Annotated in this window: 47 protein-coding genes, 2 tRNA genes and 1 pseudogene (2 of these 50 only partly in view); 33 read left to right on the top strand and 17 right to left on the bottom strand. The window is 69.8% G+C overall.

Annotation, left to right across the window (positions count from 1 at the left end; all coding sequences use genetic code 11):
- The 4 genes in view from GTY96_RS03195 to GTY96_RS03180 are tightly spaced (at most 21 nt apart) and all read left to right on the top strand, a layout consistent with a single transcriptional unit that may run on beyond the window.
- Window positions 1–1,522, top strand: the 3' portion of a protein-coding gene (locus tag GTY96_RS03195; RefSeq protein WP_161663796.1) for a DUF1611 domain-containing protein. 1,466 nt of this gene lie to the left of the window's left edge; the window shows 1,522 of its 2,988 coding nt (coding positions 1,467–2,988); the start codon falls outside the window, past its left edge; it ends in the stop codon at window positions 1,520–1,522.
- A gap of 17 nt (window positions 1,523–1,539) precedes the next feature.
- A complete protein-coding gene (locus GTY96_RS03190) occupies window positions 1,540–3,321 on the top strand; it encodes a peptidase domain-containing ABC transporter (protein ID WP_161663795.1) in 1,782 nt (593 codons plus the stop codon).
- Window positions 3,322–3,342: 21 nt separating this feature from the next.
- On the top strand, window positions 3,343–3,606 hold the full coding sequence (locus GTY96_RS03185; protein WP_161663794.1) for a hypothetical protein: 264 nt from the start codon (window positions 3,343–3,345) through the stop codon (window positions 3,604–3,606).
- Complete coding sequence (locus GTY96_RS03180; protein ID WP_161663793.1) at window positions 3,603–4,295, top strand: S8 family serine peptidase; 693 nt, start codon at window positions 3,603–3,605, stop codon at window positions 4,293–4,295. Before GTY96_RS03185 ends, GTY96_RS03180 begins: the two co-directional genes overlap by 4 nt.
- A gap of 23 nt (window positions 4,296–4,318) precedes the next feature.
- Here GTY96_RS03180 and GTY96_RS03175 read toward each other — a convergent pair whose 3' ends face one another.
- A complete protein-coding gene (locus GTY96_RS03175) occupies window positions 4,319–6,964 on the bottom strand; it encodes a carboxypeptidase regulatory-like domain-containing protein (protein ID WP_161663792.1) in 2,646 nt (881 codons plus the stop codon).
- 151 nt (window positions 6,965–7,115) lie between these two features.
- Between GTY96_RS03175 and GTY96_RS03170 the strand changes: the two genes are divergently transcribed.
- From GTY96_RS03170 to GTY96_RS03120, 11 genes are all read left to right on the top strand, one after another.
- Window positions 7,116–7,364 (top strand): hypothetical protein, encoded by a 249-nt coding sequence (locus GTY96_RS03170; protein WP_161663791.1) that lies wholly within the window; start codon window positions 7,116–7,118, stop codon window positions 7,362–7,364.
- Between the two features lie 8 nt (window positions 7,365–7,372).
- Window positions 7,373–7,957 (top strand): HesA/MoeB/ThiF family protein, encoded by a 585-nt coding sequence (locus GTY96_RS03165; protein ID WP_143898382.1) that lies wholly within the window; start codon window positions 7,373–7,375, stop codon window positions 7,955–7,957.
- A 114-nt stretch (window positions 7,958–8,071) separates the two neighbouring features.
- Complete coding sequence (locus GTY96_RS03160; protein ID WP_161663790.1) at window positions 8,072–8,695, top strand: hypothetical protein; 624 nt, start codon at window positions 8,072–8,074, stop codon at window positions 8,693–8,695.
- A 321-nt stretch (window positions 8,696–9,016) separates the two neighbouring features.
- Window positions 9,017–9,091 (top strand) — tRNA-Pro (locus GTY96_RS03155).
- Window positions 9,092–9,118: 27 nt separating this feature from the next.
- A tRNA-Leu gene (locus GTY96_RS03150) sits at window positions 9,119–9,192 on the top strand.
- Window positions 9,193–9,218: 26 nt separating this feature from the next.
- On the top strand, window positions 9,219–9,428 hold the full coding sequence (locus GTY96_RS03145; RefSeq protein ID WP_143898379.1) for a hypothetical protein: 210 nt from the start codon (window positions 9,219–9,221) through the stop codon (window positions 9,426–9,428).
- A gap of 612 nt (window positions 9,429–10,040) precedes the next feature.
- Complete coding sequence (locus tag GTY96_RS03140; protein WP_328700756.1) at window positions 10,041–11,438, top strand: hypothetical protein; 1,398 nt, start codon at window positions 10,041–10,043, stop codon at window positions 11,436–11,438.
- A 245-nt stretch (window positions 11,439–11,683) separates the two neighbouring features.
- On the top strand, window positions 11,684–12,931 hold the full coding sequence (locus GTY96_RS03135) for a tellurite resistance TerB family protein (RefSeq protein WP_143898376.1): 1,248 nt from the start codon (window positions 11,684–11,686) through the stop codon (window positions 12,929–12,931).
- A gap of 165 nt (window positions 12,932–13,096) precedes the next feature.
- Window positions 13,097–16,069, top strand: a complete 2,973-nt coding sequence (locus tag GTY96_RS03130; protein ID WP_161663788.1) for a cation-translocating P-type ATPase — start codon at window positions 13,097–13,099, stop codon at window positions 16,067–16,069.
- Window positions 16,066–16,305, top strand: coding sequence for a hypothetical protein (locus GTY96_RS03125; RefSeq protein WP_143898372.1), 240 nt, complete (start codon window positions 16,066–16,068; stop codon window positions 16,303–16,305). Before GTY96_RS03130 ends, GTY96_RS03125 begins: the two co-directional genes overlap by 4 nt.
- 12 nt (window positions 16,306–16,317) lie before the next feature.
- Window positions 16,318–16,938, top strand: coding sequence for an HMA2 domain-containing protein (locus GTY96_RS03120; RefSeq protein ID WP_161663787.1), 621 nt, complete (start codon window positions 16,318–16,320; stop codon window positions 16,936–16,938).
- A gap of 126 nt (window positions 16,939–17,064) precedes the next feature.
- Here GTY96_RS03120 and GTY96_RS03115 read toward each other — a convergent pair whose 3' ends face one another.
- Complete coding sequence (locus GTY96_RS03115) at window positions 17,065–17,649, bottom strand: hypothetical protein (protein WP_143898368.1); 585 nt, start codon at window positions 17,647–17,649, stop codon at window positions 17,065–17,067.
- Window positions 17,650–18,172: 523 nt separating this feature from the next.
- Here GTY96_RS03115 and GTY96_RS03110 point away from each other — a divergent pair.
- The 3 genes and pseudogenes from GTY96_RS03110 to GTY96_RS03100 all read left to right on the top strand — a co-directional run.
- Window positions 18,173–18,823, top strand: a pseudogene (locus GTY96_RS03110) (hypothetical protein); the annotation flags it as partial.
- Between the two features lie 385 nt (window positions 18,824–19,208).
- Window positions 19,209–20,399: a DUF2380 domain-containing protein gene (locus GTY96_RS03105; protein ID WP_328700755.1), complete on the top strand. Its 1,191-nt coding sequence runs from the start codon at window positions 19,209–19,211 to the stop codon at window positions 20,397–20,399.
- Window positions 20,396–20,866, top strand: a complete 471-nt coding sequence (locus tag GTY96_RS03100) for an NUDIX hydrolase (protein ID WP_143898365.1) — start codon at window positions 20,396–20,398, stop codon at window positions 20,864–20,866. Before GTY96_RS03105 ends, GTY96_RS03100 begins: the two co-directional genes overlap by 4 nt.
- Before the next feature lie 256 nt (window positions 20,867–21,122).
- Here the strand turns inward: GTY96_RS03100 and GTY96_RS03095 are convergent, their stop codons facing one another.
- Window positions 21,123–21,518, bottom strand: a complete 396-nt coding sequence (locus GTY96_RS03095; protein WP_161663785.1) for a hypothetical protein — start codon at window positions 21,516–21,518, stop codon at window positions 21,123–21,125.
- 282 nt (window positions 21,519–21,800) lie between these two features.
- On the opposite strand from GTY96_RS03095, the gene GTY96_RS03090 reads away from it, so the two are divergent.
- Window positions 21,801–25,412, top strand: coding sequence for a serine/threonine-protein kinase (locus GTY96_RS03090; RefSeq protein ID WP_161663784.1), 3,612 nt, complete (start codon window positions 21,801–21,803; stop codon window positions 25,410–25,412).
- 12 nt (window positions 25,413–25,424) lie between these two features.
- Here GTY96_RS03090 and GTY96_RS03085 read toward each other — a convergent pair whose 3' ends face one another.
- The 3 genes from GTY96_RS03085 to GTY96_RS03075 all read right to left on the bottom strand — a co-directional run bounded on the left by GTY96_RS03085 (window position 25,425) and on the right by GTY96_RS03075 (window position 30,334).
- On the bottom strand, window positions 25,425–25,853 hold the full coding sequence (locus tag GTY96_RS03085; RefSeq protein WP_143898358.1) for a hypothetical protein: 429 nt from the start codon (window positions 25,851–25,853) through the stop codon (window positions 25,425–25,427).
- A 77-nt stretch (window positions 25,854–25,930) separates the two neighbouring features.
- Window positions 25,931–27,541: a sigma 54-interacting transcriptional regulator gene (locus GTY96_RS03080; RefSeq protein WP_161663783.1), complete on the bottom strand. Its 1,611-nt coding sequence runs from the start codon at window positions 27,539–27,541 to the stop codon at window positions 25,931–25,933.
- A 78-nt stretch (window positions 27,542–27,619) separates the two neighbouring features.
- Window positions 27,620–30,334, bottom strand: coding sequence for a LuxR C-terminal-related transcriptional regulator (locus tag GTY96_RS03075; RefSeq protein ID WP_161663782.1), 2,715 nt, complete (start codon window positions 30,332–30,334; stop codon window positions 27,620–27,622).
- 335 nt (window positions 30,335–30,669) lie between these two features.
- On the opposite strand from GTY96_RS03075, the gene GTY96_RS03070 reads away from it, so the two are divergent.
- Both GTY96_RS03070 and GTY96_RS03065 read left to right on the top strand, forming a co-directional pair.
- On the top strand, window positions 30,670–33,531 hold the full coding sequence (locus GTY96_RS03070) for a YncE family protein (RefSeq protein ID WP_235685298.1): 2,862 nt from the start codon (window positions 30,670–30,672) through the stop codon (window positions 33,529–33,531).
- Between the two features lie 769 nt (window positions 33,532–34,300).
- Entirely contained in the window at window positions 34,301–35,068 is a 768-nt protein-coding gene (locus tag GTY96_RS03065) for a PA5033 family protein (RefSeq protein WP_161663781.1), read from the top strand.
- Window positions 35,069–35,137: 69 nt separating this feature from the next.
- On the opposite strand, the gene GTY96_RS03060 is transcribed toward GTY96_RS03065, so the two are convergent.
- Window positions 35,138–36,046 carry a LysR family transcriptional regulator gene (locus GTY96_RS03060; RefSeq protein WP_161663780.1) on the bottom strand — a complete coding sequence of 303 codons (909 nt, stop codon included), beginning with the start codon at window positions 36,044–36,046 and terminating at the stop codon, window positions 35,138–35,140.
- A gap of 91 nt (window positions 36,047–36,137) precedes the next feature.
- Here GTY96_RS03060 and GTY96_RS03055 point away from each other — a divergent pair, with 91 nt between their 5' ends.
- Complete coding sequence (locus GTY96_RS03055) at window positions 36,138–37,019, top strand: aldo/keto reductase family oxidoreductase (RefSeq protein ID WP_304503192.1); 882 nt, start codon at window positions 36,138–36,140, stop codon at window positions 37,017–37,019.
- Between the two features lie 221 nt (window positions 37,020–37,240).
- Window positions 37,241–37,738 carry a hypothetical protein gene (locus tag GTY96_RS03050; RefSeq protein ID WP_143898333.1) on the top strand — a complete coding sequence of 166 codons (498 nt, stop codon included), beginning with the start codon at window positions 37,241–37,243 and terminating at the stop codon, window positions 37,736–37,738.
- Window positions 37,739–37,847: 109 nt separating this feature from the next.
- On the opposite strand, the gene GTY96_RS03045 is transcribed toward GTY96_RS03050, so the two are convergent.
- Window positions 37,848–38,111: a hypothetical protein gene (locus tag GTY96_RS03045; protein ID WP_143898332.1), complete on the bottom strand. Its 264-nt coding sequence runs from the start codon at window positions 38,109–38,111 to the stop codon at window positions 37,848–37,850.
- 400 nt (window positions 38,112–38,511) lie between these two features.
- Between GTY96_RS03045 and GTY96_RS38510 the strand changes: the two genes are divergently transcribed.
- On the top strand, window positions 38,512–40,368 hold the full coding sequence (locus GTY96_RS38510; RefSeq protein ID WP_143898330.1) for an SBBP repeat-containing protein: 1,857 nt from the start codon (window positions 38,512–38,514) through the stop codon (window positions 40,366–40,368).
- Window positions 40,369–40,407: 39 nt separating this feature from the next.
- Here the strand turns inward: GTY96_RS38510 and GTY96_RS03035 are convergent, their stop codons facing one another.
- Window positions 40,408–41,115 carry a hypothetical protein gene (locus GTY96_RS03035; RefSeq protein ID WP_161663779.1) on the bottom strand — a complete coding sequence of 236 codons (708 nt, stop codon included), beginning with the start codon at window positions 41,113–41,115 and terminating at the stop codon, window positions 40,408–40,410.
- Between the two features lie 622 nt (window positions 41,116–41,737).
- Between GTY96_RS03035 and GTY96_RS03030 the strand changes: the two genes are divergently transcribed.
- Complete coding sequence (locus GTY96_RS03030) at window positions 41,738–42,829, top strand: sensor histidine kinase (protein WP_161663778.1); 1,092 nt, start codon at window positions 41,738–41,740, stop codon at window positions 42,827–42,829.
- Complete coding sequence (locus GTY96_RS03025) at window positions 42,822–43,637, top strand: LytR/AlgR family response regulator transcription factor (protein WP_143898324.1); 816 nt, start codon at window positions 42,822–42,824, stop codon at window positions 43,635–43,637. Before GTY96_RS03030 ends, GTY96_RS03025 begins: the two co-directional genes overlap by 8 nt.
- Before the next feature lie 183 nt (window positions 43,638–43,820).
- On the opposite strand, the gene pru (GTY96_RS03020) is transcribed toward GTY96_RS03025, so the two are convergent.
- From pru (GTY96_RS03020) to pru (GTY96_RS03000), 5 genes are all read right to left on the bottom strand, one after another.
- Window positions 43,821–44,348: a fruiting body development fimbrial-like coat protein PRU gene (gene pru / locus GTY96_RS03020; RefSeq protein WP_143898322.1), complete on the bottom strand. Its 528-nt coding sequence runs from the start codon at window positions 44,346–44,348 to the stop codon at window positions 43,821–43,823.
- Between the two features lie 274 nt (window positions 44,349–44,622).
- A complete protein-coding gene (locus tag GTY96_RS03015; RefSeq protein WP_235685297.1) occupies window positions 44,623–45,045 on the bottom strand; it encodes a Csu type fimbrial protein in 423 nt (140 codons plus the stop codon).
- A gap of 43 nt (window positions 45,046–45,088) precedes the next feature.
- Window positions 45,089–47,434, bottom strand: coding sequence for a fimbria/pilus outer membrane usher protein (locus tag GTY96_RS03010; RefSeq protein WP_161663777.1), 2,346 nt, complete (start codon window positions 47,432–47,434; stop codon window positions 45,089–45,091).
- Window positions 47,431–48,168 carry a fimbrial biogenesis chaperone gene (locus GTY96_RS03005; RefSeq protein ID WP_235685296.1) on the bottom strand — a complete coding sequence of 246 codons (738 nt, stop codon included), beginning with the start codon at window positions 48,166–48,168 and terminating at the stop codon, window positions 47,431–47,433. The genes GTY96_RS03010 and GTY96_RS03005 overlap by 4 nt, the downstream gene beginning before the upstream one ends.
- A gap of 57 nt (window positions 48,169–48,225) precedes the next feature.
- Complete coding sequence (gene pru / locus GTY96_RS03000; RefSeq protein ID WP_161663776.1) at window positions 48,226–48,753, bottom strand: fruiting body development fimbrial-like coat protein PRU; 528 nt, start codon at window positions 48,751–48,753, stop codon at window positions 48,226–48,228.
- A 509-nt stretch (window positions 48,754–49,262) separates the two neighbouring features.
- Here pru (GTY96_RS03000) and GTY96_RS02995 point away from each other — a divergent pair.
- Window positions 49,263–50,084 carry a carbonic anhydrase gene (locus tag GTY96_RS02995; protein ID WP_143898312.1) on the top strand — a complete coding sequence of 274 codons (822 nt, stop codon included), beginning with the start codon at window positions 49,263–49,265 and terminating at the stop codon, window positions 50,082–50,084.
- 144 nt (window positions 50,085–50,228) lie between these two features.
- The gene (locus GTY96_RS02990; RefSeq protein WP_161663775.1) at window positions 50,229–50,600 is read left to right on the top strand and encodes a hypothetical protein; all 372 of its coding nucleotides are present in this window, start codon (window positions 50,229–50,231) and stop codon (window positions 50,598–50,600) included.
- Here GTY96_RS02990 and GTY96_RS02985 read toward each other — a convergent pair.
- On the bottom strand, window positions 50,557–50,844 hold the full coding sequence (locus tag GTY96_RS02985) for a DUF2917 domain-containing protein (RefSeq protein WP_161664125.1): 288 nt from the start codon (window positions 50,842–50,844) through the stop codon (window positions 50,557–50,559). The two genes, GTY96_RS02990 and GTY96_RS02985, sit on opposite strands and share 44 nt — an antisense overlap.
- 257 nt (window positions 50,845–51,101) lie before the next feature.
- On the opposite strand from GTY96_RS02985, the gene GTY96_RS02980 reads away from it, so the two are divergent.
- On the top strand, window positions 51,102–52,562 hold the full coding sequence (locus tag GTY96_RS02980; protein WP_161663774.1) for an aminotransferase-like domain-containing protein: 1,461 nt from the start codon (window positions 51,102–51,104) through the stop codon (window positions 52,560–52,562).
- A gap of 17 nt (window positions 52,563–52,579) precedes the next feature.
- Here the strand turns inward: GTY96_RS02980 and GTY96_RS02975 are convergent, their stop codons facing one another.
- A complete protein-coding gene (locus GTY96_RS02975; RefSeq protein ID WP_143898305.1) occupies window positions 52,580–53,155 on the bottom strand; it encodes a hypothetical protein in 576 nt (191 codons plus the stop codon).
- Between the two features lie 113 nt (window positions 53,156–53,268).
- Between GTY96_RS02975 and GTY96_RS02970 the strand changes: the two genes are divergently transcribed.
- Window positions 53,269–53,673, top strand: coding sequence for a hypothetical protein (locus GTY96_RS02970; RefSeq protein WP_161663773.1), 405 nt, complete (start codon window positions 53,269–53,271; stop codon window positions 53,671–53,673).
- 39 nt (window positions 53,674–53,712) lie between these two features.
- Here GTY96_RS02970 and GTY96_RS02965 read toward each other — a convergent pair whose 3' ends face one another.
- The gene (locus GTY96_RS02965) at window positions 53,713–54,357 is read right to left on the bottom strand and encodes a TetR/AcrR family transcriptional regulator (protein WP_143898301.1); all 645 of its coding nucleotides are present in this window, start codon (window positions 54,355–54,357) and stop codon (window positions 53,713–53,715) included.
- 101 nt (window positions 54,358–54,458) lie between these two features.
- Between GTY96_RS02965 and GTY96_RS02960 the strand changes: the two genes are divergently transcribed.
- The 3 genes from GTY96_RS02960 to GTY96_RS02950 form a co-directional block, all read left to right on the top strand.
- Entirely contained in the window at window positions 54,459–55,274 is an 816-nt protein-coding gene (locus GTY96_RS02960) for an alpha/beta fold hydrolase (protein WP_161663772.1), read from the top strand.
- Window positions 55,275–55,290: 16 nt separating this feature from the next.
- Window positions 55,291–56,292, top strand: coding sequence for an extracellular catalytic domain type 1 short-chain-length polyhydroxyalkanoate depolymerase (locus GTY96_RS02955; protein WP_161663771.1), 1,002 nt, complete (start codon window positions 55,291–55,293; stop codon window positions 56,290–56,292).
- Window positions 56,293–56,427: 135 nt separating this feature from the next.
- On the top strand, window positions 56,428–56,518 hold the beginning of the coding sequence (locus GTY96_RS02950) for a hypothetical protein (protein ID WP_161663770.1). 500 nt of this gene lie beyond the right edge of the window; only the first 91 of its 591 coding nucleotides appear in the window; it begins with the start codon at window positions 56,428–56,430; the stop codon falls past the right edge of the window.

Here is a 56,518-nt window from a genome sequence, read left to right as displayed (position 1 = left end):
CCTGCCGGCCTTCACGCCCGAGCTGCTCACGTCCTTCCCGGTGGATCCCTTCAAGTGCGTGCTCATCCACGTGGGGAAGCCCGGCGCGGAGGAGGCGCCGCCGTTCCACCTGCGCCGGCTGTCGGGTGAAGGGGCGAACACCGGCGCGCGCCGGGAGCTCACGCTCGACCCCGAGGTGCATGACGTCGCGGGCCTGCGCGTGTCGTTCCAGTACTTCCTCCTCCATCCGCAGGGTCGCTACGCGCTGCGCGTGGAGGGTTCGGAGCGCGAGCACACCTTCCAGATGCCGGACTACGGCGTGCCCCTGCTCATCGCGCCGGACACGCGGACCTATCCCAAGTACGACCCGGAGGTGCTCTACCGGAAGCTGGGCGAAATCTGGGAGGGTGATCAGCGGCTCCCCGTCCATCCCGCGCCCACGCTGCGCAGCCGCCACCTCTACAGGCGCGCGCAGGCGATGGAGGTGCTGGGAGGCAGGCGGGCCGCCGTCTTCAAATACAACAAGGAGGGCTACGCGCTCCTGCGCTTCCGCGACCAGGGCGTGGCGCCGGCCTCCGTCGTGTTCGACGACACGGTGTCCCTGGGCGACGCGGGCGCGTACATCCAGGCCGGAGCGCTGTCCGTGCCGGTGAAGAGCGACCCTGCGGAGATCGCGCGGGAGGACTTCGACGCGGTCATCTTCACCTGCTCGCTGAACTTCGAGTCGGAGGTGCCGCACGTCCGGGCGCTGCTCGAGGTGGCCACGCGCAAGCGTTTGCCGGTGGTGTCGCTCTACGACGACATCCTCTATTACGACCTGTTCGACGGGCTGGAGCCGGATCCGTCGCTCTTCTACCGGGTGGCCGTGCCTGAACAGGATGCGCTCGCCCACCCGGGCCCGGTGGACTACGGACCGACAAACGTGCTGGGCGTCTTCGGCACGGACACGGTGCAGGGCAAGTTCACCACGCAGGTCTACCTGCGCGAGGCGCTGGCGAAGCACGTGCGCGTGCGCCACCACGCCACGGAGCCCACGGGCATCCTGCTGGGCGCGGACACCGGCTACTCGCGGGTGCTGCGCGTGGAACCTCCCCAGCGCCTGGCCTTCGAGCGGCGGCTCATGGCGGAGCTGGCCCGGGGCTGCGACCTGGTCATCACGGGCGGGCAGAACGGGCTGCTCTACACGCCGGCCGGGCTGGACCGCCGGGCGAACACCTCCACGCGCATCTACGAGACCTTCCTCCCCCGGCTGGTGGTGCTCACCGTGTCGGTGGACACGAGGCCCGAGGACGTGGTCGCGACGCGCGAGTACCTGGAGACGCTGGCCCGGGAGCGCGGCGTGCCCTGCGCGGTGGTGGGGCTGGCGATGATGGGCGGGCGCAAGCTGCTGGGCAGCCGGTGGACCGAGACGTGGTTCCTGGGCGTCCGGGACGAAGTGCTGGAGGGAGCACGGCAGCGGATGGAGGCGCACACCGGGCTGCGCGTCCACGCCATCCCCGAGGAAGTGGACGCGCTCGCGCGGAGCGTGCTCACGCACCTGTGATGGAAACCGGCGGCGCGATGCAGGAAGCCCCTCCCAGCCTGCGGCAGTCGGCGCGGTACCTCGCCGCGCTGCTGCGGCTGCTGCGGCCCGCGTGGGGTTCGCTCGCACGAGGCGCGCTGCTCGGCCCCGTCATCACCCTGCTCTGCCTGGTTCCGCCCTTCCTGACGCGGCTGCTGTTCGACCACGTGTCATCCCCGCGGGACCTGGACCTGCTGCACGTCCTGGTGGTGAGCATCCTCGCCGCGTCGGTGGCGGCGGCCCTCGCGGAGGCGCTGCTGGGCTATTACTCCGCGTACCTCACCCTCAAGCTGGAGAGCTCCGCGGCCCTCTACCTCTTCAACCACCTTCAACACCTGCCGGATCGGTTCTTCTCGCGGCGGCAGGTGGGGGAGCTCACCAGCCGCTTCGAGGACGCGAAGGCGGGGATGTCGCTGGTGCTGGGCTTCCTGCGGCTCGCCTTCTCACAGGCCACCTTCCTGGTGGTCATCCCCTTCACGCTGGCCTCGCTTCACTGGGAGCTCGCGCTGGCGGCCCTGGCCTCGCTGCCGTTCGTGGTGGCGGTGCCGCTCGTGATGGGGCGCGCGATGGGGCACGCATGGCAGGAGGTGATGAGCGTGCACGGCTCGCTCAGCGCCCTCCAGGTGGAGACGCTGCGGCAGAGCCGCACGACGAAGGTGCTGGCGCTGGAGCCATTCATCTATCGGCGTGCCGCGGGCCTCATGCGGTCCGTGCTGCGGGCCCACCTGCGAGCGCACGGGGTGGAACGGATGCTGCGGCTGTTCGAGCGCACGGTGGAGGCCGCGCAGACGGCGCTCTTCACGTGGCTGGGCTGGCGGCTCATCCTCCAGGGAAAGCTGACGCTCGGAGGCTTCGTGGCCTTCATCGCCTACGCCGCGTATCTGCGCGGCCCGGTCATCGAGATCATCGCCTTCATCACCAGCGTCCACCAGCGCGGCATCCACCTGCGGCGGTTCTTCGAATACCTCCAGGAGACGCCGGAGCAGGACCCGACCCGCGCCCTGGTGCTCCCCGCCCCGGTGTCGCGGCGGTTGGAGGGGGGAGTGGAGCTGGAGGGCGTGTCCTTCGGTTATGCGCCGGGCCAGGACGTGTTGCGCGACGTGAGCGCGCGCATCGAGCCCGGGGCGGTCGTGACCATCGTCGGGGCGAGCGGCTCAGGGAAGACGACGCTGGCGAGGATGCTGACGCGGCTGGAGGAGCCCGGCCAGGGGCGCGTGCTCTATGACGGGCACGACGCGCGGACGTTGGAGCTCTCCGAGCTGCGCCGGCAGCTGGCCGTGGTGTGGCAGGACGTGGAGCTGTACCACGGCACCTTGCGCGAGAACCTCACCCTGGGGCTGGATGCCGTGTCCGACGAGGCGCTGCGGAGCGCGGTCCGGTTGTGCGGGCTGGAGTCCGTCCTCGCCGCGCTTCCCCAGGGCTACGACACGCCCGTGGCCGAGGCGGGAGCGAGCCTGTCCGGCGGGCAGCGGCAGCGGCTGGCCCTGGCGCGGGCGGTGCTGCGCGACGCGCCCGTGTTGCTACTGGACGAGGCCACCTCCCAGCTCGACGTGGAGACCGAGGCCACCATCGTCCGCGCGCTGCTAGCGAGGGCCCGGGAGCGGGGCCAGACGGTGCTGTTCATCACCCACCGGCTGGCCAACGCGCCGCTGGCCGACGAGGTGTGGCTGCTCGCGGAAGGTCAGCTGGTGGGCCGGGGCCCGCACGCGGAGCTGCTTGCGCGCTGCGCGCCGTACCAACGCTTGTTCCGCGCGGGCGTGGGCGAGGCGGACGCCGCCTAGCGCGGCGGGAGGACACCGGTCATGGAGAACGAGCGTTCGCGGCTGCCACTGCTGGAGGACCCGGACCACCCCGGACTCTTCATCGTGCGGCGGATTGGCACGCTCACGTTCCTGCTCATCGCGGGCCTCGGTGGGGGGATGCTGCTGGCGGGTTCGTTCGTCCGGCTGACGGTGTCCGTGCCGGACGCGAGCCCGCCCCGGACGGAGTCCATGTCGCTGGGCGAATACGTGTTCCAGCAGCTCCAGCACTGGAGGCATTCGGAGCCAGGAGGCACGGCGCCATGACGAAGCTGGGCATCATCGACAGCGGCGTGGAGGCGGCCTTCCTGCGTGACCACGGGATCCACCTCGCGGGAGCGGCCCACTTCACGCTGGACCTGAAGGCGCAGGTGCTGGAGGCGAGCAGCTACGAGCGGCAGGAGTTGGAGGCGTGGCGGGCCGGGGTGAGCCCGCTGGACCTGGAGGACACGAACGGACACGGCACGGCCATCCTGAGCATCCTCCACGACCAGGTCCGTCCCTGGCCGGACGTGGAGCTCTACGTGGCCCGCATCCTCGACGAGGGCGTGCGTGGCCACTCGCTGTGCCTCGTGGAGGCCCTGGGATGGATGCTCGACGAGGTGGGCGTGGACCTGCTCAACCTGAGCCTCGGGACGACCCAGCGCGCGCTGGAAGCGCCGATGCGTGAGGTCGTGGACCGCGCGGTGGCGCGAGGCGCGCTCATCCTCTGCTCCGCGGGGGCGATGCCCACCCTGCCCGCGCAGTTGGAGTCGGTGGTGTCCGTGGGGGACTCCGCGCTCATGGAGCAGGTCGGCGCCGACGTGAAGGTCGACCATGTGGTGAAGGATCGCGAGGTGAAGCTCTACATGGGAGGACGCTGGAGGCAGGCCCCCATGACGACCAGCTTCGCCTGCGCGATGGCCGCCGCGAGTGTGCTGCGCGATGGCTGCCCACCGGGCTGGCGGCGCGGGTAGGGATGACCGACGCCTTCAATCCCTTACGGCGATGGCTGTGCTGCTGAAGGAGGCTGCCTCGCGCCCAGGGCGATGTCGCCCAGGTCGAGCACCTCTCCTGCCTTCACGCTCACCGAGCGGGTCACGTGCTCCCGGGACGGGCCACCCGTGACGACGAGGACGTACGCTCCCGCGCCCATCCCGTTAATGACGAACCGTCCCCCCGCGTTTGCTTGCGAGCCCGTCAGGCTCGTTTCGCCTTCGATGAGGAGGGACGCGTCGGGAAGGGGCGCCTTCGTGGCCGCGTCCACCACGCGGCCCCGCACCGTGGCCCAGGTCGTCAGGGGGATGTCCATCGTAAGCGCCGCTCCCGCGCTGGGAGAGGCATCGATTTCACCAGTCGAACCGTCCGCCGTCCGTGCCACCAGCGTCACGGGCTCCGCCGGAACGTCCCTCAGTTCGAAGCGATCACCTGTGAACTCCCACGGGCCGTGCCCCGCCGGAAGGAAGCCCTTCTGAAGCTGAAGCGCCAGGGTGAAGCCCCGCACGGGTTCGCCCTCGCGCACCACCCGCCCCCGGATGGAGGCCGCGGGACGCAGCTTCAACACCAGCTCCTGGTCGTCGTTCAGGGGCATGGCGTCACTCGAGCGTCCGCCATTGCGCGCGCGCGCCATCACGCGGAGCGTGGAGAGCCCACTCGCACGGGAGGAAGGAATGAAGAAGCGTCCGTCCTCATCCGCGGGCGCCATCATCAAGGGGATGGCATGTCCCTCCACGGCGGTGAGGGTGATGATGGCCCCTGGAGAGGGAGTCCCCTGCGGCTCGAGGACGATGCCCCGGTACGCGTCCGCCTCTTGCTTCTCCTCCCAGGTGAACTCGACCTGGACGGTCCGCCCCTCCTCTACGTTCACCTGCTTCTGCTCGCCCGGAGTGAACCGGCGGCTCGACATGATCAGCAGCCGGTAGCCGCCCGGTGGGAGGACCATCCGGAAGGTGCCCTCCGCGCCGACGTCAGCCATGCCCACGCCCGGGGTCTCCAGGCCTGCGTCACCAAGCGCCAAGGCCGTCACCGTCAGCGGCTCGCGGGGAAGCGCCCCCCGGTCCGCGCGCACCACGCCCTCCACGGTGCCTGTCCCCTCCAACGTGAAGTCCGCTCGCGCAGAGCCCTCCTCTCCCACATCCACCAACCGCAGGACCCCCACCGTCGCGCCCTCACGACGGGCGGAGACGGACACGCGGCCCTTGACGAGCCCATCGAGCCGGTAGTGACCCGAAGCGTCGGTGCGGGCTTCGACCGGAGCGGTCTCCATCCCATCGACCCACTCATTGCGGCCCGACACATACGCCCCCGGCACGGGCCCTCCGACCCCATCGCGCACCAAGCCCTCCACGGACCCGGTACGCGAGAGCACGAACTCCAAGGGGAAGCGCTCGCCCTGCGCCACCGTCAACCCGCGCCGCACAATGGGTGAGAACCCCGAGGCGCCCACCTTCGCGTCGTAGCTGCCGGGAGCGAGCCCTCGCACCACGAAATGGCCCTCCGCGTCCGACAGGGCGTGGCCCATGTCCCCTTCTCCGCCTGAAAGGCTCACATCGACACGAGCCCCCACCACCGGCGCTCCCGAGGCCCGCGTCACCACACGCCCCTCCAACACCGCGCCGGGCCCCAGTTGGATCCGCACGTCGCGCACCGTGCTCCCCGCCGTGGAGATGACAGGCGCATCGAGCGCACCGGACTCCTCGCCGCGCCGCGCGGACACGGTGTGGGCGCCGGGCTCCACCTCGACGGAGAAGCTCCCATTCGCCCCCGTCGCCACTGTCTGGGCGGGAGTGCCACTGACCTGCACTTCGGCGTCCGCGACTGGGAGGCCCCGGGTGTCCACGACGAAGCCCTCGATGACACCCGCGATCCGCAGCGCGACGATCAGCGGGCCCTCCATGGGGATCCGCACGAGACTCCGCACTGAGCGCGCGTGCCCGGGCGCCTGGGCCTCCAGCAGATACGCCCCCGCCGCGATCCCCTCCACGCGGAAGTTCCCGCGCTCGTCGCTCATGACATGGACGCGCTCCTCTTCGGGCGCCTCGGCGCGCTGCCAGGGCGCCAGCTCGCGCGCGTGCGCCGTGAGGACCAGCTCCACGAGCGGGAGCGGTTCATTCGTGCCGTGCACCACCGTGCGCCCCGTGAGCACCTGTCCTGGCTCCAGCAAGACCCGCAGCGCGGTGCGAGGTTCGCCATAGGGGCGCACCACGTCGCGCAGCAACGGAGTCAGTCCCGGAGCGCGCACCGCGACCAGATAACCCCCAGGACCGGACGCGAGCCGGAGGTGCCCCGTCGCATCCGTGACGCCGGAGCCCACGAGCCGCCATGCCGTATCCCCAGCCCCGCGCTCCCCGCGCCAATAGAGGCGCACATCGGCCCCCGGAGAAGGCCGCCCGCCCGAAAGGACCTCCACGTCCAGGACGCCGTCCGCTTCACTGGGCCCCCGCGCCAGTGGCGGCGTACGGCCCGCGTCCTCGGTGACAGAGGAGCGCGCCAGAGCGGACACAGGCCCCTCCAGCGCCTCTCGCGGGGACCTGGGGAATCCTTCGCGTTCATCCAGGACCTCCGGTCCGCTGGAACGCAGGCCCCAGAAGAGCGCGAGGCCGCATCCGACCAGGACCGCCAACACCCCGATGAGTCGCCCGCGCATGTCTGCCGTCCTCGATCCCCCGCTCCAGTGGGGCGCCGGCCCCAGTATCGCTCCGAACCCACGTGAGCGGCCTCCGCGAAGTCGAGCATGTCAGGAAGGACGAAGGGCCTCCGTCCCGGGGCGGGGTTCCCTTCCCAGGAGGCACGAAGCCATGACGACGCTCAACATCACCTTCGACGGACTGTCCGCCGACATCCCCGTGGAGCTGGAGCGGCTCATCAGCGACGCGGACGTGCGCCGCATCGCGCTGGAGTTGGTGCGCTCGGGAGGTGTCCCGGGACTGCGCCGCCTCCAGTTGGGGGACGACGCCTTCCAGCACTACGTCGTGGACCGCTTCCGGGGCGCGCGTGGCGAGGAGCGCATCTACCTGCGTCCGAAGGTGCCCTTCGGGGCCTGCTGAGGGCCACCATGCGCATCATCTTCTGCGGGGTGGGGGCCATCGGCTCCACGGCGGCGCTGCTGTGCCGCAACCTGGATGCGACGCTGGTGTTCATCGACTTCGACCGGGTGGAGTCGAAGAACCTGCTCTCCCAGGCGTACGTGAAGCCGTCCGTTGGCAAGAACAAGGCGGAGGCGCTGAAGCTCCAGTTGCACAACCTGCACGGCGTGAAGGCGGAGTCCTTCGGCGTGCGCCTCACGCGTGACAACGTGGAGGCGCTGTGCCGGGGCGCGGACCTGCTGGTGGACGCCTTCGACAACCAGGACAGCCGCCAGTTGCTGAGTGAGCACGCGCGGAAGACAGGAACGCCGCTGGTGCACGGCGCGGTGTCCGCGGACGGCACGTTTGGACTGGTGCGCTGGGACGAACACTTCACGCCCGACGCCGAGGACACGCAGGGACAGGCCACCTGCGAGGGCGGCGAACACCTGCCGTTCCTGGGCCTGCTGGCCGCGACGCTCGCGCGGGCGGTGCAGGACTTCCAGAAACACGGCGTGAAGCAAGGCGCCCTCGTGAACCTGAAGGCCGTCACGCCGGTCGCCCAGCCAGAGTGACGCCTGCTGGGTCCGGGGGCCGGTGGACATCGCGCGGGCCGGACACGCGTGGGTGCCACCGGTCCCTGCTAGCCTCCTTCTGTTCCGCCACGATGGCCGGGACAGGAGGCGACGATGGACTCACTCGACGCGCGCATGGAGCGGCTGGAAGGCCGCCTCCGGCGATGGCAGGGATTGACGCTCGCGGCATGCGTACTGGCCGGCATGGGCCTGGGGACCGCGGCCCTGCGTAAGCCGGCGCTGCCCTCCGGAGAGCTGGTCGCGTCCCGACTGGTGCTCAAGGATGCACGGGGCCGGACGCGGGCCACGCTGGACGCGAACCTCCCTGGCGGCACGGCCCTGGTGCTGAACGACAGCGAGGGCCGTCCCCGAGCATTGCTGGGCGTGGGCGACGACGACTCGCCCCGCCTGCGCTTCTCCACGGCGGAGGGCGAGTCGTTGGCGGAGCTGATGGTGTTCTCGGACGAGGCGCCGCGACTGACCTTGTCCAAGGCAGGGGGCGCGGAGCTGTTCTCGGTGGGGCTCCAGGTGGATGGCTCATCGCGGCTGGAGCTGGCGGACGTGACGGGCAGGCCCCGCGCCATCCTGGGCGCGGACGAGGAGGGCTCGCCCGGCCTGCTCCTGGTGGACCGGCGCGGACAGCCCCGGGTGGAGCTGCGCGTGGGCCGCTCGGACGAGGCGAGCCTGATGCTGGAAGGCCGCGACGGCCAGGTGTTCAGGGCGCCCGGCGTGCAGTGACCGCTGACAGGCCCGCGCGTGCCCGAACGAAGGGCACGCGCGGCGTTGTCAGGAAGGGATTTCCGCGCGCGTCAGGAGTGGATGAAAGGAGCGGTGCCCATGACGACGCGCGACGAGCTGAACCCGAAGCTACCTGCCGACATGGACCCGCCCCTGGACAGCCTGGAACTGGCCATCGCGTCGTTCCGCGGCAGTCCGCCTGGCATCTGACCCTGCGCCACACCCGGTAACGCCGGGGAGTGCATGGACAGAGGCCGGGCTCCCGAGGGGGGACCCGGCCTCTGTCATGTCCGGGTCCTCCCTCGACGCTCCACCCTCCATCGGGATGTAGCTCAGTCTGGTCAGAGCGCGCGCCTCGGGCGCGCGAGGTCGCTGGTTCGAATCCAGTCATCCCGACTTCACAGTCATCTCAATTCAATACATGCCGGGGTAGCCCAACTGGGAGAGGCGCCGCGCTCAGAACGCGGAGGTTGTGGGTTCGAATCCCGCCCTCGGCACATCATCTCCTACCGAGCACGGTGACATGAACGCCACGAGACATCCGGAGCAGGTCCTGCAGACCCTCCTGGAGCTGCTGGCCGAAGACCCGTCGCTTCGCGTGGGTCAGGCCATCGCCAACGCCACGGCCCGAAGGCTGAAGGGACGAAGCGACCCCTTCTCGATCGAGGACGGTGAGCTGCTCAAGGGATTGGACGTGCTCCTCGCGGAGGCCCGCGCCCGGAAGACCTCCTGACCTCCAACTCGACCGAACTGTCGGCCCCGGCGGTCATGACCGGGTTCTGCACACCGAACCAGAGTGCGGTCAGGAGGCGCGAGCGCTGAGCAAGCGCTTGCGGGCGGTACTGTGGCTGGGGCTTCTTCTCATTCGAGGAGCGGCCGCGGCTTCAATCGACAGTTAGGCTTCAGCCCCCCAAGGAGCCGCCCCGCTCCGGGTGTTCACTGGCGCGTCTGGAGATAGCACCGCTCGCGCTCCTTCCACACCCAAGTGGCAGTGAGACCGCGGAAACGGGGGCACCTTCAGCGATTTTTTGGGACGCCGACACGGTGGAGCGCTCTTCCGATGTCGAGGTCCATGCGACCTCGGCCGCCTCGGGGCTCATGTATGTCTGCGATATCGGAAATCCGGACAGCCTTCGGGCCGTGGGGATTCTTGGACGACCTGTTCATGGATGGATATTCCGACAGCCCTCGAGTCCCCATTGGCGGTCCGCGCGGCCCAACCCACCGTCTGCCCCTTTGGGCAGGAGAGGAGAAAGACATGCGGGCAATCAGTTGGTGTGTCATTGCGGGCCTGACGCTCGCCGGGTGTGGCGTTTCCCCTGACGCTGTGGATTCACGGGCGCCGGTGACGGACGGCCAGGAGGTGACGCAGCAGGCATGTCCTCCCGGAACCGCCTCGCGCGTGAAGGTCATCACTCCCTCGGGGACGGGCCCCGTCATCATCAGTGGCCGGGCCTCTGGAGATGAGCAGCTCGTCAGCGCCCAGGGAAAGCTCTTCTTCGCCGCCGCCTTGTCCAATGGACCCACGGTGCTCTGGCGCACGGATGGCACGCCGGCGGGCACCTCCCCCGTGAAGGTGTTCTTCTCCGGCGTCCAGTCTCCCCTGGAGCTCTACGGACTGGTGGCCGTGGGAAACCAGATCTTCTTCCAGATCGACACCCCGGGATTCGGACAGGAGCTGTGGGTCAGCGACGGAACGGAACCGGGGACCCGGCTCGTCAAGGACCTGACGCCCGGCCCCGCCAGCACCTTCCTGACGCATGTCAACGCGGTGAACGGCCGCCTGGTCTTCATCCGAGAGGCGCAATCCCAGTTCGAAGTGTGGCGCTCGGACGGCACCGCCGCGGGCACCGTGAAGGTGGCGACCCTGCCCCAGGGCTCGCAGCTCAGCTACGCCTCGCTCAAGGTGGGCAACGCGCTGCACCTGTTCCTCTCATCGGCGTCCCAGGGGACCTCGCTCTGGCGCACCGACGGAACGACGGCCGGGACGTCGCTCGTCAAGAAGCTGGATGCGGACGCCATCCACATCGACCGGCTGGGACATGCGGGGAACCTGGGCCTGTTCCTGGTGGATGACGGGCCCAACCATGAGGTGTGGAAGACGGATGGCACCCCGGCGGGGACCGTGCGGCTGGAGTCCTTCGGCAGGCCGGTGTCCCTGCTCGGCGCCCTGGGCTCCTTCGTGTACGTGGCCACGGATGACGCCGCCACGAACCAGTTCCGCGTCGAGCGGGTCTCCCTGAGCGGAGGAGGCAAGACCTTCATCACCCGCCTGCCCAATCGCTACGCGAGCGACCCGGATGCGACTCCGTACCTCCAGCGGACCACCGCGTCCGGAGGCAAGCTCTACTTCACCGTGGCCATCAGCAGCCTCGGCCCCGCACCGCGTGACGTCGAGCTGTGGGTGACGGATGGCACGGCCACCGGGACGCGCCTGCTCCACCACCCGTTGAGCCTGGGGGATGAATACACCTCACCCTTGTTCGCCACGGGAGCGGGCCCCGTCCTCTTCGCCGGGTCGGTGGACGGCGCGTATGTCGAGCCCTGGTTCACCCAGGGCACTCCAGGGACGACGGGACTGCTCGCGGACATCGGCCCGGGCTCCTATGGCTCGAACCCGGATGGGTTCGCCCGCCTGGGCAGCCGCGTCCTCTTCTTCGCCGGCGACGACACGGGCGACTACCAACTCTGGTCCGCGCCAGCCAGCTTCTCCTGCCCACCGGGGCCGGTGGCTCCGAAGTAGCCGTGCACGACGGAAGCGGGCCGCGAAGGAGCATGACGCCGCGGTGGACGAGACTGGCGGCTTGAGGCGATGTCACGCACCTCACGCCGCCGGCCCGTCCCTGCTGGGGGTGGAGGGGGCGATCCAGGAATCGACTGGCCCCTGCGCGTGCTGCCATGCCCTTCCCGGCCCCCCGGCGGCGGGGCCTGCCAGGCCTGCCGTGCGTGCCTAACGTCCTCGCGAGGCGACGCCGCACGGGAGGCACCATGACGGAGACGACGCAGCTGACCCCAGGAGAGCGCGAGGAAGGCGCGGCGCTCCTCCAGCGCTCCTGGCAGTTGGTGGGCGCGCTGACGCACGAGCTGTCCCCCGGCGACCTGCGCACGGGGCGCTGGTTCACCAAGCTGCTGTCCACCTACCTGCGCCACTACGACGCGCATGTGCTGAACGCGGCCGCCGCGGCGAAGGGCACGGCCGCTGACGCCACCGACGCCATCATCCAGCGCGCCTGCATGGCCGCCTTCCTCTCCGGAGCGGGGAGCGGCTCGGCGACCTCTGGCCTCACCGTGGTCGCGGCGGACGCGGGCATCCCCGGGTTGGTGGTGGCCATCCCCGCCGCGGGCCTCGTCGTCACGGCGGAGATGCTCGTGCATGCCCTCATCAACCTGCGGATGGCGTGCGACCTGGCCAGCGCCTTCCGCGTGCGCTTCGACCCGGAGGACCCCGCCGACCTCTCACGCCTCTACGCCATCATCCGGGGCCGGGCGGAGCAGGACGAGGACGATGGCACGCTCGGCCTGGGGCGCGTGGAGCACCTGGTGCATGCGAAGGGTGCCGAACTGGGCGAGGACCTGGGGGCGAAGCTGCTGGGCGACAGCGTGGCGCGCAACCTCGTGCCCTTCCTGAACGTGTTGACGTGCTCCGTGGCCAACTGGCGGCGCACCCGGCATCTGGGGAGGTCCGTGCTGCGCTACGTGCGACTTCGCCGCGCGCTGGAGGACGCGGATGCCGCCATCCGGCGCGTAGCCCCGGAGAGTCGAGGCCTGCTGCTGGAGAGCACCTGGTTCCTCTTCATCTCCGATGGCCGTCTCCGTGAGGAAGAGTCCGCCGTGCTCACGCACCAGCTCGCCCGACTCTCCCCGGCGCGGCGCCGGGAAGCCGTGGGCCTCTTCGTGGAGGACGCCTCCGCGTGGCTCAAGCGCTTGCGCGCGGCACCGGCCCGGTCGCGCGAGGTCCTCATGTGGTCACTGAATCAGCTCTCCGCCGCGGACCTCTGCGCGTCCGCGCCCGAACGGGACCTGCTGCGCAAGGCCGCGGAGGCCCTGCACACCCCCATGGACGTCGGGCACCTGGACACGCTGGTGCACCGCTACCGCAAGGAAGGCGTGGCGCACGCGTTCGCCGCCCCGGCGCCCGCCGCCGAGCCGCGCGCACGCAAGCCGGCCGGACGCAAGAACGCGAAGGCCCAGCGGCGAGCGGCGAGGGCCGAAGAGGCGTCGACTCGCCTCCACTGAAGGCCTTCCACCGCGTCCCATCAGGCCCTGGCGATAGAGCGGGATGTTGACCGGCGGAACCGCTGGCCCACGGGTGTCACACCATCATCTTCCCCCGGCGCGTCGGGCCGCCTTGTCCGGAGGGGTTGCCGTCCCCACCTCCTGGAAGCCGGGTCGGGGGTGCGAATGGTGGTGTTCCTCATGGACGGGCAGGCCGCGCCCGCGAGGGTGGTGCGCCACTCGACCGCGGCGCGGCGGTTGCGCCTGGAGGTCCCCGGCCTTCGGTGGAACCGTTTCCTCGGAGAGCGGCTGGAGCGCACCTTCTCCACCTGGCCCGGCATCGAGGAGGCGAGCGCCGAGCCCCGCACCGGCCGCCTGCTCGTGCGCTACGCCCCAGAGGCCCCGCTGCTGTCCCGGCTGCGCGAGCAACCGGACGAGCAGGTCATCTGGCCCGCTCCACGCCAGGCCCGCCCGGCGCGAGGCACGGAGCGCGCTCCCCGGGAGCCGTGGCACGCGATGACGCTGGACGCGGTGCGAGCCCGGCTGGACTGCTCGGAGCAGGGGCTCTCCTCGGCGGAGGCGGCGCGGCGGCTCAAGAGATACGGCCTCAACATCGTGGTGGCGGAGGAGCCGCGCTCGCGGCTGGCCATGCTGGGTTCGCAGTTGGCCAACGTGCCCACGATGCTGTTGCTGGGCTCGGCGGGCTTCTCCGCGGTGGCGGGAGACGCGCTGGAGGCCACCGCCATCCTCGCGGTGGTGGGGCTCAACGCGGGCATCGGCTACCGCATCGAGCGCCGCAACCAGGAGCTGCTCGCCTCGTGGCAGAAGCTGGAGGCGGGCTCGGCGCAGGTCTTGCGCGGCGGCGTCCTCCTCACGGTGCCGGTGGCGGACCTCGTACCGGGGGACGTGGTGCTGCTGCGCGCGGGGGACATGCTGCCCGCGGACGTGCGCGTGCTGGATGCGCACCGGCTCTCCGCGGACGAGGCGCCCCTCACCGGAGAGAGCGAGCCGCAGCCCAAGCAGGCCGCGCCGGTGGATGCGCGGGCACCGCTGGCGGAGCGGGCGTCCCTGTTGTTCGCGGGCACGTCGGTGGCTTCGGGGCATGGGCGCGCCATGGTGGTGGCCACCGGGGCGGACACGGAGCTGGCGCGCGTGCGGGAGCTGGTGGCCCAGGAGTCCTCGCCGCCCACGCCGCTGACGCGCAAGCTGGCCCACCTCAACCGCCGCGTGGCGGTGGCCTCCGTGGGCGCCGCCGCGCTGTCAGCCGCGATGGGGGTCGCGCATGGCCGCTCCGGGGTCCAGGTGCTGCGTGGCGCCGTGGCGCTGGGCGTGGCGGCGCTGCCGGAGGGCCTGCCCCTGGTGGCGACCGCGGCGCTGGTGCGCGCCATGCAGCGGCTGCACGCGCGCGGCATGGTGGTGCGGCGCGTCTCCGCCGCCGAAGCGCTGGGAGGGGTCACCGTCATCTGCACGGACAAGACAGGCACCCTCACGCGCAACGAGATGCGGCTGGACGTGCTGGACGTGGGGGACGGGCCCCTGGAGCTGTCCTCGCTGCGCCCCAGGCCCCAGGCCGTGCTGGAGGACCCACCCACGCTGGCGCTGGCGCTGGGGTTGCTCAACAGCGACGTGGACGTCCACCGCAGCGGCAAGGAGCTGGTGGTGTCCGGCAGCTCCACGGAGAAGGCGCTGGTGGACGCCGCGCACGCCGCGGGGCTGGACGGGGCCGCGCTAAGGCTCGCCTTCCCTCGCCGCCACCTGCGCGAGCGCTCCGAGGGCATCCACTACGTGGTGAGCGTCCACCGTGCGCCCGGCGGCGGCGAGCTGGCCTTCGTCAAGGGGGCTCCCGAGCAGGTGCTGGCCATGTGCGAGCGGGACTCGAAGGGGCCGCTGGACGCGCGGAAGCGGGAGCGGCTGGCGCGGCGCAACGACGCGCTGGCGGCGGACGGGCTGCGCGTGCTGGGGCTGGCATGGCGGCGGTTCGCCGAGGGCGGAGGGCCCGCGCCCACGGACGGCTACACCTTCATCGGCTTCGTGGGGTTGCGGGACCCGCTTCGCGAGGGCGCGGCGGAGTCGGTGCGGCAGGCGCACGGCGCGGGCATCCGCACGGTGGTGCTGACGGGAGATCAGCCCCGCACGGCGGAGGCCATCGCCCGCAGGGTGGGGCTGGAGGGCGACACGCTCACCACGCAGTCGCTGGCGGAGATGCTGGAGCTTCCGGACGGCGAGCTTCCCCGGAGGCTCGACCGCACCGCGGTGCTGGCGCGCGTGACGCCGGAGGACAAGCGGAAGCTGGTGAAGGCGCTGCGGGCTCGGGGCGAAATCGTCGCCATGGCGGGGGACGGCATCAACGACGCCCCGGCGCTCCAGGCCGCGGACGTGGGCGTGGCGGTGGGGGTGGGCTCCAGCGACATGGCGCGCGCGGTGGCCGACGTGGTGATGGCCAGCGAGGACCTGCGCAGCATCATGTCCGCCGTGGGCGAAGGCCGCATCGTCCAGGACAACCTGCGCCGCGCGCTGCGCTTCCTCTTCGCCACCAACTTCTCGGAGATGGCGCTGGTGCTGGGCGCGGGCGTGCTCGGGCTCGCGGATCCACTCACGCCGCTACAGTTGTTGTGGATCAACCTCCTCACGGACACCCTGCCGGGGATCGCCCTGGGGATGGAGCCGGGGGACCCGGCCATCCTCGACCGGCCGCCCGCGCCGCCAGGGATGCCGTTGCTGACGCACCGGGCGGCGCGACAGGTGGCGCGGGATGGCCTGCTGATGGCGGGCGTCGGGGGGCTGGCGCTGGCGCTGGGCGGTCCGCCGCTGGCTTTCGGGACGCTCACCGCGGTGCAGCTCGGCTACTCGGCCGTGTGCCGGGCTCCGAAGGAGACGCGGGGCCATGTGCCCTCGGACGGCGAGTGGCGCCTGCCCGTCTTCATCGGCGGGGCCGCGGCGGTGCACATGGCGGCGCTCACCTTCCCCCCGCTGCGGCGCGTGCTGCGCCTTCCCGCGCCCACGCCGCTGACGTTCGGCGGGGTGGCCGTGGGCTTCGCGCTCCCGGCGCTGCTGGGCGTGTTGCCCGCGTGGGGTGGCCAGGCGGTGCGCCGGGTGCGGCGCCGCGAGGGCCGGCGGGTGATGACTGACGCAACTTCTCTGCTGGAGGAAACCCCGTGAAGTTCGACCTTCCATCCTTTCTCCTGGGCTATGGCGCGGGCGCGAGCACGATGCTGCTGGGCAAGCACCTGCGTCCGCTGCTCGTGGAGGTGGCCTCCGCGGGCTACCGCTTCGTCGACATGGTGGCCGCGCGCGCCGCCATGAAGCACGAGGACCTCGAGGACCTGATGGCCGAAGCGAAGGCCCGGGCCCGTGGGGGCGAGCGTACGCGGCCGGCGGGCGAGGCCCGGGCCTAGGGAGGGAGCAGCATGCAGAGGGTCATTCACCTCATCCATACCTCGCCGGGGCGCACGCGCCTGCGGCTGCCGTGGTTGCGGCACGACGCGAAGGAGGCCACGGCGCTGGCGGACGAGCTCCTGCGAGTGGAAGGAATCCGCGAGGTGCAGGTTCGGCCCTACACCGGCAGCGTGCTGTGCATCCACGCCCCCCAGGAGCTGGGGGTCGAGGACCTGCTCGAGGAGGTGCGCCGGTGCACCGGCGTGGACCGGGTGTTGCGTCCCGGGGAGGAGCCGCCCGAGGAGGAGGTGCTGCTGCTGCGGGCGCTTTCAGAGGGCAGCGGCGTGGCGCGCGCGGCCAGTCAGTGCGTCAAGGGCATCAACGTGGACCTGCTGCGTGCGACCGAGGGGCGCCTGGACCTGGGCGCGCTGGCGGCGATGGGCTTCGCGGTGGCGGGCGCGGTGGAGGTCGCCGTGACGGGCAGGCTGACCCGCCCGCCATGGTTCAACCTGGGCTGGTGGGCCTTCCGCACCTTCATCACCATGGAGGGCGTGGCCATCCGGAAGACCCCTTCACCGGTGCGTCACTCCGACAGCGGCGTCCAGGCACCGCATGGCCAGGACACCGCCGGGGCTCCCCGACACGACGCGTGAGCGGAGGCGGGGCGGCACACGCTCCCGCATGCCGATCCGTCCAGGGCTCAAGGACCGCGCGAATCCCACGGATTCTTGAGCGCCTTGGGCGAAGCCAGGGAACCTTCCGTCAACGCCAGCCTGCGTTCAGTAGCGCCCGCAGCTGAAGTCGTTCTTGTTGACGTTGATTCCCGTCATCGCGGTCCCGAGCGGACACATGTGCAGGTTCTTCCCCGTGTCACGGGTCGCCCCATTTGCATCCACGGACTCAATGACGGTCCCGGGGATACCCGGCTGGCAGATCAGCACGTTGTCCTGCGCGCTCATGCCGACCATGAAGTAGTTGGGGGGACACACGTGCATGCCATTGCGATGGGTGCCATTCGCATTGTCGGCCACGCGGTTGTAATACCACGGCTGGGCATTGACGAAGGTGCACCGGAACATGTTGTCATTGACGCTCACTCCCGTCATGACATACCCCGGCTGACAGCAGTGATAGTTGGGCACGAACGGGGTATAGCCGTTGTTACACCGGGTGCTGTAATTGGGCTGATCCCCATTGTCGTAGTAGACGGTGCTCGTGAGGAACGCGAATGCAGGTGGGGGCTGGGTCGTCCCACCCGTACCGCCGCCCCCCGTGCCGCCTCCCGTATCACCGGTGTCACCGCCGCCCCCTGGGTCTTCGACCTGGAGCGCCGCGGAGGCAGTGCCCCGCGGATCTTGAGCCATCGGCTCAGCGCCTCCACAGGCGGCAAGCAGAGCGGACAGCAGCAGCGTGGAGCTCAATCGAGTACGGAGGGGGTGCGAATACATGGGCGTCGGGTCCTGGAGAGTGCTGCGGTGGGGGGCAAGTGCGACGGAGCCGCCTGCGAGAGGCCGACTCCCTTCGCGCGGCCGATTTTAAATAAACAGTAAAATTCTAGCAATACCAATTCGACAGCTCTCTCCGAGCTTGAATCATCTTTGACCCATCTCTCGATGACATGGCGCATCATCGGCCTGATGTTTGAGCAAGGAGCAGGTCCTCGCAGGCTGCACGCGGGTGAATCGCATCCTGGGTCTGCTTGTGGTTCACCGCGGCCTTCAGCCCGCTCATCCCCCACTCCACCTCTGACGCGCTTCACACATGGGACTTCCGCCTGGGGACGACCTGCTCATCCCCGAGCAGCGATGCGCAGCCGGCCGGTACCGGGCTGAACGTCAGACGTGTGTCCTTTCCTCTCTTCGCCGGAGGCATTCACAGGAGGCCTGGATGCGGATGACGCGAAGTTGGGCGGCGTGGCTGTGGCTGGTGGTGCCTCACTTCCTGACGCGCGTGGAGGCGACGACGCTGACGTTTCAGCCACGGGCGGGCATGGGCACGGCTCAAGGCTTCATGCAGGTGGAGCCGACGCTCATTCTCGACGGAGGCGCGGAGTTCGGCCTCAACCTGGGCGCCCCGGTGCGGCTACATCTTTGGGGCGGAGGGAAAGACACGGGTCTCGTGCGGAGGGAGGACTGGGACAGCCTCTCGGACTGGGGGCAGGTGGTGCGTGCCCTCAAGCTGGGCTCGGACAACGCGCCCGTGGGCGTCTGGTTCGGCGCGCTGGAGTCCTTCAGCCTGTTGTCCGCGCACCTCGTGCGGCGCTACTCCAACCGAAGCAATCCCGACTACCACCCCGCGGGAGGATTCCTCACCGGGACGCTGGGACCGCTCTACACGCAAGCCTTCGCCTCGGACGTGCTGGGCGCGCGCCTGATGGGGGCGGAGGTCGCGCTGGACGTGCAGCACGTCCTCTTCGACCAACCCCGCGAGCCGGGCCGCTACACGCTGGCGCTCTCCGCCGTGCATGACTGGGGACGGGTCGGAGGGCGCGCGCCCTCAGTGACGCTGGCGCACCTGGACGGCACTGCCGTGGCGGTGCAGGGGGCCTTCGCCACGGTGGGCCTGGGGGTGGACAATGCGCGCTGAGGCCCTGCTGCTGGCCGTGGTGATGCTGGCCACGGGATGCGCCTCCGTGCCACAGGCTCCCGGGCATGGCCTGAGCTTGAGTTACGCGCCGAGTGAGTCCCCCTCGCCCGCGTGGGTGGCGGCTCCTGGGGATGAGCCTCCACGCGCATTGCGCTCCCCACCGTCCTCCATCTCGGGGCCTGGGATGTACCAACGGCTGCTGCGCCGCCAGGGGCCACGCGACGACGCGACCGGCGCGGGGTACGGCAGCAGGGATGGAGCCGTCGGGGGCAGGGGGCGGAGCACCGCCCTGACACGTCAAGCCGTCCTCGCGGCCATCGGAGAGGTGCGGGGCTCCATGGACAGCAGCGAAGCCGCGCTCTCCAAACTGGCGTCCCGTCCTCCAGCCCTCGTGGGATGGGGCTTCACCGGCGTCTTCACGCGATACCTCGACCAGGGCTCCACTCAGTTGACGTGGCTTCGTGACGCGCTCGGGAGTGCCACCGCGTTGACGGATGCGGCCTCGGACGTCGGCGACGCGGACATGGAGCTGGGCCTGCTGCGCATGACAGGGCCGAAGCTCCAGGCGGCCCAGTTCGGGACCCTCCTGCTTGCCACCTGGGTTGACTTCCTCCACCTCGCTGACGCCATTTTCAGAAACTGCCCGATGTGCAGCGTCGAGAAGCTGTTCGCAGACCTTCATCGCGTGCAGGGAATGATGGAGCCCACGCTGGCGGACCTCTCTTCACTGGACCCGGAGCGAGTCGAAGCGGCGACCCTCGCGATGCCTGAACTGATGGGGAAGCTCACCCGTGAGTTCGACACACTCCAGCGAGAGACCCGCTCGACCATGAAGCTCGGCGGGCAGGTCATCGCGGCGATGCAGGCGTTGGAGATGGTCGCCATGATCTCCACGCTGAAGATGTCGCTCCCACGGCTCCCTCCCTCCGCCCCCGCCACGCTCGGCGTGGGCCTCGTGATGAGTTCGGGTGGAGTCATGGTGGGCTCGCGGATTGCCGTCTCCGCCGAGTGGGTGGAGATGATGCGAAGGCTCGTGCAGGCGGGCGTCCTCTCCGTTCCTGCCGTCAGCGCGGCCGTCCGCATTCACGGTGGACAGGTCATGATGGCCCAGGCCCATCAGGACCTACCCAAGGGCGTGCGCGACGCGTTGGGGGACAGCCCCGAAGTGCGCGGCATGCACGAAACCGGCAGGGCAGGAGCGGGCATGTCGGACGGCCCGAAACACCATGTGTTGCCGCAAGAGCACCGCGAGTGGTTCGAGCAACGCGGCTTCAAGGGCGACATGGACATCGACCAGTTCTGCGTCCGGTTGGAGCAGGCCCACCACGAGGCGATTCACGGTGGGGGAAACTGGAAGCTGGGGCGCACATGGCCCGGTGAGTGGAATCGGCTGATCATGGAGCTACTGCGCGACGCCGAGGCCGAAGCTGGACGCAGGTTGACGCGGAATACGGTCCTGAGGATCGTCGGAGAAAACATGAAGATCTACGACATCCCGATGAATTTCACTAAGGGGAGAAGCCGATGACCGACGGACGTTCATGGCAGGGGAACTGGAAGGCCCGCCTGTATGAGCGCGTCCACGAACACGGCTTCGACTCGCTCACTGCCTTTGCCGAGGCCCGCCCTACCGCTTCGCTGGTGGCGCTGGCCGAGGAGCTTGGTCGCGAGGACATTGCCGGTGTGCAGGTGTTCAGAGGACTGGTGGCCGAGGCGGAGCGCAGCCATCAGGTCACACGCCTCGTTCGCGGGCAGTTCGTGCGCGAACTGTGTGCATATCTCCCAACCGGCTGGCCAGCCGTGCTGGACGACGACGCTCGGATGGAGGTTGCCCTCGTGTTCAGCCAATGGTCGGCGTACACCCCAGAAACCCATAAGGGGAGAGTTCGACTGGCCAGGGAGGCACTTCGCGCCAATCCCCCCCCCGCTGGATGGCGCCCGCTCGGCCCTGACGACGAGCTTCTTCGGACACTCCTCCCCGACGAGGGAGCTTGACTGGAAGCGGCGCCCCTTCGATCCGATGAAGGAATCGCCATGTGCCCCGTGTGCCCCTCCAGCGGGGTTCGGGGGGCACATCGAATTGATATCGAGGCGGCGGTGAGGGCCCCAGCCCCCTGACGCAATGAGCAGCGAGCGGACCGTGGAGGGCCTGCATCCCAGCGACACGGGCTCCGAGCGCATGGCCAAGGAGTCGGCCTGCCCGGGCGAGGCGTCGCGGGACCGTGCGACGCCCCTCCCGTCACCCGAGGAGCTACTGACAGCAGATGACGTGCATGTCGGGGTGCATCCACTGCGTGTCCAGGACGTCCGGCGCCAGCTGCATGCGGCCCCACGGCCAGGCGCCGACGACCGGCGTGGAGCAGGACACGTCATACGCCGGCCAGACCGAATAGGTGTTGTCCGCGCGGATGGCCACGAACTTCGCGGCGACGCAGCTCTTGGGGCCGTTCTGGTTCGCCGCGCAGATCGCCTGGCCGGTCATGCCCTGATAGGCCATGGTCACGTAGGCCGGCTGGGACCCGGAGGGGCACTGCTGGGCCGCCAACGCCCGCGGAAAGAGGGCGCGCACGTTCTCCAGCTCCAGGGCGGAAGCCTGGGTGGCGAAGAACGAGACGGCGAGGGCTGCGAAGGTCAGGGCATGCTTCATGGCTGTCTTCTCCAAGGCGTGATGCATGGGATGAACGGTTCGCGGCGACTCGATGCCGCCGCGAATGCGTGACATTGCAGGGGCCGCGCCAGGGCCGGACCTGGCGCTTCCGGTGGAGCCCTCCGAGGAGGACGGCCTCCAGGAAGGAGCCCGTCCCCTGGCTCCCCTCCGCGCCGACATGTCGCCGACATGCCGGTGACGTGCCGTGCCCTCCCGGGTCCACCCCGGCCACGGCTGGCCCGTTGCGAGTACGATGGGCGCCTTGCCTGGGGGCGTTGCTCGATGCGTCAGGGGTTCGAGGCCGAGCTGCGCGTGGCCCTCGCGGAGGGGCTGCTCTCCGAGCAGGAAGCAGGAGCACTGCGGGAGGAGGTCCAGCGCACGGAACGCGGGCCCCTGGCCCTGCTTCGTGAACAGGGCCGCCTGTCCGAGGACTCCCTTGTCTCGATGATGGCGCTGGTCCGGGGTGACGCCGCAGCCCGCTCGCGCTCCGGGGTCGAGGACGCGACCACCCCCGTCGCGCCTCCGCCAGCCCCCTCCCCCGAACCCTCCGCTTTCCCGATCCCCGGATGGGAGCGCTACCTGTGCGTGCGCTTCCTCGGCGAAGGAGGCATGGGGCGCGTCTTCCTCGCGAGGGATCCACGGCTGAACCGGAACGTGGCCCTGAAGTTCGTCCGCGGTGATGCCCCGGAGCTCACCCGGCGCTTCCTCTCCGAGGCCCGAGCCCAGGCACGGGTCAACCACGAGCGCGTGTGCCCCGTGTACGAGGTGGGAGAGGTCCAGGGGCGCGTCTACATCGCCATGCGGTTCATCGAAGGACAGTCGCTGGGCACGCTCGCCCGCGGGCTGTCCTTCGAGCAGAAGGCGCTGGTGCTCCAGGCCGCCTGCGAGGGCGTGCACGAGGCACACCGCGTGGGCCTCATCCACCGGGACCTCAAGCCCTCCAACATCCTGGTGGAGCGCGCGGAGGACGGGACGCTGCGCCCCTACGTGATGGACTTCGGGCTGGCGCGGGACTGGAAGGAGGGCGCCACCGCCACCGGCGCGGTGCTGGGCACGCCCCACTACATGTCACCCGAGCAGGCCCGGGGCGAGGTCACCAGCCTCGACCGCCGCGCGGATGTCTACAGCCTGGGCGCTACCCTCTACAGCGTGTTGACGGGCCAGCCGCCCATCCCCGGAGCCAATGGCCTGGAGGTGCTCAACCACATCGCCCACACGGAGCCCCGGCCCCCTCGCGCGGTGGATCCCGACATCCCGAAGGACCTCGAGGCCATCGCGCTCAAGTGTCTGGAGAAGGAGCGCTCGGCCCGGTACGACTCGGCCCGGGCCGTGGCGGACGAGCTGGGGCGCTTCCTCCGCGGCGAGCCGGTGCGGGCTCGCGCGCACGGGCCCGGGTACCGGCTGCTGCGGACGCTGCGCCGGCACCGGTTCGTGGCGTCCGTGAGCTTCGTGGCGACCCTGCTCGTGCTCCTCGCGTTGGGACAGGCGGGGCTGGCCCGCCGCGAGGCCGCCACACGGGAGCGCCTGGCCCGCCGGTTCACGGAGTCCGTCGAGCGCATCGAGGCCCTGGCCCGCTACTCGGACCTGTCGCCGCTGCATGACACCCGCGTGGATCAGCGCGCCATCCGGACGCGCATGGCGGCGCTCGCGGCGGAGATCCAGGAGGCCGGCGAGCAGGCCGCGGGCCCCGGACACTATGCGCTGGGGCGTGGCTACCTGGCGCTCGGAGACGAGGCGCGAGCCCGCGAGGCGCTCGAAACCGCCTGGGCGCGAGGCTTCCGCGAACCCCGGGTGGCCTATGCGCTGGCGCTGGTCACGGGCCACGAATACCAGGCGCGACTGCTGGAAGCCGAACGCCTGCGCGACCCCCAGCGGAGGGAGGTCCTCAAGCGCGAGGCCGAACTCCGCTATCGCGATCCGGCGCGGGACTGGCTCCGCCAGAGCGACGGTGCCGAGGTCCCCTCCACCGCGTATGTCGCGGCGCTGCTCGCCTTCTACGAGGACCGGTGGGACGACGCCCTCGCGCGGCTGGCCACGCTCGGCCCCGGGTTCTCGTGGTTCCACGAAGCGCTCAAGCTCAAGGGCGACATCCTCCAGGCCCGCGCCATGCGGCACTGGAACCTGGGCCAGCCCGAGGCCGCGGCGGCGGACTTCGAGGCGGGCCGCAAGGCCTACGCGGAGGCGGTCGCGAGCGGCGAGAGCGTGGCCTCCCTCTACACGGCCCAGGGCGAGCTCGAGTTCGGCGCGCTCATCCTGGAGGTCTACGGCAAGGGCGCGGTCCTGCCCCCCTACACGCGAGGGCTCGAGGCTGTCGCGCGCGCGCTCACCGCGATGCCAGACCACTCCGATGCATGGGTATTGGAAGCCCGCCTCCACCGCCGGCTCGCCGAGTACCAGGGCAACCTGGGCGAGTACGACGAGGCGCTCCCCCAGAAGGCGGTGACAGCCGCACGGCATGCGCTGGAGCTCGACCCCTCGCTGTCGAAGGCCCGGCTCGAGCTGGGGCAGGCCTGGTGGATCTGGGGCCACCTCCGTCAGCTCCACTCCCAGGACCCACGTGAGCAGCTCCGCGCGGCGGTCGAGAGCTTCGAGGGCCTGGCTCCCGAGGACCGGGACGCGGGCTTCCTCCTCAACCTGTGCCTCGTCCACAAGACCTGGGCCGACTACGAGGAGCAGGTGGGCGCGGATCCGCTGCCCCAGTACGGCAAGGCCATCGACGCCTGTCGCGCCTCGGTGCGGCTCGACGGGCGGGTGCCGGAGGGTTGGCTCAACCTGGGCATCGCGCTCTACACCCGCGCCACCCAGCCCCGGGATGCGGATGCGGACGCGGATCTCTCCCAGGCCGTGGCGGCGCTGGACCAGGCCCGGACCCTCAACCCCGGGCACGTGGTGACCTACTTCTACGCGGGGTTGGCGCATGCGCTCGTGGCCCGACGGCTCCACGTCCGGGGCGGTGAACCCAGCTCGGCGCTGGAGCGCTCGGCGGAGCTGTATCGGAAGGGCATCGAACTCGGCCCCGGCATCCCCCAGCTCCACAACGGCCTGTGCCTGACGCTGCTCCAGCAGGCGCAGGCGGACTGGGACCACGGAGCGGACCCCACCCCCGTGCTGGCCCGCGCCCAGGCGGCCTGCGAGCGGGCCGTGGCCGTCGCGCCGAAGAGCGGGTACGGCTACATCAACCTCGGGGAGGTGTTCGCCCAGCGCGCCCTCTACCAACGTGCGCGCGGAGAGGATCCCCGCGCGAGCGTGCGCGCGGCCGACCTCGCCCTCCAGCAAGCGCTGCGCTGGCTCCCGGAGGACGCCGGGACGCTGGCCAACCGCGGCATGGTCCACGCCACCCGGGCCACCTTCGAACTCGACCACGGACGCGATCCCCGCCCGAGCATCGCGCGCGCCGAGGAGCCCTTGCGGCAGGCGCTCGCGCGCAAACCGAACCAGGCCGACGCGTGGTACTTCCTGGGGGAGACGCTGGGCGCCCGGGCGCTGTACTCCGGCTCACGCGCCGAGGACTGCGAGGCCGCGGCCCAGGCGTTCCGGAAGGGCATCGCGCTGGCTCCAGAGCGACAGGACTTCAACCTGGGCTTCGGGCACTTCCTCCGGCGCTGGGCCGCCCGCGCGATGCAAGCGAAGCAGGACGCGGGCCCCCTGCTCCAACAAGCGCTGGAGCAGGTCGATCCGCTCATCGCGTCACGCCCCGACTGGCCCGACGCCCACCTGTTGCGAGGCGCGCTCCTCTCGCTCCGGGCGGCGCTCCCCCCGGACGAGGCCGGACAGCGACAGGCGTGGCGCGAACAGGCCGTGGAGGAACTCTCCCGCGCGCTCACCGCCAACCCAGGCTTTCAACGCGAATGGGGCGGCCTCCTGCGGGGTGCCCGCGCCAGACCCGAGCGGTGATGCGAGACCGCGTCAGGGAGGGGGCGGGGTCGCGACCATGGTGCCGGCGTTGCCTGTCGTGTCCTTCGGGGGGAATCGCGGCTCCTGCCCCTGCTCGCTGATCCACAGCCTGCGGCGCTGCTCTCCCGGCTCCGGCGCAAACAAGGTGTCCACCGGGAGGAGCATCACCTCCGTGTCGAGCAGGTCGATGCAGTCGCCCCCCTGGTCGGTGCTGTCGGACTCGAGGATCCAGAGGACGACGCCTTCGCGTGGGTTCGAGGCGACCACGACCTCGAGCACGTCTCCCGGCATCACGAGGCAAAGGCTGGGGTCATTCAGCGCCTCTTCGCTCCGGGCGCTGTTCATCACCAGTTGAAGGACGGGCTCGAGCCGCGTCCCCAGCGAGCGGACCGGATGCGAATCGTTGACGTACTTGGAGAGGATCAATTGGTGCTTCGGCATGGCACGGTTCCTTTCGACCCGACGACCCGGGGCCTCGAGCGGACCCGGCAATTCCTTGCATGGGGCCTGCCACGGCGTCAGGAGCCCCGGGTGCTCAGACCCAGCTCCTTGATGCGTCGGTTGAGCGCCCGCTTGGAGACCTCCAGGCGCCGGACCATCGCGTCCAGGTCACCTTCACACTCCTGATGACAGGCGGTGATCTCCTCCGCGGTCAGCGTCCCCGCCCTGCGGATGTTCGGGTGCTTGTCGATGACATCGTAGATGGACGAGCGCGGGATGCCGAGCCGGTCCGCCGTCAACTTGAGGTCCCACTGGTGCTGACGGAGCGCCGCCAGCAGCTCCTCGCCCGTGATGTCCGTGGATTTGCGCCGGGCGACCGCAGCGGGGGGCTTCGCGACCGGGGTCTCCACGACGGCGGTCTCCAGTTCCCCTGCGAGCCGCGGATCCAGCCGCAGGACCGGCTGCCCCCGGCTCCCAATCACGAGCTGGCGGGTGAGGTTGCGCAGCTGCCGGACGTTGCCGGGCCACGCGAAGCGCAGCAGGCGCAGCGCGAGCGAGGCCGGCAGCCAGGGCTCGGCGTAGGGGTCACGGGGCGTCAGGCGGTGGGCTTCGCCAATGGCCTCCAGCTCCTCCCGAGCGAAGTGCAGGAACAGCTCCCCCAGGTCCTCACGCCGCTCGCGCAGGGGTGGCAGCCGGACCTCGTAGCCAGACAGGCGGTGCAGCAGCGGCGCCTTGAAGCGCCCGTCCCGGATGTGCTCCTCCAGGTGGGAGTCAGTGGCCGCGATGAGCCGCACGTCCGTCTTGATGGGGGTGGTGCCACCCACCGGATACAGCTCGCCGGTCTCCAGCACCCGCAGCAGCATCACCTGGACCTCGGGAGGGGCTTCGCCCACTTCGTCGAGGAACAGGGTGCCGCCGTGCGCCGCCCGGAAGAAACCCTCGCGGTCGCGGGTCGCACCCGTGAAGGCGCCCCGCTGCGCGCCAAACAGCTCCGCGGCCGCCAGCTCCCTGGGGATGGCGCCCAGGTTCACGCTGATGAAGGGGCGGCCCTGTCGTGGACCGTGTTGATGGATGGCCTGGGCCACCAGCTCCTTGCCCGTGCCCGTCTCACCCCGGATCAGCACCGGCACCTGGAGGTCGGCGATGCGCAGGATGTGCTCGCGCACACGCCGGATGCCCTGGCTGTCGCCCCGCATGCCCAGCGTGTCCGAGGGCGCACCCACCTGGCGCGAGGACAGGTGCAGCAGCAACACCAGCCGTCCGGCGACGTCGAGCGGCACGCCCGCCGCCAGCTCCTCCCGCGTGAACTCACAGCCCGTCACGAGCCCGCCGTTCACCGACACCCGGGTTCCACCCTCGCCGACGCGCAGCCGGATCCTCCCGGCCTCTCCCGCGGAGAAGACGATGGGGACCCGGCTGACGAAGGGGTCCGCCAGCGGCTGGCCGAAGGGCTCTCCGGGCCGGGCGAAGTTCGGACCGTTGCGGGACACCTCCACGTCGCGGCCCGCGAGGACCGCGTCCAGGAGAAGCCGCGCTCCCGCCCGCGTCGCCATGGGATGGGAGAGGAGGGTCAGGGCTGGCACCCACTCATCGGCGGACGCCGCGACCCGCGGGTTGTCTCCAACGGCCGTCGAGACCTCGGCCAGGCCCGAGGGAGACAGGGAATCACGAGGCCCGTGGCGGGACATGAGCCACGGTTTCTACCATGCCCGCACATGGAGCGCTCCGAGGCCCCCGTGGGGAGTCCCCTGCTCCCCCTGACGTCCTCAGAGGCTGCGCTCCAACCGCTCCCGCGCCTTCACGATGGCCGCGGTGCGTGTCGTCACGTCGAGCTTCGCGAACACGTTGCGCAAGTGCCACTTCGTGGTGGAGAGCGCCACGTTGGAGCGTTGGCTGATCTCCTGGTTGCTCAGCCCCTGGGCCAGCAGCTTGAGCATCTGGAGCTCCCGCTCGGTGAGCGGCTCCAGCGGCGCGCTGGGCAGTGCCGCGAACCCCACCGGCCCGCCGCTGCCCAGGGACAGCAGGTCCTGATACCGCTCGGTGTATCGGGCCGGCAGGACGTGGCTCAGCTTCCGCTGCGTGGCCGCCGCGACGATGACCTCCTGCAACCCTGGCGTCTCGTCGAACACGCCCCGGCTGAAGCCAAACCGCGGCACCCGCGCGAACCCCCGGTTCACCTCGGCGAACGCCGCCGCGGGGGCTCCGGCACGCCAATGACATACCGCCAGCGCGGCCAGCAGCGCCGTCTCCCGAGCGACACAGCCCGCCTCATGCGCGCTGGCCCGCAGCGTCTCCAGCAGCCCGTGCGCCCGGTCGTGCCGCCCCCGCGCCATCAACACCCAGGCCTGCGCCACCCCCAGCTGCTCCCAGGTCTCGTCGTAGAAGCGTCGCTCACGCCACTCGCCCCGGCGCATCCGCTCTCCCAGGCCGAACTCCCGCGCCACCGCCTTCACCCGCGCGGGGGATTGCTCCACCAACCCCAGGCGGATCTTCTCGCCACAGACATGGGCCAGGAAGCGCGTCTGGTGTCCGCACTCGAGCACGCTGTGCAGGTAGTCCAGCAACTGCCAGGCCTCCGCGTACTTGCCTCGAATCGACTTGATGCGGGCCAGCACCAGGTACGCCACCGCGAAGGTCTCGAACACCGCCGCCTGGGACAGCAGCGGCAGGACCTCGATGCAGAGCGCCTCCGCCTCATCCAAACGGTTCTGGTCATAGCGGGTGTTGGCCAGCGCCGTCGCCGCGTTCACCCACACCGGGTTGCGCCGTCCCCGGCTCGCGCGCTCGAACGCCGCCTCGCACCGGTCCGACGCATCTTTCATGTGCCCCTGCGCCCGGTCCGCCAGCACGATGAGGACGTCCGTGTAGCCCACCAGGTATGCATGGTTCAGCCCCTGCAACGTCTCGCGCGCGGCCGACGCGAGCCGGCGCATCGCATCGAACCGGTTCAGCCGGAGCGCCTGGTAGGCCTTCGCCGCCAGCACCGCTCCCGCCATGAAGACATCCGGCGCCTCGTCCCCGGGTGACTCCTCCAGTTCAACGCAGGAGCCCGGGGCCGAGTCCGACAGGACGGCGTGCAGCAGCGCGAGCCGGGAGAGCTGCCGCGACAGCCGCTCACGCTCCGGGTCGGCCCCCGCCGTCTGGAGCCGGCGCTGCGCGTCCTGCAGCGCCAGGGAGGCAGGCGCGAAGCAGCGGGACAGGATGAGGCACGCGATGCGCGCCACACAGACAGCCGGCGAGCGGAAGGTCTCCTCCGCTGTCAGCTTCGCCGTCCAATGGAGCACGGAGGCGATCTCGCCCTCGCGCATCCACGCCTCCGCGCAGCGGGCCGTGAGCTCCAGGCACCAGCCCCGGTCCCCCGAGGCGAACGCGTGCGTCAGCGCCTCGTCCGGCAGCGCGTTCCCGGCGAACCACTCGCTCGCCGCGCGGTGCAGCCCGGGGAGGCGGTCGCCGTACGTGCACGCGAGCTGGGTGCGCAGGAAGTCGAGGAACAGCGAGTGGAACCGGTACCATTGGTTCTGCGTGTCGAGCGGCTGGATGAACAACTGCGCCCGCTCCAGCTCCGCCAGCAGCGCCGGTCCATGCGTGATGCCCAGGAGCGCGTTGCACAGCGCCCCGTTGAGCCGGTCCACCACCGAGCTGAGCACCAGGAACGCGCGCACCTCCGCCGTCTGCTCGCGCAGCAGCACGTCCGCGAGGTACCGGGCCACGTCGTGGTTCGAGCCAATGGCCTTGCGGAGCGCGTCGCTCACGCTGGCATGCTCGCCCGCCGTCAGCAGGGCCAGCTTCACGCCGGCCACCCAGCCCTCGGTGCGCGCGCGCAGGTACTCGACATCCTCGGGCTTGAGCGCCGCGCCGCACAGGCGCTGGCCCAGCTCATGGATGGCCTCCCCATCCAGGCTCAGGTCGCGGCTGTCGAGCGTCACCAGCTGCTCGGTGAGCTTCAGCTTCGCCAGGTCCAGTTCGGGAGGGCTGCGCGAAGAGACAATCCAGTGGACGTGCGGCGGAGCGTGGTCCAGCAGGTATGAGAAGGCCCGCACCAGCGCGCCCTCCCGCAGCACGTGGAAGTCGTCCAGGACCACGACGAGCTCACGCCCCAGGTTCCAAAGACTCCGCAGCACCACCGTCGTCGCATGGTCGAGCGGGAGCGCCACCTGCGCATCCAACTGGCTCGCGATGTACGCGTCGAACTCCGGGGCCGCGCGGCGGATGGCCCCCACGAGGTAGGAGAAGAAGCGCTCGGGCGCGTTGTCCCGCTCGTCGAGCGACAGCCACGCGAGCAGCCGCGACCCTCGCGCCTCGCGGTCCCACTGCGTCAGCAGCGTCGTCTTGCCCGAGCCCAACGGCGCGGTCACCAACACCAGCTTGCCGCCAACCCCGCGGTCGATCTTCCGGAGCGCCGCGCTCCGCGACACGAGCACCGACGCCGTCCTCGGCGGCGAGAGCTTCGTCGGCAGCAGGTGTGAGACCGGGTCGCCCATCGGCCCAGGACGCTCCACGACGCCCCCTGGCGCGACAGGGCTCCCCAGAGCCATTCGAGAGCTCGGCATGGGCACCTCCCCCCTGCGACCGATGGCAATGCCCAGTAGACCACGGGCGACGCACTCGAGGACCGGCCCCCTCACGCCCCCAGCGTCGAGCAGAGAACACCGCGACGCGTCACAGGCGCACCCAGACCCCGTGGAGGTCCCCCCAGCGCGCCTGCGTCCCCCTCCCTTCGGAGGGGGCGATGTCGCGGTGCTCACTGGTAATTCAACTTGAGCAGTTATTCCTCGCTCCCTTGGAGATCCCCATGGTCCGTCACCCCCTAGCGGGAATGAGCAAGAACCGGTGGCGCGCTCACGCCCGTCTGCTGTGCGCCGCGGTGTCGCTCTTCGTCTCCTCGCGTGCCGCTGCCCAGGCGCCCTCGTTCATCGAGTTCGAGAGCGCGCACGTGCGCCCGTTGGCCCTCTCTCCCGACGGGACGAAGCTGTTCGCGGTCAACACGCCAGACAACCGCCTGGCGGTCTTCAACGTCACGAACGGAGGCCTGTCGCTCGTCGCGGAGGTGCCGGTGGGCCTGGAGCCGGTGTCGGTCGCCGCGCGCAGCGACACCGAGGTCTGGGTCGTCAACCACCTGTCCGACAGCATCAGCGTGGTGAGCGTGAGCGGCACGCCGCACGTGGTGCGCACGCTGCTCGTGGGTGACGAACCGCGCGACGTCGTGTTCGCCGGAGCCAACGGCCATGCGTTCATCTCCACCGCGCACCGCGGCCAGCAGCGCACGGACCCGTCCATCGCCTCCGTGCCCGGCGCGGGGGATCCGCAGCTCAGCACGCCCGGCGTGGGCCGCGCGGACATCTGGGTCTTCAACCCCGCGTCCCTCGGGACGACGCTGGGGGGCACGCCCGTCCGCATCCTGACGCTCTTCGGAGACACCCCGCGGTCGCTCGCCGTCAGCCCGGACAAGAAGACGGTGTACGCGGCCATCGCCCAGTCCGGAAACCGGACGACGACCATCAACATGGACAGCGTCTGCAACGGCTTCGGCAACGCGGGCGTGTGTCTCGTCTTGCCGGACACGTTCCCGTGGGGAAACAACCTCTTCCCAGGCGGGCTGCCCGGTCCAGCCACGAACGCCCAGGGTGCGAAGGCCCCGGAGACGGGCCTCATCGTCCAATGGAACAGCACCCGCGGCCGATGGGAGGACACGCTCGGCCGCGACTGGAACAACGGCGTGCGGTTCAACCTGCCAGACAAGGACGTCTTCGCCATCGACGCGGATGGCCTGCAACAACAGGCGTTCTACACCGGCGTGGGCACGACCGTCTTCAACCTGGCCACCAACCCGAAGACAGGCGTGGTGTACGCGACCAACAGCGACGCCAACAACCTCACCCGCTTCGAGGGCCCCGGTGCCTTCGGCGGCAGCACGGTGCAGGGCAACATCGCGAAGATGCGCATCACCGTCATCAAGGGGACGTCGGTGTCTCCGCGCCACCTGAACAAGCACCTCGACTATTCGAAGCTGGCCGGCGCCCCCGGCTTCGACCTCACGGCCAAGAACCACAGCCTCTCCACCCCCACGGAGATGGCCATCTCCAGCGACGGCGCGAAGCTGTACGTGGCCGCGTTCAGCTCCAGCAAGGTCGGTGTCTTCGACACCGCGGCGCTGGAGGCGGACACCTTCAACCCCAGGACGGCGAGCGCCAACTACATCCCCGTGAGCGGCGGCGGCCCCAGCGGCCTCGTGCTGGACGAGGCGCGCAACCGCCTCTACGTGATGACCCGCTTCGACAACGCGGTGAAGGTCATCGACCTCGCCACGAAGGGACAGGTGGCGGCGGCCGCGCTCTACAACCCCGAGCCCGACTCCGTCGTGCAGGGCCGCCCGCTCCTCTACGACGCGAACTTCTCCTCGGCCAACGGCGAGGCCTCCTGCGCCAGCTGCCACATCTTCGGCGACAAGGATGAGATCGCCTGGGACCTGGGCAACCCGGACGACCCGGTGTCCACCAACGCCATCGACAAGCGCCTCGCGAGCAGCCTCGAGATTGGCGCCTTCCGCCTGTTCACCGGCCACCCGAGTTCGGACATCAACGGCACCGGCAACCAGGACTCCTTCCATCCGATGAAGGGGCCCATGACGACGCAGACCCTGCGCGGCATGTCCAACTCGGGCGCCATGCACTGGCGCGGAGACCGCTCGACCGGGTTCTTCGGCGCGAGCGCCTACGACGAGGCGCTCTCCTTCAAGAACTTCATCGTCGCCTTCCAGGGGCTGCTCGGCCGCGCCACCCTGCCCACCGAGGCGGAGATGAACCGGTTCACGAGCTTCCAGCTCCAGGTGCAGCTGCCGCCGAACCCCATCCGCAACCTGGACAACTCGCTCACCTCGACGCAGGCGGCGGGCCGCGACTTCTTCTTCGGCAGCCGCCGCGTGGACGGCCTGGCGATTGGCACCAACACCGGCTTCAGCTGCAACGGCTGTCACGCCATCGACGCCGCGCAGGGCTTCTTCGGCACCGACGGCCACTCGAGCTTCGAGGGCATCAGTCAGATCATGAAGATTCCCCACGTGCGCAACATGTACACGAAGGTCGGCATGTTCGGCTTCCCGGACAACAGCTTCTTCCAGCACCCGGAGAGCGGCCCCACGGGCGATCAGATCCGCGGCTTCGGCTTCACGCATGACGGCGCGGTGGACACGCTGTTCCGCTTCTTCAGCGCCATCGTCTTCTCCAACACCAGCATCGGCGGGCCCCTGGTGGGCTTCCGGAACGACACCGACCGCCGGGGCGTGGAGGCCTACATGATGGCGGTGGACTCCGACCTGGCGCCCATCGTCGGTCAGCAGGTGACGCTGACGTCGACGAACGGCGCCGCGGTGGGGCCGCGCATCGACCTGCTGGTGGCCCGTGCGAAGGCGCCGTTCGTGTCGAAGCTCCTGGGCGGCTCCACGTACGAGGCCGACCTGGTGGCGAAGGCCGCCATCGGGACCCGCGTGAAGGGCTTCCTGTTCGACCGCGTGGCCGGCACGTGGAAGCCCGACGACGGCACCGCCAACATCACCCCCCAGGCCCTCCGCGCGCTGGCGAACACGCTGGGTCAGGAGGTGACCTTCACCGCGGTTCCTCCGGGCTCCGGCACGCGCATCGCGCTCGACCGGAACCTGGATGGAAGGCTTGACGGCCAGTAGCGGGCCGGGCGCTCGTGGCCCCCCAGGCCCCGCCTCGCCGGCGCGTCCGGAGAGGCGGGGCCTTCATCCATCCGTGTGGAGGGCCGCGCTCGACCGCTTCAGGGCGAACGGGTCCAGCTCGTCGTGAAGTCGCCTGCGACCTCCGTGAGGGTGTCGGGCCCCGTCAGGGTGATGGTCACGGAGCGGGGAGCAGGGTGGCCACAAACCCCTGAACCGTACATGTAGCGCGTTCCCACGTAGGTCCCGGGGGTGGCACCCGCGGTCACTCCCGCGAATTTCAGGTCGCCCGCCAGCCAGCAACCATCTCCACCGCTCGACATGTACCCTGAACCGCTGCTGTACAGGGTGAAGCATCCGGGCCAGCTCGGATGACACCAGGTGCCCACCAGCGGATCACTCGGGGAGAGGGCTGCTGCCTCTTGAGTCGCCAGGGTCGGCCCTGCCTCCATCTCCCCACCACAGGCGGCAACGAAGAGCGCGGCACCCCAGACGAAAGTCGACTGTCTTTTCATGCGTCATGGCTCCTTCAATGGAAAACGTCAAACCCGAGGCGGCCGCGATCCTCCATTCGACCGCCACCCATGACAACCACCCATCCTCTTGTCTGGATTATTGTTGCGCGGCGCAATGATTCTCATCCGCCCCGCTCCCCTTACAATTCAAGCGCGATGGCGGCAGGATTCTCCCTGGGGGGACCCGAACTTCCTCACAGGTCCCTGTGGGAGACACCATGAAGAACCTGTCACGAACGACTGGGATGTGGCGTTGGATGTTCGGTGCTCGCGGTGCGGCGCTCGCGGCCGTCGTGCTTGCACTGGGATGTGGCGACGTCCCCGAGGAGCCGTCCGCGGATCCAGTCCCCGCGACCCAGCAGGCGCCGCTCACCGCCAGCGGCGACTTCGACGGCGACGGGACCATCGACCAGCTCACCACCAGCCTGACGGGCGTCTCCATCTTTCATCCATCGAAGGGGACGACGAAGTTCTACGCCTTCAGCGGCAGCTTCGCCGTCAACAACGCCTCCACGGACCTGGATGGGACCGCGGGCCTGGAGGTGGTGGTCGTCACCAGTGGCGGCATCAGCGTCATCACCGACAAGAAAGGGACGTCGCAGTTCTATTCCTTCTCCGGCGACTTTTCGATCGTGAGCGTGAGCGACACGGACGGGGTGGCGGGCTCGGAGATCGTCACGGCATCGATTGGCGGTGTCAGCGTCATCCGGCATCGGAGCGCCAGCAGCACTTTCTATCCGTTCTCGGGGACGTATCAGATCAACACTGTCATCGACACGAACGGCGTCGCCGGCGCGGACATCGTCGTCGTGGCCAAGAACAGCACGGGCCAGGGCATCTCCATCATCCACGACTCGGCCCGCACCTCGCAGTACTACGCCTTCAGCACCACCTTCACCATCACCGCGGCCTGTGACTCGGACGGGGTCGCGGGAGCGGAGCTCTTCATCACGACGCCCACGAACAAGTACATCCTCAAGGACCGCACCGGGCAGACGACGACCACGACCCAGACGGGCTGCTGAGCGCGGACGTTCCGCTTCGACGTCCCGCGCGCTCGTGACCGCCGCGCCGCAGAGCCCCTGGCGGCGACCTCAAGGCTGCTCCGCCGGGGCCTTGATGAAGTCGATGAAGGCCCGCAGCGGTGCGGGCACGAGTCGCCGTCCGGGGTAGTAGAGGAAGGGCCCCGAGAAGCGCTGCCACCAGGACTCGAGGAGGGGCTCGAGGGCGCCGCTCTCAAGATGCGGGCGCAGCCAGTCCTCGAAGAGGTACACGATGCCGGTCCCGGCGATCGCCGCGTCGACAGCGAGCTCCGTCGCCCCGCCAGCCTGCACGATGAGCGGCCCCGTCGGCTCGACCCGCACCACCTCGCCGTCGCGCTCGAACTCCCACGGCGTCATCGCGCCGCTCGCGAACCGGCCGCGCAGGCACGCATGGGCGAGCAACTCGCGGGGATGTTCCGGCCGCCCGTGCCGCTTGAGGTAGGCCGGGGATGCGGCGGTGGCGAAGCGTTGGAAGCGAGGCCCGATGGGCACCGCGATCATGTCCTGCTCCAGCCGCTCGTCGTAGCGGATGCCGGCGTCGCACCCGGCGGCGATCACATCGACGAAGCGGTCCTCGATCATCACCTCCAACCGGATGTCGGGATAGGCGGCGAGGAACCCGGGGATGATGCCCGGCAGCACCAGCCGGGCCGCGCTGAGCGGGACATTGAGGCGCAAGGCGCCCGCCGGCTTGTCGCGGTAGCCATTCACCACATCGAGCGCGGCCTCCATCTCCGCCAGGGCGGGGTCGAGCCGCTTCAACAGTCCCTCCCCCGCGTCCGTGGGGACGACACTGCGCGTCGTCCGGTTGAGCAGCCGGACCCCAAGACGTGCCTCCAGGCGACGGACCGCCTCACTGAGCGAGGAGGCACTGCTGCCACTCATCCGAGCCCCTTCGCGGAAGCTCCTGGCGCGCGCCACCACCACGAAGGCGTTCAAATCACTCAGGTCGACCTTCACTGTTCGCCACTCCGCACAACCTGTTCGAGTTGCCCCCCGTTATCGCGAGGACGGAATACGTCTATCGATGCCTCATCTCAAAAGGAGATGGATGATGCCCGGTATCGATCAGTCCAGCACCTTCGCCCTCGGCGACCGTGATGTGAAGCGACTTGGCTACGGAGCGATGCAGCTCGCGGGCCCCGGCGTGTTCGGCCCACCCAGGGATCATGCCGCCGCGCTGGCGGTCCTGCGGGAGGCCGTGGCGAGCGGGGTGGACCACATCGACACCAGCGACTTCTACGGCCCGCACGTCACCAACCAGCTGATCCGCGAGGCGCTCGCGCCCTATCCCGACAAGCTCGTCATCGTCACCAAGATCGGCGCCCAGCGCGGCCAGGATGGCTCCTGGAACCCGGCCTTCTCGCCCGAAGCGCTGACCCGCGCGGTCCACGACAACCTGCGCAACCTCGGGCTCGACGTGCTGGACGTGGTCAACCTCCGGCTCATGTTCAGCGTCCACGGCCCCGCGGAAGGGTCGCTCGAAGCACCGCTCACCGTGCTGGCCGACCTTCAGCGCAAGGGGCTGGTGCGGCACATCGGGCTGAGCAACGTCACCCCCACCCAGCTCGCGGAAGGGCGGAGAATCGCCAGGATCGTCTGCGTGCAGAACCAGTACAACCTGGCGCATCGCGGCGATGATGCACTCATCGACGCCCTCGCCCGAGACGGCATCGCCTACGTGCCGTTCTTCCCCCTGGGCGGGTTCACCCCGCTTCAGTCGTCCACCCTGTCCGATGTCGCCGCGCGCCTCGGCGCGACGCCCATGCAGGTCGCCCTCGCCTGGTTGCTGCGCCGCGCGCCCAACATCCTCCTGATTCCAGGCACCTCGTCCGTCGCGCACCTGAGGGAGAACCTCGCCGCGGACAAGCTCCACCTGCCTGACGATTCACTCAAGGCGCTGGACTCCATCGCGGGCGCCGGCTCCGCCTGACTCACGCCGCGGAAGGTGAGAGGCACTGGTGACCGCGAACATCAGCCCATGACAGCGGTCACCAGGGGGGAGCACGTTGGCGGGGGCGCCGGCGCGCGCACTTCCAAACAAGATCAACGGATTGCGCGCACCCCACGGGCTCCAAGGCGCTGGCACGCCCGCTGCTATGTGTGTCCTCGTCGCTGAACGCCGCACTCCCTCTCTTCCGAAAGCCTCCCGCCATGAGCATCTCTTCCGTTCGCAGCAGCCCGGCCTCCCTCACCCGCGCTCCCGCCCAGGCGTCCGCTGTCTCCCGCCCGCCCAGCCTCTCCGGCCCGGCGGAGGGCGCCGCCTCCGGTCAGAAGGTGGGCGGCAAGGGCTCTCCCCTGATGGCGGCCCTGCAGCAGGACGGCTTCGACGCGGGCGGCGCGGGCAAGGCGGAAGGGCTTGGCAAGCTGCTCGAAGGCGCCCTCTCGGTGCTGAGCAGCATCACCCAGCTGCTCCAGAGCGTCACGGAGGGCGTGCAAGGCCTCACGGGCGCGCAGGGCGCCTCGGGCGGCTCACCCTTCTCCGACAGCTTCTCGCAGGGCTCGACGGGCCCGTCTCCCCTGTCGCTCGACTCCAGCTCGCTGGAGCAGGGGGCGGACGCGGTCCCGGAGCTCAGCGGGGACGCAGAGGCCGGACAGGCTTCGCTTCAAGACCCGACGTTCGGCATGAGCCAGGTCCCGAGCCTCGCGTAACCCAAGACTTGGAGGGCGTGGCCTCCCCATGCCCTCCTCCACGTGACGTTCAGCGCTCCTGACGCCTGGAGTGTTCACCGCTCCAGGCGCGGGAGAGGGCGCGGACGACCTAACAATCGCTGACGTACTGCTGGTAGATCGACGACCTGCCCCAGCTCTCCCACGTGCCGCAGTGGCAGCCCCGACCACCGATCTGCTCCGTGTACGTGGCGTCCTTGAAGTACATGGTCAAGGAGTCCGGGCTGTTGGAACAGTCAGGGATCGTGGCCTCCTGCGAAGCCAGGTCAGGTCCCTCCTCCTGGGACACGGGACCACCACAGCCCACTGCCATCAACGCCATCAGCGACAGGCCACCGACAATGCTCGCTCGCATGCGTCCTCCGTCAGGGTTGCGCTTCAAATCCTAACAAACTCCAGGCTTTCAAGAAACACACGAGACCCTGAAATATGATGTCAGCGCTGACACCTGCTCACAGATTGTTGACGCACCGCTTCCGTCTCATGGGGCGCTTTCAACGCGGCGGAGTCATGCCGCCTCGCTCACGCCCAAGCACCTTCCTTTCGGCACTGGCCGTTGCCTCGTCGAGGCGCGCCCCTCACGTTTCACGGGCGCGGAGCCAGACAGCCCCCTGACAAGCCAAGGTCGGCCCCGCCCCTCGGCGGACTCGTCCCGCGCCTGGGCGCTTTCGTCACATAACGCCCCGGCTGTCTCGGCTGGATCGGTATTCCTCTCGCACGTCGTGCGCTCTTCGCGCGACGGCCAAGGAGTTTCCGTGAAAGCCTTCAGCATCCTGCGCAGCACCTTTCTTGCGAGCACCCTGCTCCTGACGTCCCTGCCCGGCTGCCAGGGCGAGGACACCTCCGACACCGAGCCAGCGGCGCCGCTGGCCACGACGGCCCAGCCGCTCGTCTGCGGCAACATGGTGCCGGTGATGACCGGCCCGTCGACACCGTCGGGCGCCGTGACGCGCTCGGGCGTCTACAGCGCTGACTACGAGGCCTGGAAGGCCTTCGACAACGCCACCACCATGTGGATCTCCGCGGAGGGCCAGGCACCCGCGTGGATCGCCTACCAGCCCTCCACCACGACCACCATCCATCGCTATGCGCTCGAGTTCTGGAATGGGCCCGGCCTCACCTCTCGCGCCCCAAAGAACTGGACGTTCGATGGCTGGAACGGCTCGACCTGGACCGTGCTCGACACGCGCACCAACCAGAGCAGCTGGACCGGCAACGACCGCCGCGAGTTCACGCTGGCCGCGCCCGCCAGCTACATCAAGTACCGCCTGAACGTGACGGACGACAACGACCCGCGGGCGGGGATCGTCGTCATCTCCCTCAGCAGGCTGGAGCTCATCACCTGCGCCAATGATGGCGTCACCAACCCCGCCACGCCGGTCTGGACGCGCACCTTCGGGGCCGCGGGGGCGCCCACCCAGGTCATGGACCTCTCGGGAGATTCCGCGGGGCGCTCCTATGTCACGGGCTACACGTCGGGCGGAGTGAACGGCGCCCCGATGGTGGGCCTGATGGACTCCTTCATCCAGGCCCGTAACTGGGACGGTGTCATCACCTGGTCGAAGCCCATCGGAGCGCCCGGGAGCGTGGCCCTGGGCTACGGCATCGCGACGAGCTCCAACTTCGAGGAGATCGCCGTGGCGGGCTTCACCGACGGCTCGGTGGACGGCACGCCCAAGATTGGCAACCGGGATGCCTTCCTGACGAAGTACCGCTACACCGCCGCGCGCCAGTGGACCCGGCAGGTCGGCGGCGCGGGCTTCAACACGGAGGGCTACGACACCGCGTTCGACACCTCTGGCAACTCCTTCCTGATGGGGTCCACCTACGGCGGCCTGGATGGGAACACGCTCACCGGTACCATCGACGTCTTCGTCACCAAGTTCGACAGCCTGGGCAACAAGCTGTGGACCCGCCAGGCGGGCGTGGCCGGCAAGATTACCCACGGCCGGCGGGCGGCCGCTGACGCATCCGGCAATGTCTATGTCTCCGGATGGACCCTGGGCGGACTGGATGGGAACCCCCTCATGGGCACCCAGGACCTCTTCGTCATCAAGTACGACGGCGCCGGAAACAAGCAGTGGACCCGGCAGCTCGGCTCGAGCGGCAACGGGGTCTGGCTGTACGGCAGCGAGACCGATGCCGCGGGCAATGTCTACCTGACCGGCCAGAGCGGCGGCGGCCTCGGCGGCAACCCCAACACCACCTCCGGCGGGGATGTCTACCTGGCCAAGTACGACCCTTCGGGCAACATGGTGTGGACCCGGGAGTTCAGCGCGACGTACGGCATCTGGGCGTCAGGCATCTTCATCGACGACACGGGCGTGTACGTGAGCGGCGGAGGCCAGGGAGACGTGGGCAATCCCTCCAACACCGCCTACAGCGTGGCGCATAACTACGTCGCGAAGTTCAACTCCGCGGGCACCCGGCTGGCGGTGGTGCAGCAGAGCCCGGCGTTCGCGGCGGGTGCTCCGGCCGCCGTCTACGCCAATGGCATCAACGTGACCTTTGACGGGTACGTCTACCTGGGCGGGTACACGAGCGGGAACTTCGGCGGCAACTCGCTCATCGGGACCACCGACTCGTTCGTGACGAAGCTCCCGTTCCCCTGACATCAGGGGGCTTGGACCGCGCGGCGCTGGGGAGGGCATTCACTCCTCGGCGTCCGCGGCGATGTGCTGGAGGATGTCCTGGGCGGGGCTCTCGCGGGCCCCCTCCGGGTCCGCCTCGAGGAACTCCGCGAGCCGCGCGCGGGCTTCGGAGTAGCGGCGCAGGCTGGCAAGGGAGGAGATCTCCAGGAGGCGCGCGGTGCGGGCCTCCTCGAGCTCCTGCGCGTGGGTGCCCGCCCCCCAGGCCTCGATGAAGGCACGGCAAGGGCCGAGGGCATCCGCGAAGAGCCTCGCGGCACCACGCCTCTTGCAGTTCATGAAGGCCCTCGCCCGGCGGGCCTCGGCGGTGGACTGCCCAAGCCGCTCCAGGCGCTCGATTTCACTCACCGCGACGGCATCTTCATTCCCAATCTCCCCCAGCTTCGCCAGCCGGTCGCGCGCCCAGGCTCTGTTCCGGGCGGTGACGTTGCGAACCATCATGTCCGCCACCGGCGCCAGGCGACTCTCGGGATACATGCTCAGGAAGCGGGGCCCTTCGGTCAGCACGGAGTCGAATGCATCCACGACCCAGTAGGCGTTGAGCTTCGACCACGCGGCGTACTCGGCGGGAACCCGGCCCTCGAACATCGGCAGCTCCAATTGGCTGATGCGGTCCGCATCCCGGATGAGCGACCGGAAATGCTGCCGCGTCGAATGCGCGTCAAGCAGCTCCAGCGCCGCCTGGGACCGCGCCGCCGGAGGGAGGCTCACGTCTTCGAACGTGCTCCGGAGACGCTCGAGCGAGACGGGCTGGGACCGCGCCTCGGGTCCCTGGGAGCGAGGGGCACCCTCCACTCTCTGGGCCGTTCGAGGGGGTGCGCTGGGAGCGTCCCTTCGCGACGGACGTGCGGCCTCCACGGTGGGAGCAGGGGATGTGGCCTTGTCTGTCGATGCGGACGGCGCGCGGGGCTCCTCCGGCCGCGAGGCCGCCTCCACCGGCATCGCCGGACGCGAGGGAGCCACCGGGCGAAGGAAGAGCGCCACCCCGGGGAGCGCGAGCCCCACCGCCACCAGCAGGGCCGTGAGCGCGGTGGACGCACGTCGGCCACGCGCCTCCCCAGGGGCCCCGAACGCCTCGGCGTCCTCCTCGCCCAGCGCGCAGACCGTTCTGCCCCGCGACTCGGGCGGCGCGTCGTCGGGGGATGGCTCCGGAGGGCTTCGGGTCACGTCGCGGCGGACGATAGCCGAAAGGGGGCTCGGCTTTTCCGCCAGCGCGCACACGGCCCCCACGCCTTCCGCTAGGCTGCCGTCAGGGGATTGTGAGAACACCATGACGCATGGGGGAACGCATCACGGGGTCACGGTCGCTGAGCCGTCCCCACGTCCGGCCACGATGCGGCGGATCTGGGTCCTGGGGATGGCGGCGGGCACCCTGGGCGCCATCCCCCATGCCCTGCGCGCCTATGCCGAGGAGCCTCGCGACTTCCTCTTCAAGTGGGCCCTGGCCCTGGTGCCCTACAGCGCATGGGCCGTGCTCGGGCCGCTGGTGCTGGCTGTCTTCCAGCGCGTCCCTCTAGAGCGCCCTCGGCTGGGCCGCGGTCTGGGGGTGCTGCTGGTGGCGGGGGCCGGCTTCGTCCAGGTGCACCTGCTGCTGCTCGCGGGGGCGCTCGCGGCGCTCCAACGATGGGGGGCCATGGGCGTACCCTTCCTCGAAGGAACCTGGAGGCTGCTGCTCGAACGGGGCGCGCTCGGCTACTTCGAGTACCTGCTCTTCCTGGCGGCGTGGACCGCGCTGCGCACGACGCGCCGGCTGCGCGAACGGGAGCTGGCGGAGTCACGCCTCGCGGTGCGGCTCGCGGAGTCCCGGTTGCAGGCCCTGCGCGCCCAGTTGGATCCGCACTTCCTCTTCAACACACTGAACGCGGTGGCGGGCCTGGTCCGCCAGCAGCGAAACCCGGAGGCGGTGGAGGCCATCGCGGAGCTGGGACACCTGCTGCGCGCGAGCCTGGAGGGACGTGGCGACCACGAGGTGCTGCTCGAGGACGAGCTGGAGCTGGTGCGGCGCTTCCTGGGCATTGAACAGCTCCGGTTCGGCGCGCACCTGGACGTCCACCTGGCCCCCGCGCCGGACACGCTGAAGGCCCGCGTGCCCGCGCTCATCCTCCAGCCCCTGGTGGAGAACGCCATCAAGCACGGCATCGCGCGGCGCGCGGCCCACGGCCACCTGCGCGTGAGCAGCGCGCGGCAGGGGCACCGCCTGCTGCTCGAGGTGCGCGACGACGGACCGGGGCTCGGGGCGGGCGGCGCCGGAGGCACGGGCATTGGCGTGACCAACACCCGCGCCCGCATCCGACAGCTCTATGGTGAGCCTTATGGCCTGACCCTGGAGGACCTGCCGGAGGGGGGCGTGGTCGCGAAGGTGGAGCTGCCCTTCCTGGAGTGGAATAAAGACATGGCGGACCTGGAGAGACCTTCCCATGCATGAGCCTGACCGCCGGGAGGGATGGCGCGTCCTGGTAGTGGACGACGAGCCCCTGGCCCGGGACACCTTGAAACAACTGCTGGCCCAGGCTCCGGAGTCCGTCTGCGTGCGGGAGTGCGCGGGGGGCCGTGAAGCGGTGGAGCTGCTCCGGCGCGAGCCGCCGGACCTCGTCTTCCTGGACGTGCAGATGCCGGAGGTGGACGGCTTCGACGTGCTGCGCGCGGTGGGCGTGGAGCGGATGCCTCCCGTCATCTTCGTGACGGCGTTCGACCAGTACGCGGTGCGCGCCTTCGAAGCGAACGCGCTGGACTACCTGCTCAAGCCCTTCAGCGACCAGCGCTTCCGGGACGCGCTGGAGCGCGCGCGCAGACAGCGCGCCGTGGGGAAGGACCAGGCGCTGCTGAAGCACCTGTCGTCCCTGCTCGAACAGCACCGGGCCCCTCCCCCACCCCCGCCGGGCCCGGCCGCGCAGGGCCCGGTGGAGCGCATCGCGGTGAGGACAGGCGGCAAGGTGTTGTTGGTCCCCGTGGAGGAGCTGGACTGGTGCGAGGCGGAGGGCAACTACGTGGTGCTGCACGCCGGAGCGCGCAAGCCCATGCTGCGTGAGACGTTGCAGCAGGTGGAGGCGTGGCTGGATCCCCGGCGCTTCGTGCGCGTCCACCGCTCCGCGCTGGTCAACGTGGAGCGCATCCGCGAGCTCGAACCCGACGTGGACAAGGGCTGGGTCGTGGTGCTCCGCGACGGCACGCGGCTGCGCCTGAGTCCGGGCCGCAAGGCCGCGGTGGAGGCCCTGCTGCGCCAGTCATTCTGAAGAGGCGCGCAGGCAGAGGGTCCTCGGGGGCGCTCCTTGTCCCGTGGAGCCGAGGAGCGCCCCACCCGGCCGCGGTGGGACCCTCCCGGCTCCAGCGCCCCCCTCGCAGGAAGGAAGAACACCTCCTGCGTCGGCGCGAGCGGCATGCGCCCCAAGCCTTGGACGCATGTTCGCCGTCCCGAATCAGAAGGTGATGGTGGCGACAACCGTGTCGTTGTAGGTGCCGGAGGGGACGTTCTGCCCCTTGGGCACGGTGCCGTAGACGATGACCGGGGTGCTCAAGCCGGTGCCCAGGTACGGCAGGCCCGTGCCGGCCGTGTTGCCCCAGACGATGAGGCGCGTCACGTCCTGGAACAGCGAGTAGCTGAGGTAGTTCGTCGACGACGTGTTCAGCATCCGCCGCAACGGCGCCGCGTCCGTCGACCCCGCGGCCGCGTTCGCCCCCTGCCCCAGCGTGACGACCGCCGTCCCGAGCAGCGTGCACTGCACGTTCAGCGTGCCAGAGCCCAGCAGATCCACGCCCGTGGACGCGTTGAGGATGATGGGGTCGTAGTTACCGAAGTTGAGCGCGCCGGAGTTGATGCTGCAGCTGGAGCCCACCGTGGCCGTCACCGTGAGGTTGGCCGTCGCGGTGGCGGCGTGAGCGGACGAGACGGCGGCGAGTGACGAGGCGACTGCGAGGACGGCGAGGGTGTTCTTGAATGCTTTCATTGACCACGCTCCACCAGCCGGCCGGTGGATTCCGGTTCGCGTCTGGCGATGGCAACCTGGGACGTTGCGTCACCCGCGCCCAGGGACAACCCCGCGCGGAGCACGCCACTTCACGCTCGGCGCGTTCGTTCCTTTGTATTTCGCCGCTGACTCTCGGGGTTGATTTGTCTTTTGAATCAAGACTCGTCCTCCAGGGCCGTCTGGAGCTGGACACCCAGCCCCCGCTTCCGCCGTCACTGGAGCGAGCTCGCCCCCGCCCTGAAGCGGCGCGACCTCAGAAGGTCATCGTCACCACGAGGGTGTCGGTATAGCTGCCCGCGGCGACGCTCTGCCCGGCGGGAATCCGTCCATAGACAGGGAGCGTCACGTCCGCGCCGAGCAGCGGGATGACCGGGCCGTAGTGCGCGGTACCTGAGAGCCCGTTGCCCCAGACAAGCAGTCGCGTCACATCCGTGTAGAGATTGTAGTTGAGGGAGCTGCTGGAGGGCCCCTTCAGGGTGCGGGACACGTAGCTGCCCGAACTCCCCTGGCTCAAGTCAATGGTGACAGGGATGAGCTGGGCATCGCAGCGAAAGCTGATGCTCCCGTCCGAGTCGAGCGGCAACACGGCGCTGCTGGTGTAGTTGACGAACGACACCCCGACGATGCTCTTCAACTGACAGGTGGCCCCGGCAGTCCCGGGGAACAACCCGCACATCCCCGCCAAAGCCAGGGCTCCTACTCGTGTCACGACCGCGCGCCTATTCATTGACACACCTCACCGTTCCCAGGTCGATGACCGAGCCCGCCTTGGAGGGGATCTCCAGGGCCACGGAGCAGCGGCCCATGGGGTGGCGGACCGTCGCCGCGTAGCGGCCCGGGGGCACGCCGACCAGCTCGAACTCCCCGCCCGCCCCCACCGGCGAGAGCCATTGCTTCCCGTCCGCGTCGACGCGCAGCTCTCCATACGCGAGCGCGCCGGTGCCGGACGCGAGCACCACCCGGCCCCGGAAGGCCCGCACCGACTCCTTCTGGAAGTCCAGCACCACGCCGCCGCGCAACCAGGGCGCCACCATCCGCTCCGTCGTCGGGAGGTAGTCCTCCAGCGGCAGCTCCTCGTCCGACACGGACAGGCGGTTGGGGCTGTAGGACTGAAGCCGCGTCACCACATACTCACCCTGGGAGTCCGTCCTCCCGATGAGGTGGTTGTTCAGGAGGACACCGATGTTCTCCGCGCCGTCCACGCGCACCAGCGCGAACCCCTGGTCCACCGCGCGGGTGGCGTGGATGCCACCGCCAATGGCCACCAGTCCGCCGGAGACCTCGGCCAGCCCCACCGCCTTGCCCTGTTGCAACTCCAGGCCCGCCGCGTAGTGGCCCACGTCGCCTTCGTAGTCCACCCGTCCCCGCGCGTAATCGAACCGGCCCAGCTGGGCCTGAGCCTGGAAGCCCAGGCCCCCCTCCAATGGCACGCCGCGGGAGATGTCCAGTGCCGTGTCGCCGCCACCGGTGCCCCTCACATGCCCCACCGACCCCGTGGTGCGCGCGTCCAGGACGGCGTTCAGGAAGAGCATGCCCTCCAACGACGCCAGCCCGCGCGCCTCCTGGCTGCGGCTGGCGGACAGGGAGACCGACACCCGGTCCGTCACCTGCGCGGCGGTGGTGGCCCCCGCCCATACGGTCCAACCGCGCTCCCGCCAGCGCGTCACCGCCGCCTGGCCACTCACGCTGGCCCGGCTGCCCAACGCGAGGAAGAGGCCGCCCCCCGTCTCCACCATCGGGTGGTCGTCATCCCGCTGGAGGCTGGTGTTGAGGTAGTGGGCGCTCATCGTCCGGGAGAAGACGGAGCCGCCGACCCGCTGCCCCTGGAGGGCATAGACGAGGCCCGCCGCCGCGCCGGTGCGGCCCTCGCCCCGGCTGATGGCCTGGGACAGCTCCAGCTCGCCCAAGGGGAGCTGGAACAACTGGACAGCGCCCGTGCTGAGCATGTTCGTCGCCAGCTCCAGCCGCACTCCCGGCGTCAGCCACGGCGTCGCGCCCATCCGGAACGTCCCCAGCAGCAGCCCCCGTCCAAAGTCGAAGCTCCGGGTGCTCAGCGACTCGCGCTCCACGCCCGCGGACAGGCGGTAGTCGGCCACGCCCGGTGAGAGCGATTGGCCGCTGAGCGAGTACGACGTATTCACCTCGCTCACGCGGCCAAAGGCGTCTCGCACCAGGTAGCGCGTGGTGCCCTCGCCCCGGGGCACGGTGAGGTTCTCCAGCCGATACGGACCGGGCGGAAGCTCCGTGCGGCGCACCAGCTGGTTGTTGACGTAGACCTCCAACGTGGACGGCGTGGTGACATCCCCCGCGATGTCCTGCATCGGGTTGCGCACGAAGTAGGGGTTCAGCTCGAACGAGCGCATCACGTGCAGGCCCGCCACCACCGCGCCGCCGCCGAGCACGCCGCCATACCCCGTCGCCTCGCCGGCGACGGTGCGCACCATGGCTTCAGGGAAGTCCACGGTGAGCTGGGTGAGCCCCCGGAGCGGCGCCTCGCCGGGGTTCCACCGCGCCTGGGTGGTCAACACGCCCCGCCCCAGCGAGGCGCCGGCCTCGCCATAGAACGTGAGGAACGTGTTTCGGGCCCGGGCCGCGTAGTTGAAGAACGCGCTCGGGCTGCCACTCACCTTGTAGCCGGGGGGCGCGAACACCCCCAGGTCGATGCGGGTCTGGTTGAAGGCGGAGGGAGGAAAGTCACAGCGCAGGCTGGCACCGCGCTCGTCGAGCTGGAACGTGGCCGGAGGCGGCAGGGATTGCAATGAGACATAGGTCTCCGCACCCAGCACCTCCCGCCGCGCGCCGAGCCGCGCCACGTCGACCCCGAAGGACTCGAGCGCGGAGACAGGCACCAGCACGTCGCCATCCCGCAGCACGGGAAAGACGTCCCCGCGGGCGACGCCGTTCAAGGTGAATTCCACGACGATGGGGCTGAGCTGCTGGGGCGTCCTCGCCACCCCGACGGCCGGCTCCTGCGCGGGAGCGGGAGTCGCGCCCAGCAGGAGGAGGGACATCGCGAGCGTCAGGTGCCAGGTCCCGCGCATCCCTGACGGGGGGAAGGGGCTCATGGCTGGGGTGCTGCCTCGCAGGGAACGGATGCGGTGACGGGCGCGCTCTGGTGGATGACTCCCCTGTCCGTCTCCGCCTCCACCTCCACGGAACGGACCTGCCCGCACATGTCCGCGGGGACATCCAGCGTGAACACCTGCTTGTCGCCGGCCAGCACGTACCAGCCGGGCTGCTCCCGTTCCACCAACCGCTTGCCCTGGGCGTCGAGCCCGCGCACGCGCGTCTGGCGGATGAAGAAGTTCACGGTGCCGGCGTTGGCCACCTGGAAGCGAAACTTTGATTCGCGCAGCTCGATTTTTTCGACGCGGCCCAAAATCTCCTTGCGCTTGGGCGCGACGAACACCGGAATCGAGACGCGCGTGAGGATCCGGAGGCCCATGGCCGAAACCGCGGGCTCCAGGGGAGGCAGTTCCTCCACGACGAGCCGGAAGGAGCGCTCCTTGTCCTGCGGAGCCGAGGAGACTCCCACCCGGATGAGGCGGGATTCTCCTGGCTCCAACGACAACATCGCAGGAAAGAAGAACACCTCCTGCGTTGGAGCGAGCGTCATGCGCCCTTCTTCATCCTGGACCCAGGTATGCGCCGAGGCCTGGAACCGTGTCGGCTCGGTGCTCTGGTTCTTCACCGTGACCACCACCCCGCGGGCACCCGTCCCCAGTTCAACGCGGACCGGATTCACCTCGAGCGATGCAGCGCTCGAGATGCCAGCGAAAGCCCATACCAAGACAGCCATTGACTTCAGGCCGTCAGCCCAGGAGAGAAGATTTGTGCGCATGTTCGCCGTCCCGAATCAGAAGGTGATGGTGGCGACGACCGTGTCGTTGTAGGTGCCGGAGGGGACGTTCTGCCCCTTGGGCACGGTGCCGTAGACGATGACCGGGGTGCTCAGACCGGTGCCCACGTACGGCAGGCCCGTACCGGCCGTGTTGCCCCAGACGATGAGGCGCGTCACGTCCTGGAACAGCGAGTAGTTGAGGTAGTTCGTCGACGACGTGTTCAGCATCCGCCGCAACGGCGCCGCGTCCGTCGACCCCGCGGCCGAGTGCGCCCCCTGCCCCAGCGTGACGACCGCCGTCCCGAGCAGCGTGCACTGCACGCTCAGCGTGCCAGAGCCCAGCAGATCCACGCCCGTGGACGCGTTGAGGATGATGGGGTCGTAGTTACCGAAGTTGAGCGCGCCGGAGTTGATGCTGCAGCTGGAGCCCACCGTGGCCGTCACCGTGAGGTTGGCCGTCGCGGTGGCGGCGTGAGCGGACGAGACGGCGGCGAGTGACGAGGCGACTGCGAGGACGGCGAGAGCGTTCTTGAATGCTTTCATTGACCATGCTCCACCAGCCGGCCGGTGAATTCCGGTTCGCGTCTGGCGGCGGCAACCTGGGACGTTGCGTCACCCGCGCCCAGGGACAACCCCACGCGGAGCGCGCCACTTCACGTTCGGCGCGTTCGTTTCTTTGTATTTCGCCAACAACCACCGTGTTTGGTTTGTCTTTTCAATCGAGCCTTGTCCTCCAAAGCTGTATGGCGGGGGGCGCCGAGGTACTCCGCGAGGCCAGAATCAAATGTTTCAAATTTGTCACACCCCCACTCCCCCACCAGGAATGACGCATGTACTGTCTTCAGGGTGCTGGTGAGACATCGTTCCGCCATATCTGGAATAACCGAAAAAGTATCTTTGGGACGTATTTCAGGGCAAAAGGCACTCCGAGGGTGCCCACCGCCGCCGGCTCGCGGCACGGCGAGCGCCCTCCCGAGCGGGGCGACACCGGCCCGAAGCCCGTACCGCCCGGCCCGTGCACACCCCAGCATGTGCCCAAGGTCCCTCCATCCATGACTGTCTCTCGCACTGTCTCCGTGCGCGCTCTGCGGAGCGCGCTGCTGTCCTCCTTGTTCCTCGCCTCGGGCGCCTCCGCGGATGATTCACGCGGGGTGGCCGCCGTCACCACGAACAGCGAGGAGACCCACTTCGGCTACTCGCAGAGCCTGAGCCCCGACCATTGGGCCGAGCTCCCCGGGAACGCGCGCTGCTCAGCGGGTACGACCCAGTCGCCCGTCGCATTGTCGACGGCGACCGCTGACCACCCCCACCTGAATGCTCCCAGCTTCAACTACTTCACCAGCCACGTGCGCATGACCAACACGGGCCACACGGTGGAGTTCACCTACGACGCCGGCAGCACGCTCCGGCTGGGCAACACCGAGTACAAGCTCGCACAGTTCCACTTCCACACCCCCAGCGAGCACACGGAAGACGGCGTGCAGTACCCGCTGGAGCTGCACCTGGTGCACAAGGACGCCAGCGGCAACGCCGCGGTGGTCGTGGGCGTGCTCATCAAGGAGGGCTCGGTGAACGCGGCGCTGTTCAATGCCTTCCTGCACCTGCCCAAGCACGAAGGTGAGCAGAGCGCTCCCACGGGCGCGCTCATCAACGCGAGCGCGCTGCTGCCGCGCAACAAGGCGTTCTTCCAGTACGCGGGCTCGCTCACCACGCCGCCGTGCAGCGAAGGACTCCAGTGGTTCGTGATGACGCACCCCATTGAGATGTCCGACTCGCAGATCGCCGCGTTCCAGCGACTGCCACACCTCAACCCCAACAACCGCCCCGTGCAGCCGCTGAACGGGCGCACCATCGCCATCCACGGCGGCTACTGAGGAGCCCCCAAGCCCTCTCTTCCCTGGCAATGCCATGCGACGCTCCGGACGTCGCGGCGGCGTGGATGTGTGCTGTTGCCGGGGAGCTTCGATGACGCGCGCGGACCTGCCGCGCGCGGCACGAGGTCCCGCGGGCTTGTCGTCTTGAAGCATGACAAGCTCGTGGGAGAGGTGGCCGTGCTCGACCCCAGGTTCAATGCCACGGCCTTCAGCAGCGCGGCGGCGGTGGATGCGTTGACGCAGGAACTCGAGACGCTCCTCCAGGCTCGACTCCGCGCGGCGGTTCAACCTGAACCGGAGGCCTCCGCGATCATCGAAGAGCTGCGACAGCTCGGTCATGACCTGTGGAGCTTCGACGCGTCAGACGAAATGCAGAGCTGGTGCGGCGATTGGACCGCGCCCGCGAACGGGGGGCGGTTGTTCGTGGACTTCACCTACCGCGAGGAGGCGCCGCGCGAGGTCCGCGTCACCTTCAAGCGCGACCTGGGTCCTCCTTCGTCGGACGTGGTGACGTGAACGCATCCCCGAGCGGAAGGGGCTCGCGTGCGCATGAATCCACGCGGAAGCGCGCGGCACGCAAGGCCTGCACCACCACGTGCCCCGCGGGCAGCCTCAGTGAATCTCCGGCGCGCAGCACATGGTCCCGCGCATCGCCTTCAATCGTGAGCCAGACCTCGCCTTCCCCGCAGGTGAACACCCGCGAGGGGCCGCGCAGGCGCATGCCCCACAGCCCGCCCGAGGAAAGGCACACGGCTGGCATCTCCTCCGCCGCCGCTGCGCCCCCCAGCCACGCTCGTACCCAGCGCGGAAAGAGCCATGTGAAACGGTCCACCATCGAAAGCCTCCTCTGATGGACCCAACATGCGCTCCGGAGCGAAACCAGAACAGATGTAGGAAATCACTATTGTGACCAGTACAGTTCAGGGAGGAGTGACTGTGCTGGTCACCGCGACGTCAGGCTGTACCTGGGAAGTGGATGTCCCACGCGCTATCGGATGAAACATCACGGGGGTCCCCATGGCCGCAGGCGCCCATTCCTTGAAGCTCTATGAAAGCGTCGCGGAGCGCTTGAGGGCCGCCATCGCCGCCGGCACGCTGCGCCCTGGCGAGCGGCTGCCGTCCGTGCGGCGGTTGAGTGCCCGGGAGCGGGTCAGCGTCTCCACCGTGCTCCAAGCCTACCTTCACCTGGAATCGCAGGGACTCATCGAGGCGCGGCCCCAATCCGGCCACTACGTCCGCGAACGGGAACGGGAACGCCTCCGGCTCGCCGAGCCCCCGGTGTCCCGCCCGCCGGCCTCCGCGACGCCCGTCACCGTCAGCGATCTGGTGACACAGCTGTACCGGTCCTCGCGAGAGCCACGCATCGTGCAGTTGGGCAGCGCCTGGCCGGCCCCCGAGCTGCTGCCCACGCGGCGTCTGGCCCGGGAGATGGGGCAGCTCGCGAGGGACCGGCAGATGGAGGGCGTGATGTACGACGTCCCCCCCGGCTCCCTCTGGCTTCGCAAGCAGCTGGCGAAGCGCGCGCTGGAGTGGGGCTGCGCGCTGGGCGCCGACGACTTCATCTCCACGTCAGGGGCGGCCGAGGCGGTGCACCTGTGCCTCGTCGCCGCGGCCCGGACCGGCGACACCATCGCCATCGAGTCGCCCACCTACTACGGCACGCTGCTCGCCATCGAGTCGCTGGGGCTCAAGGCCCTGGAGATCCCCAGCCACCCGCGCCATGGCCTGGAGCTGGACGCACTGGAGGCCGCGCTGGAGCGGCGCCGCGTGGCCGCGGTGTTGGTGGTTCCCAGCTTCAGCAACCCGATTGGCAGCTGCATGCCGGAGGAGCGCCGGCGGCGGCTGGTGGAGCTGGTGACGGCGCACGACATCCCGCTCATCGAGGATGACATCTACGGCGACCTGCACTTCGGCCCCGAGCGCCCCCGGCCCTGCAAGGCCTTCGACACCCGGGGGCAGGTGATGCTGTGTGGTTCATTCTCGAAGACCATCGCGCCCGGCTACCGCGTGGGCTACGTGGCGCCCGGCCGCTTCCGGGAGCGCGTGGAGCTGCTCAAGTTCACGCACACCGTGGCGTCCCCCCTGCTACCCCAGGAGGCGGTCGCGTCCTTCCTGGAGAACGGGGGCTATGACAGACACCTGCGCGCCCTGCGCCGCAACCTGGCTTCGCAGGTGGAGCACGCGGCCGGCGCCGTCGCCGAGCACTTCCCGGAAGGCACGCGCGTGGCCCTGCCGTCGGGGGGAATGCTGCTCTGGGTGCAGCTGCCGCCCACGGTGGATGCGCATGTCCTCAACGCGCGGGCGCTGGAGGCCGGAATCAGCATCGCGCCGGGCTCCATCTTCTCCGCGCGGCCGGACTCGTACCGGAACTTCATCCGCCTGAGCTGCGGACAGCCCTGGACGCCGCGCATCGAAGCCGCCATCGCCACCCTGGGCAGCCTCGCGTCAGGACTGGCCGCGGGCGCGTCGCGGCGCTGAGCCCTGGGGAGGGGCGGCTATCCTTCCGGGAACTCGACCACCACCGACCCGACCTTGACGAGCTCGTAGACCTCCACCCGCGTGAGCAGGTTCTTCTTCTGCTGGACGAGCTGGACGCGGAAGTCGACCGACTTGGATTCGTGCTCGAACAGGGCGTAGACGACGTAGAACTGCGCGCTCCGGATCATCGTGTCCGCATCCACCGCGAGCTGCACGTCGTCCTTGTTCAGGCTGCTGTCGACGACGCACTTGAACCCGGCGAGGCGGTGCACGTCCTGGGAGCCCTTGTCGGTCCGGGCCTCGTGCCGGATCTTGATCCGGCCCCCGGTGAACTTGTACCAGAGGCTGCACCCGCTCAGGTCCGAGGTGAAGAAGTACTCGACCTCCTCGTTCGTGAGGTCGACCTCGCCCTCCGTGTAGTCGCCGTTCTTCCAGGGCAGGTGATAGGCATTGGGCTTGGAGGACTCCGTCAGCGTGGCCCCTTCGCGGTCCGGATGGGTGGTGAACGTCGCCTTGAAGAGGCCCGGGGCGGAGCCCGCGACCGAGTCGAGGATGAGCGGCTTCTGCTTCTGCCTTCCGGATGCGTTTCCCATGCGCCTCTTCTCCCCTTCGGTGAGCCCGGGGCCCGGACTCGCGGTCCGCACGATAGACTGCCGCGCCGGAAGATGGCGGTGGGTGTGGACGCCCCCCAGGAGAGGTGAGGAACATGGTGCATCACGGACAGCGCGTCGGTCTCTTCATGGCACTCGCGGTGGCAACGGCCCTGCTGGGGGCTCCCGCGCTCGCGGGGAACACCAACGCCGCGGCGAAGAAGGCGGCGGCGAAGGCCGCGTCCGCGGCGAAGGCGGACGCGGGCGTCGCGGACAGGGACGGCGGCACCGCCGCCACTCCCGAAACAGACGGCTCGAAGGACGGGACGGCGAAGCAGGGCTCCGGCCACTGTACGGGCAAGGCCACCTTCTGCGCCGTCTTCTCCCAGACCTACTGCAGCAGCCAGCCCGGATGTGCCTACATGTTCGGAGCCAACATGTGCGGCGGCGTCGCCATCAAGTGCGAGACGGCCACCAACGAGGCCTACTGCAAGAAGATCAAAGGCTGCTCCTGGAAGTAGCGGGGGTGCACCCGCCTCGCGGGCGGAGCACCGCTGGGCTCAGCGCTTCCCCTTCACGCCCAGCATCCGCGACGCCAGCTCCGCGTGCAGGTCCGCCAGCGCTTCGGCGTCGAGCGCGGGCGTGGCCTCGAACCAGTACGGCAGACGCAGCCCCATGGCGGAGATCGCCTTGGCGACGACGCCCGCGTGCGGCACCGAGAACACGCCCTGCGTCCGGCCCCGCTCGATGACCGCGAGGAGCAGGGCCGCGGACTGCTCCCGCAACGCCAGGGAGGGCGCCGCCAGCTCCGGCGGCAGCGCGTGGATTTCGTCATTCACCACCACCGCGAGCTGGGGATGGTTCGCGTGAAGCAGCGTGTGGGCCCGGACCAGGGCCCGCAGCTGCTCGACAGGGGCGGCCCCCGCGCCCAGCAGCGCCGTGCGGAGCCCTTCGTGGTGCGCCTCATGGCCCAGGCGCACCAGCTCCGCCAGCACGTGCTCCTTGGAGGGGAAGTGCGCGTAGAGCGCGCTCGGCCGCAGCTCCAGCTCCTTCGCCAGGTCGCGAATGGAGGCGTCGTGGAAGCCCCGGCTCGCGAAGAGCTGGAGCGCGGTTTCCAGGATGCGCCGGCGGGTGCCATCAGCCGCCGCCGAGGCGGGAAGGACCGCCTTGCGCGCGCGCAGCCGGGAGGGAGGAGAAGACGCCATGGGGAGCACACCTTGAAAAACGAACGGTCGTTCAGATACGGTTGGACCTACTGGAGCGCCAGCGTAGTCCACTCCTCTTCTGAACAGTCGTTCACTCCACGATGCCCACGTCCACCCTGCCAGACGGCGTCACGCTGCACTTCGAGGCGTCCGGCGAGGGTCCACCCATCCTCCTGCTCCACGGGCTGGGCTCGTCGGGCAGCGACTGGGAGGCCGTGGCGCCCCGGCTGTCCGCGCACCACCGCGTCGTGGTCCCGGACGCGCGAGGGCACGGTCGCAGTGACAAGCCCGCGGGGGCCTATGGCGTGGCGCTCTTCGCCCGCGACATCGCCGCGCTGTGTGACGGGCTGGGGCTGTCCGGGGTGCACGTCGTCGGGCTGTCCATGGGCGGGATGATGGGCTTCCAGCTGGCGGTGGACCGGCCGGACCTGGTGCGCAGCCTGACCGTCATCAACAGCGGGCCGGACATGGTGGCGCGCACCCTGCGCCGGAAGCTCGAGTTCGCGGCGCGGCTGGGAGTGTTGCGGCTGCTGGGGCCCCGGGCGCTGGCGAAGCGGATCGCCCCCAGGCTGTTCCCCAAGCCGGAGCAGGAGGCGCTGCGGCGCCGGGCGGTGGAGTCACTGGGCGCCAACGCGCCGGATGTCTACCTGCGCGCGACGCGGGGGCTGGCCGGTTGGAGCGTCCTCGACAGGCTGAAGGACGTGGCCTGTCCCGTGCTCGTGCTGCACTCCGAACGGGACTACACGCCGCTGGCCGCGAAGCAGGCCTACACCGCCCTGCTCCCGGACGCCTGGCTGCGCGTGCTGACGGATTCCGGGCATGCGGCGCCCGTGGATCAACCCGGACAGGTGGTCGACGCGGTGGAGGGGTTCCTCCGGGAGGTCGAGTCGCCTGGGCGCATGGCGCGTCCTCGCTGAAGCAGGAGGCAGACACATGTCGGTGCTCCGGAAGGTCCGTACCCTCTCACGTGCGGCGGTGGGGTTGTGCGCGCTGTTCGCGGTCCTGGGAGCTGCCCCGGCGCGGGCGGGCGCGTGGGTATACGGCAGCTATTCCAACATCTGGGGCACCCGAGGCTTCCAGCTCTGGGTTCCCACCGGCTACCAACCCGGGGAGCCGCTACCGCTCGTGGTCGGGCTGCATGGCTGTCTTCAGAATCCGGATCAATTCGCCGGCCTCACGCGGCTGAACGCGAAGGCGGACGCGGAGCGCTTCCTGGTGCTGTATCCCAACCAGGCGCTCTACGCGAACGCGACCCAGTGCTGGAACTTCATGTTCTCCTCCAACCAGGAGCGAGGCATTGGCGAGCCATCGCTGGTGGTGGGCATGGTGGACTGGGTGAAGGGCCATTACGCGGTGGACTCGCGCCGCGTCTACGTGGGGGGCGTCTCCGCGGGCGCGGTGATGACCAGCATCCTGATGGCCTGCTATTCGGATGTGTTCACCGCCGGCATGGTGGGCGCGGGCGCCATGTACAAGGCGGCCACCACGGCGTCGGGCAGCCTCTACGCGATGACCTTCGGCAGCATCTATTCGCCGGACGACCGGGGCCATGACGCCTGGGCCTGCTCGGGGAAGCCGCGCCGCAAGGTGCCCGTGCTCGTGGTCCACGGCACCGAGGACGACGTCGTCAATCCCATCAACGGCCAGCAGACCGTGCGCCAGTTCCTCCAGACGAACGACTACGGCGACGACGGCGCGGACAACAACAGCGTGTCGAACTCGCCCGCGCGCGTGACGTCCGGCACCTCGCCAGGAGGCCGCAAGTACACCGTGCGCGACTACGTCTCCGGCGGCGTGCTCCTGGTCCAGCAATACGAAATCCAGGGGATGGGTCACGCGTGGCCCGGCGGTGACAACGCCTTCCCGTTCGCGGACCCCGCCGGGCCCGACGGCACCACCCTCATGTGGGACTTCTTCAAGCAGCACTCCCGCTGAGGCACCGGAGCCAGCGGACGCGAGGGGCCGCCGGCGATGACTCCAGGACTACCCGGCAAGACCTGGACAGCGCATCAGCGCCCGTGCTGAGCTTGGCGCAAAGACACACATCGTCGGCCCCGGGACGCCCAGCCCATGTCCTTCTTCGAAGTGCTCTCACCGGTTCCACGGAAGATCGACATGGGAGGCGACCTCCCACTGCGGTTCACCACGCGCCCGCTGCTCG

Origin of the sequence: Corallococcus silvisoli, from assembly GCF_009909145.1 — a bacterium.
Lineage (GTDB): Bacteria > Myxococcota > Myxococcia > Myxococcales > Myxococcaceae > Corallococcus > Corallococcus silvisoli.
Note: the sequence above shows the minus strand (reverse complement) of the source record. Positions and strands in the feature narration are given on the sequence as shown.

Excerpts from the sequence above, each read along its gene's own strand:
- GTY96_RS02970 (WP_161663773.1), top strand. The coding sequence starts at position 53,269 with ATGGTGCATCACGGACAGCGCGTCGGTCTCTTCATGGCACTCGCGGTG.
- GTY96_RS03160 (WP_161663790.1), top strand. The coding sequence starts at position 8,072 with ATGGACTCACTCGACGCGCGCATGGAGCGGCTGGAAGGCCGCCTCCGG.
- GTY96_RS03120 (WP_161663787.1), top strand. The coding sequence starts at position 16,318 with ATGCAGAGGGTCATTCACCTCATCCATACCTCGCCGGGGCGCACGCGC.
- GTY96_RS02980 (WP_161663774.1), top strand. The coding sequence starts at position 51,102 with ATGGCCGCAGGCGCCCATTCCTTGAAGCTCTATGAAAGCGTCGCGGAG.
- GTY96_RS03090 (WP_161663784.1), top strand. The coding sequence starts at position 21,801 with ATGCGTCAGGGGTTCGAGGCCGAGCTGCGCGTGGCCCTCGCGGAGGGG.
- GTY96_RS03165 (WP_143898382.1), top strand. The coding sequence starts at position 7,373 with ATGCGCATCATCTTCTGCGGGGTGGGGGCCATCGGCTCCACGGCGGCG.
- GTY96_RS02995 (WP_143898312.1), top strand. The coding sequence starts at position 49,263 with ATGACTGTCTCTCGCACTGTCTCCGTGCGCGCTCTGCGGAGCGCGCTG.
- GTY96_RS03180 (WP_161663793.1), top strand. The coding sequence starts at position 3,603 with ATGACGAAGCTGGGCATCATCGACAGCGGCGTGGAGGCGGCCTTCCTG.
- GTY96_RS03015 (WP_235685297.1), bottom strand. The coding sequence starts at position 45,045 with ATGTGCGGGTTGTTCCCCGGGACTGCCGGGGCCACCTGTCAGTTGAAG.
- GTY96_RS03025 (WP_143898324.1), top strand. The coding sequence starts at position 42,822 with ATGCATGAGCCTGACCGCCGGGAGGGATGGCGCGTCCTGGTAGTGGAC.
- GTY96_RS02960 (WP_161663772.1), top strand. The coding sequence starts at position 54,459 with ATGCCCACGTCCACCCTGCCAGACGGCGTCACGCTGCACTTCGAGGCG.
- GTY96_RS03170 (WP_161663791.1), top strand. The coding sequence starts at position 7,116 with ATGACGACGCTCAACATCACCTTCGACGGACTGTCCGCCGACATCCCC.
- GTY96_RS03075 (WP_161663782.1), bottom strand. The coding sequence starts at position 30,334 with ATGGGCGACCCGGTCTCACACCTGCTGCCGACGAAGCTCTCGCCGCCG.
- GTY96_RS02965 (WP_143898301.1), bottom strand. The coding sequence starts at position 54,357 with ATGGCGTCTTCTCCTCCCTCCCGGCTGCGCGCGCGCAAGGCGGTCCTT.
- GTY96_RS03105 (WP_328700755.1), top strand. The coding sequence starts at position 19,209 with ATGGACAGCAGCGAAGCCGCGCTCTCCAAACTGGCGTCCCGTCCTCCA.
- GTY96_RS03085 (WP_143898358.1), bottom strand. The coding sequence starts at position 25,853 with ATGCCGAAGCACCAATTGATCCTCTCCAAGTACGTCAACGATTCGCAT.
- GTY96_RS02955 (WP_161663771.1), top strand. The coding sequence starts at position 55,291 with ATGTCGGTGCTCCGGAAGGTCCGTACCCTCTCACGTGCGGCGGTGGGG.
- pru (WP_143898322.1), bottom strand. The coding sequence starts at position 44,348 with ATGAAAGCATTCAAGAACACCCTCGCCGTCCTCGCAGTCGCCTCGTCA.
- GTY96_RS03005 (WP_235685296.1), bottom strand. The coding sequence starts at position 48,168 with ATGGCTGTCTTGGTATGGGCTTTCGCTGGCATCTCGAGCGCTGCATCG.
- GTY96_RS03145 (WP_143898379.1), top strand. The coding sequence starts at position 9,219 with ATGAACGCCACGAGACATCCGGAGCAGGTCCTGCAGACCCTCCTGGAG.
- GTY96_RS03135 (WP_143898376.1), top strand. The coding sequence starts at position 11,684 with ATGACGGAGACGACGCAGCTGACCCCAGGAGAGCGCGAGGAAGGCGCG.
- GTY96_RS03055 (WP_304503192.1), top strand. The coding sequence starts at position 36,138 with ATGATGCCCGGTATCGATCAGTCCAGCACCTTCGCCCTCGGCGACCGT.
- GTY96_RS03185 (WP_161663794.1), top strand. The coding sequence starts at position 3,343 with ATGGAGAACGAGCGTTCGCGGCTGCCACTGCTGGAGGACCCGGACCAC.
- GTY96_RS02975 (WP_143898305.1), bottom strand. The coding sequence starts at position 53,155 with ATGGGAAACGCATCCGGAAGGCAGAAGCAGAAGCCGCTCATCCTCGAC.
- GTY96_RS03095 (WP_161663785.1), bottom strand. The coding sequence starts at position 21,518 with ATGAAGCATGCCCTGACCTTCGCAGCCCTCGCCGTCTCGTTCTTCGCC.
- pru (WP_161663776.1), bottom strand. The coding sequence starts at position 48,753 with ATGAAAGCATTCAAGAACGCTCTCGCCGTCCTCGCAGTCGCCTCGTCA.
- GTY96_RS03030 (WP_161663778.1), top strand. The coding sequence starts at position 41,738 with ATGCGGCGGATCTGGGTCCTGGGGATGGCGGCGGGCACCCTGGGCGCC.
- GTY96_RS03065 (WP_161663781.1), top strand. The coding sequence starts at position 34,301 with ATGTTCGGTGCTCGCGGTGCGGCGCTCGCGGCCGTCGTGCTTGCACTG.
- GTY96_RS03045 (WP_143898332.1), bottom strand. The coding sequence starts at position 38,111 with ATGCGAGCGAGCATTGTCGGTGGCCTGTCGCTGATGGCGTTGATGGCA.
- GTY96_RS03050 (WP_143898333.1), top strand. The coding sequence starts at position 37,241 with ATGAGCATCTCTTCCGTTCGCAGCAGCCCGGCCTCCCTCACCCGCGCT.
- GTY96_RS03100 (WP_143898365.1), top strand. The coding sequence starts at position 20,396 with ATGACCGACGGACGTTCATGGCAGGGGAACTGGAAGGCCCGCCTGTAT.
- GTY96_RS03175 (WP_161663792.1), bottom strand. The coding sequence starts at position 6,964 with ATGCGCGGGCGACTCATCGGGGTGTTGGCGGTCCTGGTCGGATGCGGC.
- GTY96_RS03190 (WP_161663795.1), top strand. The coding sequence starts at position 1,540 with ATGCAGGAAGCCCCTCCCAGCCTGCGGCAGTCGGCGCGGTACCTCGCC.
- GTY96_RS02985 (WP_161664125.1), bottom strand. The coding sequence starts at position 50,844 with ATGCCAGCCGTGTGCCTTTCCTCGGGCGGGCTGTGGGGCATGCGCCTG.
- GTY96_RS03070 (WP_235685298.1), top strand. The coding sequence starts at position 30,670 with ATGAGCAAGAACCGGTGGCGCGCTCACGCCCGTCTGCTGTGCGCCGCG.
- GTY96_RS03080 (WP_161663783.1), bottom strand. The coding sequence starts at position 27,541 with ATGTCCCGCCACGGGCCTCGTGATTCCCTGTCTCCCTCGGGCCTGGCC.
- GTY96_RS03010 (WP_161663777.1), bottom strand. The coding sequence starts at position 47,434 with ATGAGCCCCTTCCCCCCGTCAGGGATGCGCGGGACCTGGCACCTGACG.
- GTY96_RS03130 (WP_161663788.1), top strand. The coding sequence starts at position 13,097 with ATGGTGGTGTTCCTCATGGACGGGCAGGCCGCGCCCGCGAGGGTGGTG.
- GTY96_RS03115 (WP_143898368.1), bottom strand. The coding sequence starts at position 17,649 with ATGGCTCAAGATCCGCGGGGCACTGCCTCCGCGGCGCTCCAGGTCGAA.